The organism is Candidatus Neomarinimicrobiota bacterium (assembly GCA_016784545.1).
Taxonomy (GTDB): domain Bacteria; phylum Fidelibacterota; class UBA8477; order UBA8477; family JABMPR01; genus JABMPR01.
In genome coordinates this window covers 1-44037 of the sequence record JADHUM010000031.1, presented here as the reverse complement: position 1 = coordinate 44037, position 44037 = coordinate 1, and the positions used below count along the sequence as shown (strand labels likewise).

Genomic DNA, 44037 nt, shown 5'->3' with positions numbered 1-44037 from the left:
AAGCTGGATACCTCTTTTTCACGGATTATTACCGAAATGTTAAGGTGTAAATTAAGGAACCGCCCTGTACGGAACCGTACGCAGGGTGGTGTGAGAGGACGGATAGGGAATTAATCCCTATCCTCCTACTCGATTTTGTAAAAGAATTATTCCCTCGTCATCCCGAGCGGAGACGAGGGATATCGATCCGACATAACAGGGGTAGTATCCCTCGACTCCGCTAAAGATGACGGCCTGAAGCATGCCCCCATGAAATGAATTTCTACATAATATGAATTTCCATACTTCCATTTTGGAATGTTGCTAACTATAATAGCGCGTTCTTTGCTAAGTATTTATCCATAATTTAAGTAGTATCTCTAACTCATTGAGGCACAATGACATCGCAAGAAATTCGAAATCAGTTTATACAGTTCTTTCAGGACAAAAATCATAAATTTGTACGTAGTGCAGGGGTTGTCCCATTTGATGATCCCACCCTATTGTTTACCAATGCGGGAATGAATCAGTTTAAAGGCATCTTTTTGGAAACAGAAACTGCAGGTCATCCCAGGGCTGTGAATTCGCAAAAATGTATTCGTGTTAGTGGTAAGCATAACGATCTTGAGGAAGTAGGTCGCGACACCTATCACCATACCTTTTTCGAAATGTTGGGAAACTGGAGTTTTGGAGATTATTACAAACCAGAAGCCATCAAATGGGCCTGGGAATTGTTCACTGATGTTTGGAAAATCCCCAAAGACAAGTTGTATGCAACAGTTTATAAGGATGATGATGAAGCATTTGAGCTGTGGGAAACACTCACCGATATCCCCAGAGAAAATATTTTGCGTTTTGGCGACAAGGATAATTTCTGGGAAATGGGGGAAACTGGTCCCTGCGGTCCCTGTTCTGAAATTCATGTTGATATTGGTGGTGACCCTGCCATCCATGGCTCTCATCCTGAATTAGGAGTAAATACTGACAGCCCACGTTTTATGGAATTATGGAATCTGGTATTTATTCAGTACTTCCGTGATCAGAACGGTGAATTAACCGAATTGCCAAATAAACATGTTGATACCGGTGCAGGACTTGAGCGCGTTGTCGCTTACCTCCAGGGGAAAGACAGCAACTACGATACTGACCTATTTACTCCGCTTCTTGATGAGATATCAACCTTGTCTGGTATCACCTACCAACGAGATGAGCAGGGAATGGCCCATCGTGTCATTGCAGACCATATACGCATGTTGACTTTTTCCATCTCTGACGGCGCTCTGCCCTCCAATGATGGTCGTGGGTATGTCTTACGCCGTATATTGCGTAGAGCAGCCCGTTATGGACGTAATTTGGGCATGAATGATGCCTTCCTGTACAAACTTGTTCCCACTGTGGTGGCCGTCATGGGTGATGCCTATCCAGAACTCAAAGAGCGGGTCGCCTATATACAGAAAGTAATCAAGTCCGAGGAAGATTCCTTTAGCCAGACCCTGGGCAGGGGATTGCAGATCTTTTCAGGTATCATTGAAGATGCAAAAGCAGCGGGCGAAACCACACTTTCAGGCGAAAGTGTTTTTAAACTTTACGATACCTTTGGTTTTCCTGTGGATTTAACCAGTCTCATGGCTGATGAAGAAGGATTTGGTGTTGATCTTGAAGCCTTCGAAACCCTCATGAATAGTCAGCGCGAAAAAGCGCGAGAGGCAACCCAGCTCAAGCAGACTCATACCCAGGGAAGTGAATGGGAAATTGTCCATGCTGGCACACACTCGGAATTCCTGGGATATACGCATCCCCAATTGGATACTTCCATCGCTCAGGTGATGAAATCAGGTAAAAATATTTTTGTTATCCTGACTCAGACACCCTTCTACGCAGAAAGTGGTGGTCAGGTTGGCGATACGGGTCGTATCTATAATGCGAAAATGGAATTAGAGGTTTTGGACACACGCCGTGATGGCGATTCCATTGTTCACAAGACCAGGTTGATATCAAGTGAATTTAATACCGAGCCGGTGATAGCTGTAATCGACGCTAATCGTCGAAATGCGATTATCCGCAACCATACTGCTACCCATTTATTGAATGCTGCCCTTAGAAATATTCTCGGAGATCATGTTAAACAGGCTGGTTCATTGGTGGATGAAAAGCACCTGCGATTTGACTTTAACCATTTTGAAAAAATGACGGCAGAAGAAATCAACAGGGCTGAACGGCTTGTAAACGCTGAAATCAGAAAGAATAACTCCGCCAGCATTCGCAATATGAGTTTTGATGAAGCCAAGACTGAAGGGGCTCTGGCCTTCTTTGGTGAAAAATATGGTGACCAGGTCCGCACCGTTAAATTTGGTGAGTACAGCCACGAGCTTTGCGGCGGGGTCCATGTCCAGGCGACTGGAGATATCGGGTTTTTCCGTATCGAATCTGAGGCAGCCATTGCCGCTGGAGTTCGCCGAATTGAAGCATCAACTGGGAAAGTTGCAGAAGAGAATGCCCGGGTAGAGCGGGAGACCATCAATCATTTACGCCATTTGCTTACTTCAGATGTAGAAGATCTTAGTTCCAAGACCCAACATTTGCTGGATGAGAAGAAAGCTCTGGAAAAACAGGTCAAGGTCTTATCCTTTGATCAGGCCGCTTCTGTACTTACTGATATTCTTGGAAATTCGCAGTCAATCGGTGGCGTAAACGTTTTAAGTGAGGTGGTAGAAGTTCCTGATACAGAGGCACTTAAAGATCTTGGTGCAGAATTGATCAGGCAGATGAAAAGTGGTCTGGGAGTTCTGGGAACCGTCATAGATGGATCACCTTATGTGGTTTGTGTGGTTTCAGATGATGTGATTGCTCAGCACAAATTGAAGGCTGGGGATATTGTACGTGAATTGGGGCAGAAGTTAGGTGGTGGCGGTGGTGGAAAACCACAAATGGCCACTGCAGGTGGCAAAGATGCCGCTGCGTTGAAAACAGTTATTGCAGATGTATTTGATTTGATAGGAGAACGTTTGGGATGAAAAAAGCTCAATTAATTATTGAAAAATCCACCTCTGGACATGTCGCTACATCAATCCCGGCTTTAGATGTGCCAGAAAAAAGCATAAGTGATCTGATTCCTGAAAAATATCTCAGATCAGAAGCCCCACGGCTTCCAGAAGTTTCAGAACCAGAACTGGTGCGCCATTATATTGGTATATCAACCAAGAATCATCATGTGGACAAGGATCTCTATCCTCTTGGGTCCTGCACCATGAAGTATAATCCCAAGATTAATGATTGGACCGCCTCAGTTCTTGCAGAAGTCCATCCCTACCAACCAGAAGAGCTGAGTCAGGGACTCCTTGGTGTCTACCATGAATTAGAGCAGCAATTATGTGCTATCACTGGCATGACCGCTTTTACGCTTCAACCTGCAGCTGGCTCACAGGGTGAACTGGTGGGTGTACTGCTCATGCGGAAATATCATGAATTGAGAGGCAATGACAAAGATGTCATACTCATTCCATCCGCTGCACACGGTACCAATCCAGCTTCTGTTGCCATGGCAGGTTATAAGGTCGTTGAGATTAAGAGTAACTCAAAAGGCCTGGTCGATATGGAAGACTTCGAGTCCAAAATTGATGATCGGGTTGCCGGCTTTATGTTAACCAATCCCAATACACTGGGACTTTTTGAGGAAAATATTAGCAAGATTTCAGAGCTCATTCATGGTGTTGACGGTATCATGTATATGGATGGAGCCAATATGAATGCTCTCCTGGGTATTACACGGCCAGCAGATTTGGGCTTTGATATCACGCATCTGAATCTTCATAAAACCTTCTCAACACCCCATGGAGGCGGCGGTCCAGGAGCTGGTCCCATTGGCGTGACTGACAAACTGGCGGCATATCTGCCCAGACCCCGTGTAGAGTTAATAAATGATAAATATCATTTAGAATATGGCTATGAGCACAGTATTGGACGAGTACACGGTTTTTATGGAAATTTTGGCATTTTGCTGCGCGCCTGGACCTATATCAGAATGCTGGGTCCAGATGGTCTAAGAAATATCTCTGAAATTGCTATTTCCAACGCCAACTATATGATGCACAAACTCAAGGATGTCTTTGAGTTGGCATATGATAGGACATGTATGCACGAGTTTGTGCTTTCAGCTCGATCCCAGAAAGAAAAGGGGACCAACGCCCTGCATATTGCCAAACGGTTGCTTGACTTTGGATTCCATTCACCAACCATGTATTTCCCACTCATTGTTAAAGAAGCCCTCATGATTGAACCGACTGAGAGTGAGAATAAAGAAACCATGGATCGTTTTATCGCAGTCATGAAGCAAATCGCAGAAGAAGTGGAAACAAATCCTGAATTGGTCCATACTGCACCGCATTCTACACCTGTTGGCAAGGTTGATGAAACCCAGGCCAACCGCAATTTGAACGTCCACTGGTAGAATGGCCTTTACCTACATAAACAAATCGCTCCATTGTGATGGGGTTGACCTGTCTGCTATTGCAGATCAGTATGGAACGCCTGCATACATCTATTCCGAGCAGATACTCAGACGCAATGCTGAAGTATTGAAACAGATTTTCATCGCTCGTGGATTTCAGGTCTCCTACGCCATGAAGGCCAACTCAAACCCAACTATTCTGAAACTTTTTAAAACATTTGGTTTTGGCGTTGATATCGTATCATCAGGTGAATTTCAAATGGCTAAATACTGCGGATTTGAGGGGACTGAGATCAATTTCGCAGGGGTCGGCAAGACCCTCCCAGAATTGGATATTGCGCTTAATTTCGATATCGGCCATTTTAATGTGGAAAGCCGTTTTGAGTTGGAACTCCTGGAAGAACGGGCCAGAATCGCAGGTAAAAAAGCTGCTGTCCTGCTGCGCTTGAATCCTGATATTGATCCTCAGACACATCCCCACATCTCAACTGGTTTAAAACAGAACAAATTTGGGATGAGTCCTGAAAAAGTGAGACATTTTCTCACTCAGGCCAAATCCTATCCCCATATTCAGTTTGATGGGATTCATTGTCATATTGGTTCACAAATTATACAACCTCAACCTTTCTACGATCTTATTGATTATCTGCAACAATTCACTGCTTCATTACAGGATGAAGGTATTGAAATTACCCATCTTGATCTTGGGGGTGGTTTTGGGGTGAATTATGAGGATCCATTCGAAGATATTCTTGAGACAACACCTTTCCTCGAATCAATTGCCCAACGTGCTATGGAAAAATTAGGTGAATACCAGCTTCATATCCAACCAGGTAGAGTCCTGGTTGCCAATGCTGGTGTCTTATTGGCAAGGGTTCTGGGCAATAAAGAGAACGGAGGCCATCAATTTGTCATCATCGATGGTGCTACCACAGAGCTGATCCGTCCCGCCCTGTATGATGCTTACCACGCTATTTATTCCCATATTGAGGATCGACCGCTGACCATGGTGGATGTGGTGGGACCAGTCTGTGAAAGTTCTGATGCGCTGGCAAGACAAAGAAATATACCCAAATTTGAAAAAAATGATCTCATGGTCATTGGATCAGCTGGTGCCTATGCCAGTTCCATGGGTTCCACTTATAATATGAGACCGCTATCACCAGAAATCATGGTGACTAGCACTGGGGATACCCAACTGATTCGTAAGCGTCAGTCCTTTGATGAAATGATTTTGCTTTACTCGTAAATTTTTGTCTCAAGGATTTTCCCCGATTACAGAACAGGGAAAAGTTGACATTGAGGAAAGCAGATGCTTACTTATATCCCGGGCAAATCGGATGATCACATTGCTTGATCAAAATCTTGTAACTAGCTGATTAACAACAGTATAATAGGACATTATCATGAAGAATATTATTCGTACAGACAAAGCACCTGCTGCAATTGGACCCTATAATCAGGCCGTTGAGATAAATGGAATGATTTATACAGCTGGCCAGATTCCACTGGATCCTGCAACGGGAAAACTAGTTGAGACATCATTTTCTGACCGCGTCTATCAGGTAATGCACAACCTGAACGCTATCCTGGAAGCTGCTGGCAGCGATTTTTCCAAAGTTGTCAAAACCAATATTTATGTCACAGATCTTGGCCAATACGCAGAGTTGAACCGAATTTATGGAGAATTCTTTCCAAGTGATTACGCGCCAGCCAGAGCCGCCGTCCAGGTTGCAGGTTTGCCACTTGGGACCGATATTGAAATAGAGATGGTGGCGTATAAATAAAAGCTATGAACTTTTCTTTGAAGCAATTTATCGTTTTATTTCTTGCATGCGGATTGTTGAGCGGTCAATCACGAGTTGAGGGGCAGGTTGACTCTTCCGGTGTAAAGAGCCCGGGTAAGGCAATTATTCTTTCTATTATTCCTGGTGGCGGTCAGCTTTATAACCGACACCCACTAAAAGCACTCTTGTTTGCCGGGGCATTTGCATATTATGGATATGGATATTCCCTTGCTCAGGCAGATTATCAAGCTGATTTATCCAGCGAATCCCTGCATAGAACGAGGAATGACAAAGTTTGGATGATGTCTCTGATTTGGACGCTGAACATTATTGATGCTTATGTAGATGCCCAGCTCTGGGATTTTGAAAAGTATGAAATTGAGCAGGATGCGGAGATCCCACAAGAAAAAACCAAAAAGGTAGGACCAATAGATGACACAGAATAGAGAAGCGTGGGGATCCAAATTGGGATTTATCCTGGCTGCTGCGGGTTCCGCAGTTGGGCTGGGAAATATCTGGAAGTTTCCATACATAGCAGGGGAAAATGGTGGAGCTGCATTCATCTTTGTCTATCTGATCTGTATAGCTATTATCGGGTTCCCGGTACTCATTGCTGAAGTTCTGATTGGAAGAACCACTCAACGCAATCCAGTTGGTGCATTCGCCGCCCTTACGCCTTCTAAGATGTGGCTATCAGTAGGATTCCTAGGGGTTATAGCCGGATTTATGATCCTCTCCTTCTATAGCGTTATTGGAGGATGGACCATAGGATATGTGATGGAAACCTTGCGAGGTTCACTGTCCAATTTTCACAATCCTGAGGAGGCAGGTGTTCTTTTTGGTGTACTCTCAGGCAGTGCAACCTGGACCTTAGGTTATCATACCATTTTCTTTGCCATGACCATGTTTATTGTGGTCAAGGGGGTTCAGGGTGGTATCGAAAAATCCAGCAAGATTATGATGCCAATCCTACTTACCATCCTGGTTATTCTCATGATTCGTGGAATGACCCTGCCTGGAGCTGATAAGGGCTTGGCCTTTTTACTGGTCCCGGACTGGGCCAAAATTAATGGACATTCCATCCTCATCGCGCTGGGTCATGCTTTTTTTACCCTCAGTCTTGGTATGGGGGCCATGATGACCTATGGAAGTTATATGTCCAAAAAGAACAGTGTCATCACAGCTTCGGCTCAGATAGTATTTCTGGATACGCTTATTGCCATCATGGCAGGAGTCGCAATATTTACTGCTGTATTTGCTTCAGGGCTCGATCCGGCAGCAGGTCCTGGGTTGATTTTCCAGACTCTGCCTGCAGTATTTGCCGGGATGACGGGCGGGGTTTACTTCTCTTTTCTCTTTTTCCTGCTTCTGGCTATTGCTGCCCTCACATCGGCAATATCCTTACTGGAAGTCGTGGTCGCCTATTTTGTAGATGAAAAGGGCTGGAATCGCAAAGGTGCAGTCATGATTTTCGGTGGTTCGATCTACCTCCTGGGAATTCCTTCCGCCTTGTCATTTAATCTTATGTCAGATGTCACTATGTTTGGAAAAACATTTTTTGATGTGGTGGACTTCATAGCCTCCAACGTGTTGCTGCCATTTGGTGGATTGATGATAGCTATTTTTGTCGGATGGGTATGGACAAGGACTTCTGTGATGACTGCCGTGAAAGAGGGAGCAGAACACCTCTTCGAAACCTATCCATGGTTCGAGGGTATCTGGTTTGTGTTTCTGCGATTTGTTGCTCCAGTCTTGATAATGTTGGTCTTGCTAAATAGCTTGGGTATAGTATAGATTTTCCGGAATAAAATATCCCAGAGGAGTGGGCACGAACCGAATCGCTCCTCACCCGATAATCCAGTGCATTTAATCATTTAGAATGCACCTTTGATTCCTATTTTAACAGGTTAATTCTTAATCGATCATATCAGGTGGAAAGGAATATCCCCTGAATTAATCGAGTAGATATAAAAGGGGTTTATTATGATCCTTGTAAAAGATAATCGATGTGATTTTTGTGGCACCTGCGTCGCTGTTTGTCCCGTTGATGCCATTGAATTGCGCGAAGCTGATATATCCATCATCCATGATACCTGCATAGACTGTGATATCTGTATCTGGGTGTGTCCCATAGATGTGCTTTCTTCTGATGAGACCAAAGAGGAGGTAAAGCATGACTGATTTTGATGTCATCGTTGTTGGAGGTGGACCTGCTGGATCCATGGCCGCTGAAGCCGCAGCAAAGGGTGGAGCAAAGACCCTTCTGCTTGAAAAAGATAGAGATATTGGTTACCCAGTTCGTTGTGGTGAAGGTGTGGGCGCTTCTGGTTTAAAACAATTCATCGACCCAGACCCCCAATGGATTGCTGCTACGATCTCCAAAGTACGCATGCGTTCCCCCGATAATACCAGGGTTGACTTCGGGATGAAGGATGCTGGATATGTCCTCCATCGAAGATTGTTCGATTATGCCCTGGCGAACCGTGCAGGTCAAGCCGGTGCTGAGATCCAGACTCGTGCCTATGTAGACGGCCTGATAATGGAAGACAACGCAGTAAAAGGCGTCAAGTACCAATACATGGGTGAGAATAGGCAATTGACGGCTAAAATAGTCATTGCTGCTGATGGCGTTGAATCCAGAGTTGGTCGAATGGCCGGGATGCGAACAGCTACCAAGTTGAGAGATATGGATTCTGGATATCAGGCAACAGTCGGTAATGTTGATATCGATCAGGAAATGATTGATTTCTTTATCGGGTCCAACTGGGCACCAGGAGGATATCTCTGGATATTTCCAAAAGGTAATGGCATGGCAAATATTGGATTGGGAGTGAACGGAAAGGTAGCAAAAGATTTTAGTGCACATGATCTTACCCACAAGTTCTTAAAAGAACATTATCCAAAAGCCAGTATTTTGACCAGTGTTTGCGGTGGCATTCCCATCGCCAAAACACTTAAGACCATCACTAAAGAGGGTATCATGCTCACAGGAGATGCTGCCAGAATGGTAAATCCCGTAACTGGCGGGGGCATTATCACAGGCATGGTGGGAGGTCGGATCGCTGGAGATGTTGCTGCAGCAGCATTGCAGACCGGAGATCTAACGCCCAATGGTTTTAAAGATTATCCTTCAAGATGGCAAAAAGCCGAAGGGAAAACCCACGATGGACTTCATCGCGTCGCAGATGCCATTTTTGAAATCACTGATGAAAAATTGAATAAAATGGCCCATCGTCTGGCCAAGATACCTCCTGATGAACTCTCACTTATGAAGATATTTACGGCGGTTGCACGACATAAACCATCCATACTGATTGATGTGACCCGCGCCTTTGCCGGCGTTTGATCCATGAATCATAGAAAGCACAGGAAGATTTGATCACAACATACACAATCACCATAGCGGGTTGGCTCGCATGAGTTTCTCAGAATATTTACAAGGAATTGGCCTTGGAACCTTTGTTTCTTTTGATCTTGAGACCACTGGTCTTGATCCTAAGGTCGATTTTGTCATAGAATTTGGTGCTGTCAAGATTGTAAATGGCGTAGCCACAGAACGCTATCAACAATTTATTAAACCACCGGTAAGAATCCCTAAATTCATCACCAAACTCACCGGAATCACCAATGAAATGGTGGAAGATGCTCCCACTTTTGAGGAAGTAGTAGATGATCTCTATGATTTCCTGGGGGATCATCCATTGGTAGCCCATAATATTTACTTCGACCATAATTTTTTAGATGTCAAAAGAGAAGCCATAGATGGCATCCCGCTCAAGAATCAGCGCATTGATACCTTGAGTCTGGTGCGAACCCTGAGATATGATATGATTAATCATAAGCTGGGAACAGCAGCCGAATTCTATGGGTTATCCAAAGAGGGTGCCCATCGAGCTGATTATGATGCCGATATGGTTGCAGAAATATTGCTTATCCTCATTTCTGAGATGAAGAGACTTTCACCAGATGTACTCAAAGTTCTTGTTGATGTTATGCACGGGACAGATTTACCAAATGAGCCTCTATATACAGCCATGCTGGAATGGACTGCTTCTGGACGAGCCATGGAAGAATTGGATGAATATCCAAGAATTCCATTACCCCAGAAACCAAACATTCGCCATTCTACCAGTGAAGGTACTTTCCCTGATCTTGATCAGATATTTTCTGACGAGGGCTTGCTTTCCAAGCACCTTGATGGATATGAACCACGCCAAACTCAGGTAACCCTGGCTCATGATATCCAGTATGCCATGCGGAATGATGAGTTTCTCATGGGTGAAGCAGGAACAGGTGTGGGGAAGAGTCTGGCCTATACTATTCCAGCTGTCCTTACACGTCATGAACTCAAGGAAGATGAACCTATATTTATCAGTTGTAACACCAAGAATTTGCAGGATCAGCTCTTTCATAAGGAAATTCCCTTCATCCAGGAGAAGCTTGGGTTGCCTGTAAGAGCCTTGCTTCTCAAAGGACGAAATAATTACATCTGCAAGACCAAATGGCAGAGAGCCATGCGTGATGTGAGTTGGAGATTCAGCCGGCGCGAGAAAGAAGCGCTTCAGACATTGGTGGTCTGGGCTCACGAAACACCCACAGGTGACATTGATGAACACAATGGTTTTCATACTGTAGGGAATGCATTGGTCTGGTCCAAACTGAACAGTGAACCAGGATTTTGCACTACCAATGTTTGTGCCCATAACGATTTCTGCTATCTCGGCAAATTGCGTCAGGAATCTGCCAAGGCAGATATCGTGGTGGTCAATCACTCTTTGCTCCTGGCTGATGCTGCTGCCGATCATGCTATTTTGCCCCGCTACCAAAGACTCATTGTGGATGAAGCTCATCTCCTTGAGAAAACAGCCTATCAATTTTTTGCAGCAGAGTTTTCATACAGGAGTCTGAGAATCCAGCTGGATCAGTTGTTCTATAAGGGTCGCAATAAGAGTGGGATGTCCATTGAGCTGAGACATCTTCTGGTACCTGTGGATGAAAAGCAAAAAGCGGGGATCTCGGCTCAATTGGATCAGCTTGAGACCGACATTCTAGAATTTGACAAAACCTTACTGGCCTTCTTCACCGAGTTCAAGGCAACTCGACAGCGCGATATCGAGCGAGCAACTTTTACGTACAAGGAATTGTACTCGGCAGAAAAGGATCCTTTTGCACCGGTTCGTGGAATCTGGTACTCAGTTATCACCAGTTTGACCTCATTGAATAATCTGGTCCGGGATGTAGAAAAATCTCTGGACGATCTGGATGACGAATCACTGCCTGGTCTGTCTGAGATTAGCTCAAGATTCCATTCCTGGCGTGAGATGATGGTCTACACACTTGAAATCATGGATAAACAGGCTGCCGCAGATAATCCCGAAATGATCTATTGGTTTGAGATCCTGCCAAAAAGCGAGGTCGTGGCAGTAAAATTTGTCCAGGTTCCCCTTGAGATAGGTAAACAGATGCAGGAGCGAGTTTATGAAGGTCTTGCCTGTGCCATATTCACATCAGGGACCCTCAACATCGATGGAAGTTTCAGCTATCTCAAGCAACGCCTGGGATTGAAGGGTCATGATAGATTGAAAGAAAAGACCTATCCCTCACCATTTTTCTATGAGGACCAGGCAAGAATATTTGTCCCCACATTTATGGGACCCCAAAACGCTGAGAATTATACCATTGAAGTCCTGTTTCTCCTTGAAAAAATATGGAAAACACATCCGGTTGGAACCATGATATTATTCACCAGCTATACCATGCTTATGAACTGGCAGGAAGAATTGGAGGATCTCATAAAGGGGTCAGGTCGTCGATTGCTGGTCCAATCCAGTCGTGTGTCCAGAATGGATTTGATTAATCAGTTCCAGAAATACCCGGATAGCATACTTCTGGCCACAGACAGCTTCTGGCAGGGCGTGGATATTCGTGGGGATGCCCTTCAATTGCTGGTTATTGCTAAACTACCCTTCCTGGTACCATCAGATCCCATTGTCCGCGCCAACAGCGATGCACTGAAGGCTGCTGGTGAGAATGACTTTATGGGCTATAGCGTTCCTGAGGCTGCTATTAAGTACAAGCAGGGTGTTGGTCGACTCATTCGTAGCACTTCCGATTTTGGGGCAATTCTTTCATTGGATGAGCGAATATTTACCAAGCGATATGGTGATTATTTTCGTAATTCTACACCCATACCCCATGTACCTGCTAATTCAGAACGAGAACTGGTTGATTCCATTCGCGCCTGGTTCAGATCTCATGGAATTGCAGATGCCAATACAAACTAAAGTGAGCACGATATGATTTTAGATGGTAACTCATTGTCACTTCATGGAATATTTGAAGAACTGAAATCGCCTACAAAATTATCACTTTCTTCAGAATCAACCAGACTTGTGCGGAGATCACGTGAGGTTGTAGAGAACATGTTGGCGGCCGGGAAAACGGTCTATGGCGTAAACACTGGATTTGGCAAGCTGGCGAATCAAAGAATCTCCAGCGAAAATTTGAGACAGCTTCAGGTCAATCTCTTAAGAAGCCATGCGGCTGGAACAGGTGGGTACTTTTCTCAAAAGACAGTCAGGTTGATCCTGCTCCTCAAGATTAACAGTCTACTAAGAGGTTATTCAGGTATCAGGCTTGAGGTCATTGAAGCATTGATCAATTTGTACAATAACAATCATACTCCTGCTATCAGAGAGAGAGGAAGTGTGGGAGCCAGTGGGGATCTGGCACCCCTGGCCGATCTGGCACTACCCCTCATCGGTGAAGGCCAATTTCTCATGGATGATGGATCTGTTAAACCTGCTGCAGAAATATTGAAGCAGTTCAAGCTTCCTATTGTGGAGCTAAAAGAAAAAGAAGGTCTTTCCCTGATAAACGGGACGCAGGTGAGCACAGCACTGGCAATTGAATCCCTGGAAAATATTCAGGATTTGTTCTTAACCATCTCAGGTACAGGCGCTTTTAGCACTGAAGTCATGCTTGGTACTGATACAGCATTTAAGAAAGAAATTCAGGAAGCGCGGAACCAGCCAGGACAGGTATTTGCTGGAGAAATTTTATTCACCCTCATGGCCGATAGCGGCTATCGAGATGCTCACCTTGACTGCGACAGAGTCCAGGACTTTTACAGCCTCCGCTGTATGCCTCAGGTTCATGGCTCATGGTATGATCTCATTGTTTATGCTGAACGAATTCTGACTCAAGAGGCCAATAGTACCACCGATAACCCCGTAACATTGATCGAGGAGAATATGATTGTCTCCGGGGGTAATTTTCATGCTGCTCCCATTGGTCACATTATGGACTATCTCGCAATTGCACTCTCAGATGTTGCTTCCATGAGTGAACGGAGAATTGCCGCTTTTCAGGAAACGAGTCAGAGTAATTTGCCCATGTTCCTTATGAAGGAGGCCGGCTTGAACTCTGGTTTTATGATAGCTCATGTAACTGCTGCAGCCCTGGCCAGTGAGAATAAGTCCCTGAGTCATCCAGCTTCAGTGGATTCCATTCCCACTTCTGCCAATCAGGAGGATCATGTGAGTATGGCTCCCATAGCAGGGCATCAGCTCAAGCAGGTTATCTCCAATGCTTCGAGAATATTTGCAATCGAGTTGATGTGTGCCGCACAGGCCAGGGACCTAAATCCTCAGTACCATCTCGCACCTTCCAGCGAGGCTATCTATCAACGAATTCGCCAGGAAGTGCCATATCTGGAGGTTGACGGTTCATTGAGCACTCATATAGAAAATATTTATGAAATGATTTCCTCTGGGGCCATCGCAAAAATTGTTAAGCACCGATTGGAGGCGCAAGCATGAGAATCCACAAAAAAAGAATCCTTTTTCCCCTGGTGATAATATTCTTTATCGGTTGTGCTTCAGAATCGGTGAAATATGACCTACCCAGTGCCGGTACCAGCAAAGCACCAAAGTGGGTCGATACACACATCACAGTCAGAGATACTATTTTTTTAGTTATAAATCTACCGGAAGAATATTCTCAGGATATGGACAAATCTGTTCAAAAAGCCCAATCAGAATTGCACACCCTCTTGATGAATGAAGTTGAAGTTATCCTCAGGGACTATTGGGATGAAAAACAGATTAATTATTCTGATGATGACAAATTTCAACTTCTATCGGGACTTCCCATTACGCTTGAACAAGTCATGAAGCATGTGGAAGTAACCGATGGTTGGGAGAAAAATGGTGAAGTCTCAATCCTGTGTGCTCTTGATTATGAAGAAGTAGCCGAGGTTCTCATCGAGGATATGGAAATTGAAGACAGGGCCTTCCTGTCTTACTTAAAACGAAGAATGGATGATCTTGCTGAGCGCAACCGCTAGGATGGATAATGAGATTTGTTGATTATGTAAAGATTAAGGTCATCCCAGGAAAAGGGGGAGATGGCATCATTGCCTTTCGTCGGGAAAAATTTGTTCCCAAAGGGGGTCCTTCTGGAGGGAATGGTGGGAGAGGAGGTAGTATTATCCTCAAGGTGGATGCTCAACTCCACACGCTCCAGGATATTCGCTATCATCGCATATATAAAGCCAACAGGGGTAAACACGGTGAGGGCAGTCTTCGCCATGGCAAAAAAGGGGATGATGTTACCGTTAAAGTCCCTGCTGGAACCATTGTTAAAGATTTACATAATGGTGAAGTGGTTGCAGACTTGCAAATTGATGGTGAATCCATTGTGGTCGCTCATGGCGGCCGTGGAGGTAGGGGCAATGCGGAATTTGCTACCCCAACCCATCAGGCACCTCGTGAATTCGAATATGGTCGTGACGGTCGGGAACGGGACCTGGAACTTGAGCTCAAAGTTCTGGCCGATGTGGGGCTGGTTGGATTTCCAAATGCAGGTAAATCTACTTTGCTGTCCAGGGTGTCCCGAGCCAAACCAAAGATTGCAGATTATCCATTTACCACTTTGACGCCAAATCTTGGAATTGTGAAATCAGGTGCCTATTCAAGTTTTGTAATGGCAGATATACCAGGGCTTATCGAGGGTGCTCATGAGGGGAAGGGACTTGGTATTCAGTTCCTCAAGCATGTCGAGCGCTGCAGTGTCTTGTTATTTCTGGTAGATGCTAACGATGAAGATCCATCAGAATCATATCGACTCCTTTTTGAAGAGGTAAAGAAATACAGCCCTGGATTGATTCAGCGCAAGCGGATGTTGGCAATCACCAAGATGGACTCCTTTGTAGGCGTACCAAAAATGTCAACCTTCGAGCCTGTGGAATTATTTCCCATTTCCTCTGTTTCAGGAGAAGGACTTGAGGTATTAATCAAAGCGCTCTCAACCAGTATAAGTGAATAAAAAACTTTTCAATATTATCAGGGTGCTCAGCATCCCCGGTGTTGGTCCTCGAAAAACCTTAGACCTTATCTCAGAATTTGGTTCGCTGGAAAATATCTTCTCAGTTGGTTATAAAGAGCTTACAAGAATTCCGGGCATCAAGGACAAAATTGCCCGCTCCATATTAAGTGAGCCTGATGAAGCTCTGATTGCTGGGCAGACCAAGCTGATCGACAAATTTCAAGTACAATTAATCACCCTATGGGATGATGCCTATCCTGAACAATTAAAGCAAATCTATGATCCACCCATTGCCCTGTTTTGCAGGGGTAATATTGACCTCCTGGCATCAGACAGCATTGGAGTGGTTGGCACTAGAACGCCCAGTGCTTATGGCAAGCAAATATCAAAGGAATTCAGTAGAGATCTATCCCAAAGGGGTCTCACGGTGGTTTCTGGTGCCGCCAAGGGAGTAGACACCTACGCCCATGAAGCGTGTCTGAAAGCAGGTGGACATACCATTGCTGTCCTTGGCAATGGTGTTGACAGAACTTATCCTGCTGAGAATCGACCTCTTTTTGATGAGATACAAGAAAAAGGATTGTTGATCTCAGAATTTCTCATGGGCAGCAAACCTGATGCACAAAATTTTCCGCGGCGGAATCGAATTATATCAGGCCTCAGTATGGGTACCATAGTGATTGAGGCTGCCGAACGCAGCGGTTCCCTGATTACGGCCTATTTTGCCCTGGATCAAAACCGAGAGGTCTTTTCTGTCCCTGGTCCTGTGAACAGCCGCCAGAGTCGGGGGACCAACCTTTTAATCAAACAGGGAGCCAAACTGGTTGAAAATGTGGAGGATGTTCTGGAGGAACTTGGTGAGAAATTTAAAATGGGTAGCTCCCAGGGCCAGCAAGAGCTCCTCATTGCCGCCGATCCTGTGGAAAAGGCATTGCTCGAACATCTATCAGAAACTGAAGAAATTCATATTGATGATTTGTCCATCCTGGCTGGACAGACTACCTTCGCACTTCTGGGTACCTTGCTCCAACTGGAAATGAAGGGGCTTATTCAACAATTACCCGGCAAATATTTTAAACGAAGATTTTGAAATATCTCTTTTTGTTGGAAATAGAGTCACAGTTCTCCCAAAGGGATGTAATTCTAATAGCATTGTTCGACATCAAGATTAAATAATCCTGAAAGGATGAAATAGCAAGGCAAGTGGCCGGTACCTATTCGCAATTATATATTCAAATTGTTTTCGCTGTGAAGGGACGAAAGAATATGCTTCACAAGCCTTGGAGATCTGAATTATTTAAATACATGGATGGGATCATCAATGGCAAAGGTCAAAAAGCATTCATTGTGAACGGTGTTTCCGACCATGTTCACCTATTGATTGGATTAAAACCTTCCATGGCCATATCAGATTTGGTACGGGATGTGAAAAATAACTCAACAAACTTCATCAATAGTCAAAAATATACCAGAGGAAAATTTTCATGGCAAGCCGGATATGGTGCCTTTTCATATGGTAAATCTCAACTTAATAACGTGTATAAATATGTACTCAATCAGGAAAAACATCACTCAAAAAAATCCTTTCGAGAAGAATATCATGAGTTTTTGAGGAAATATGAAATTGAACATGAAGATAAATATTTATTCCAATGGATAGAGGAATGTCACCCCTTCGGGGTTCAATAATGCTCAAAACATGAACAATAATAATTTCACCCCTTCGGGGTTGTGCTATCTTGGAAACAATGATTAGTTAAAGGAAGAGCAATGAGTAAATCTACAATTACAGAGCTAATAAGTTATATAAATCAAAGCGTCACTGCCTACCATGCAGTATTGACAGCTGAGGCAGCCCTCAAATCAAATGGATTTATTCAACTTGATGAGCAAGATGTCTGGGACTTAAAACCCAATCAGAAATACTATGTTATCAGAAGTCAATCCGCCCTGGCAGCATGGCAAATGGGGAGCGGAGACAGGTCAGGTGTACGTCTGGTTGGTGCCCACACCGATTCTCCAGGGCTTCATCTAAAACCTAAAGCTCAATATTCTAAGAGCGGCTATGTTCAGCTTGGGGTTGAGGTCTATGGTGGACCACTTCTGGCAAGTTGGACAGATCGCGATCTTTCTCTGGCTGGTCGAGTTATTCTGAAGCAAGGGGGGAAACTCAAAGTTGTGCCCTTCAAATCCGATAAAGTCTTGCTCAGAATCCCTCAACTGGCAATTCATTTGAATCGAGAAGTGAATGAACTTGGGTTAAAGCTCAACAAGCAAACCCACATGCCACCGATTCTGGCGCTTGAAAGTACAGATGGCAAATCAGTCGATACCGGATTGATCGAAGGTCTTATTGCTGATACCTTGAAAGTTAAAAGTGATGAAATCGCCAGCTGGCAACTGGAATGTTATGACACCCAGACTGCCAATCTTAGTGGTTTAAATGATGAATTCATTGTGAGTGGGAGAATAGACAATCTCACCATGTGCCATGCATCTGTCCAGGCGCTAACTTCAAACGCGTTTATATCTCCGCAAACTGCCATGATTGCCCTGTTTGACAATGAGGAGATAGGCAGCTCAACTGAGAACGGTGCAGCCTCAGGCTTTATCAGGGATATTATCACCCGGGTGGTGAGTCCAAATGAATCAAATCATATGACTCAAAGGGCTCTGGCAAATAGCGCCTGTATCTCAGCGGATGGCGCTCATGCCATTCATCCAAACTATGCCGAGTTTCATGACCCCCAGCATGCAGTGAAAATGAATCAGGGTCCGGTTATTAAGAGGAATGCAAACCACCGCTATGCCACCAGTGCCTTTACCTCAGCCATCTTTGAACAGTTATGTAAAGATGTGGATGTTCCTGTCCAGCATTACGTTCATAAAACCGATTTACCCTGTGGATCTACAATTGGTCCCATCACAGCAACTGGATTGGGTATACCCGTCGTTGATGTTGGTAATGCCATGCTATCCATGCATTCAATTCGAGAAACAGCTGGGGTGAAAGATCATGAAATGATGGTTAAAGTGCTGGAGAGGTTTTTCACCAAGCCAGATTTAATCTCAGTATCATAAACCAGGGATATCAACATTCACTCTGTATTTGATGTAGAATAATAAGATCAAATCAGACTTCCTTCACCCCTGATAATTGATACATTATTCTGCTTTTTTAATGAGTTTTAAACAGCGTCTGATCTTGAAGATGCGTTGTGCTTTCAGGTCCTGCAATGAGAGCGAGCCGAACCCCGTCAGATCCGGAAGGAAGCAGCGGTAAGCATTGTAATCGTGTGTCGGATTCGCCTGAGGCACACGCATCTTTGAGATCAGCTTTTATTCAACCAACTGGAAAGTCCCATATCGTGCCTGAGCAAGAATCTGCATATATCGTTTCCTCGCTAAAATATCGTCCCCAGACATTTGAGGATGTGGTTGGTCAGGATCATGTTTCCAGAACACTGAGAAATGCACTTGTCAGGCATAGACTGGCCAATGGTTATATTTTTACTGGCCCCAGAGGTGTTGGTAAAACAACGTGCGCTCGAATTTTGGCCAAGGCAATCAATTGTGAAAATCCCAACGATGGCAACCCCTGCAATACCTGTAAACACTGTGTAGAAATCACAGGTGGCCGAAGTCTGGACGTCCAGGAAGTTGACGGCGCTTCAACGCGGGGTATTGATGCCATTAGAGAATTGCGAGAGGTTGTAAAATATCCACCTACTAATTCCAATTATCGTGTCTATATCATTGATGAAGTACACATGCTCACAAAAGAAGCCTTTAACGCGCTTCTAAAAACGCTTGAAGAACCACCACCACAAGTTCTTTTCATATTTGCTACTACAGAGCCCCAGAAAGTTCCTATCACCATTCTTTCACGCTGTCAACGCTATGATTTTCGTATGATTTCTACTGAAACCATGGTGGCACGTCTGAAAATGATCAGTGACAAAGAGGGTATTTCAATTACTGAAGAAGGTCTGGCACTTATTTCCCGCAAAGCAGCAGGTAGTTTACGCGATTCGCTGAGTCTGCTGGATCAGGTGTCAGCATTTGCTGAAGATGAGGCTTCAATTGATCTGGTGAGAAGAGTACTGGGTGTGCTGGATGCCACTATATATTTTGAATTAATGCATAATGTGGCCAGTCAGTCTGCTGAAAACCTTGTGAATCAGGCAAATATGCTATTCTCCAGAGGGATAAGTATTTCTGAATTTCTCCATGGGCTCAGTGAGCATGTTAGAAATCTTCTCATTGTTAAAGTAGCTGGAATCACTGATTATCTTGATGTTTCTGATACAGATGCCAAAGCCCTGCAGGAACAGGCAAGCTATCTTGAAGAACGTGATCTCCTGCGCATGCAAAACATTGTGCTTGAGACCATCAGAGAACAACGATTTGTGAGCAATCAACTGGTTTCTGTAGAGCTCATGCTCCTGAAACTTGCCAGAAGTACTCGGGCTCTGGACCTGGATGCAATTCTCTCTGGGAAAAGCACCCCGGCACCTGCCATTCCAAAGGCTGTTCCTTCAAATTTATCTCCTCCCTCTGACAAAGGTGATTTAGCTCCAAAGAAGGCCGCACCGCTACTGAAGCCAACACCCACTCCTGAACCTGAGATCGCACCTGTAACGCCTGACGTGGTTAAACCTGAACCAGTTGTGGAAGCGGTCAGCATAACGGAACAAGTACCTCCGGCAGAACCAGAGAAAGCTGAAGAAATTATACCTGAACCAACTCCTGAGCCAATTCCTGAAGCTGAAGAAATACTGGTATCCGAAAGCAATCCGCCAGAAGCTGATGAACCCAGTGAGATAAAAATTGAAGAACTCCTCCAAAATTGGGAGAAATTTATTGAAAGTCTGGGTAAAATCAGTCAATCGACAAGCGCATTTATGAGTGAGGGGACACCAGCAAGTTTTGAGAAGGGCTGTCTGACCGTCTCATTTGCTCCAGAACAAAAATACCATATTCAGACCTTGAGTAAAAATACTGATGACATTCATAAAATTGCTTCAGAAGTATTCGGAACAAAAATGACTATTCTGCTATTAGAGGAGAATGGTCGTAAACCTAAACAACGCAAAGAAGACGAAATTCTGGCTCATCCAACATCTCAGCATCTCCTGGACATATTTGATGGTGAGATCATTGATGAGTAGGATTTGAACATGTATAGGAGAAAACTCCAATGATGCCAAAAGGCGGAATGGGTAACCTTTTAAAACAAGCCCAGAAGATGCAAAAAGAAATGGAAATCGCTCAGAACGAGCTGGCTGCCATTGAAGTAGAAGGCTCTGCCGGAGGTGGTATGGTCAACGTGAAAGCCAACGCCAAGATGCAGATATTATCCATCAAAATCGAGCCAGATGTTCTGGAAGATGATGTGGATATGGTTGAGGATCTTGTGCTCGCCGCAGTGAACCAAGCTCTGACAAATGCCCAGGATGCAGCCAACTCAAGAATGTCACAGGTTACTGGCGGTATGATGGGTGGAATGGGTGGACTCAATATTCCCGGACTTGGATGAAAATTCTTCCTGATAGTCTGGAGCGCATTACTGAGCAGTTCTCACGATTCCCTGGAATCGGCAAGAAAACTGCGCAAAGAATGGCTTTTCAGCTGATTGAGTGGAACACCGAAGATGTTCACCGCCTAGGTGATGTAATCATCCAGAGTAGTGAAAAATTGCGCCAGTGCTCCATTTGCAATCTGATTACAGAGGCCGATCCATGCCCGGTTTGTCTTGATACGCGGAGGGATGAATCTATACTCTGCGTAGTCGAGGATTCTAAGGATGTGGTTGCCATTGAAGAAACAAGTCGTTTCAGCGGGAAATACCATATTCTGGGGGGTGTCCTTTCACCTCTTGAAGGGATAGGACCAGATCAGTTAAATATTAGGACCCTGCTCACACGCCTGGAAGGTGTCACTGAATTAGTCATAGCAATGAATCCCAGTGTTGAAGGGGAGACAACTTCCTTGTATTTAGCTAGACTATTACAGGAAAAAGATATAAAAGTGACCCGTTTGGCAAGAGGAATTCCCAGCGGGGGTGATCTTGAGTATATTGACGGCATAACTTTAGGGAGAGCTCTGGACGACAGACACGAATTAACATGATACATAATTTGCCAAACATTCTGACTATTTTTCGAATTGTCGTTACACCCCTCATCGTATGGCTGCTCATAGGGTTTGATGGGTTAGCGCTCCACGCCTTGGCTCTGGTATTATTTCTCATCGCCTCACTTACCGACCTTTTTGATGGAATACTGGCCCGTAAACTCCAGGTAGTTACCGAGTTTGGGAAATTTATGGATCCTCTTGCAGACAAAATTTTGGTAAATAGTACCTTCATCACTCTCAATATTTTGGAAGTCATGCCAATCTGGATTACCGCTGTAATCATCCTGAGAGATGGTCTTGTTACACTATTACGATGGGGCATGTTGGCCAATGGGGCTTCGATGAATACCAGCCGTCTGGCCAAATTGAAAACAACCTTTCAATATATTTCCATGTATGTGGGATTAATCTTTATTCTCCTTGGCCATTTTCAAGAACTTGATACAATAGTTGCCTGGGTTGAAGAATGGTTTGTCACAGAGACTATTTTTACACTTACAGGTCTTGTAACTGCCTATACCGGTTTCAATTACTTATGGATAAATCGCGCTTTCATTAAAAATCTCTTTACGGAAAGCGAATGATTCGAGTTTTACGCGGCTTTACCTCAGTTGGATATGTAGGTCTTATACCAGGCGCTCCGGGTACATATGGGTCACTGGTAACCCTTCCCATTGCCTATTTCTGGAGCATACTGGTTACAAATAATCCGTTTATAACATTTGGGCTTATCGCCGTTATAACTTTGTTGGGTGTCATTGCCTCAAACAAGGTGGGTGCATTTCTGGGTGTTGAAGATCCAGGAGAAATTGTTATTGATGAATTGGTCGGACAATGGATAGCTGTGCTTGCCATCCCGGCACATTGGGGTTTCTGGTTGGCTGCATTCATTCTTTTTAGAGTTTTTGATATCTGGAAACCCTGGCTCATTGATAAATCTCAGCAGTTACCTCGTGGTATTGGTGTCATGATGGATGATGTTTTAGCTGGATTGCTGACCCTGGCCATTATTCAAGGGGCAGCTGCACTTTTATGAAGCATTTAAAGGCTATTACAATTTCTGTTGGCGATGAATTATTGTCCGGGAAAACCCTGGATTCCAATAATGCCTTCATTTCAAGAGAATTGGATCTGATTGGGATTCCGGTCATCAAGAAAATGATCATTGGGGATGTAGCCCAAGACATCATGGATTCACTGGACTGGGCCTTTTCTCAAGCAGATGTGGTAACCCTGACCGGTGGTCTGGGACCAACCCATGATGATATCACCAAATCGGTTCTATGTGACTATTTCCATGTGGGATTGAAGCTATATCCAGATTTATTGGAGAATCTAAAAGACCGCTTCGCCCGTAGAGGATTCAAGTTTTCAGAGTCGAATGCCTCACAGGCCGAATATCCTGAAAATGCAGCACTGCTGGAGAACCCCTTTGGGACTGCCCAGGGCATGCACATCCAGCATGAGGGGAAGCATTTGTTTGTGATGGCAGGTGTACCCAGGGAAATGGAGGTTGTAACTTCAGGCCAGATCATTCCCATTCTCTCAAAATTAACTCAGAAGTCCATTTCCAAAGTCGATATCCACTCAATTGGGGTACCCGAATCTACGCTTTATGAGTTGAGCAAGCCTGTCCTGGATGATTATTCCGATCTTAAAATTGCGTATTTACCCAAAGAGGGCATGGTTACTATACGGGTTTCTTTCCCTTCGAAATCATCTGCTGCTGACCAGAAGCTCGTTGATGAGATTTACAGCAAACTTCGTAGCCTGAAGCCCAAAAATATTTATGGACGAGATGAAGAATTGCTTCCCATTCTCATCGGCAAGCTCCTCAAGGAGCAAAAAGCCACTGTAGCAACAGCTGAGTCATGTACAGGTGGACTGGTTGCCAGCCTCATTACCGATGTCAGTGGCAGTAGTGAGTATTTTCAAACAGGATTTGTGACTTATGCCAATGAGACAAAAATGTCCATGCTGGGAGTATTAGAAGAGACGCTTGTTCAGCATGGTGCTGTTAGCGAGGCAACTGTCTCTGAGATGCTTGATGGGACCTTGAAAAAAAGTGGCGCTGATTACGCAATTGCCATATCGGGCGTGGCTGGACCCACAGGGGGAACAGAAGAAAAACCAGTTGGAACCGTATATATTGGCGTTGCTGATAGGGGACATCAAAACATTAAACGCTTCCAATTTGGGAAGAATCGTATCCTGAATAAAGAAATGAGCGCCTTTTCATCCCTTAATCTATTGCGACTTCTGATCGAGGAAGCAAATTCATGAGCGAAATAAGAACTTTTCTCGCTTTCCCCATTCCCAAAGAAATCAAGGGATACTTTAAAAATATGCTTGAACCCATTATTAATAAAGAGGATAAAATTAATTGGGTCAAACGGGAAAATATTCATATCACACTTAATTATCTTGGCGAAACTGACTCAGAAAAAATTGAAGAGCATGCCAGACACATTGAGTCTGTGGTGCAAGCGTTTCCTGCTTTTAAACTGGGGACCACAGATACAGGGATATATCCCCATGCTAATGAACCAAGGGTGTTATGGGTTGGTTCAGCACCTTATGATATCACACTAAGTTCATTTAAACAAAAACTGGATATAGAATTAACCCGATTGGGTTATAGACTTGATAAACGTCAATTTCAACCACATATTACGCTCGCTCGCGTCAAAACAATCTCACGCAAAAGCTCCTTTATCCATAAATTTCTGACTACTGAAGTTCGTGAATTTAATTTTGAAGTTGATACAGTGTTATGGATGAAGAGTACATTGACGCCGACAGGTGCAGAGTATGAAGAATTGAAATCATTTAAATTTAATAGTGGAGGTCAGTAATGAGTGCTGCTCAGGGAAAATCAAAAGACAAAGATAAAGCGATAGAACTAGCTGTTTCCCAGATTGAACGACAATTTGGTGCAGGGGCAGTCATGAGGATGGGTGAAGACCAGATGAACCTGGCGGTAGAAGCCATCTCCACTGGAGCGCTTTCATTGGATGCAGCTCTTGGAGTTGGTGGTGTACCTCGTGGAAGAATCATTGAAATCTATGGACCGGAATCATCAGGAAAAACTACCCTGGCTCTTCACATTGTAGCCAATGCTCAGAAAAGCGGAGGCTATGCTGCCTTTGTTGATGCTGAGCATGCGCTTGATCCCAAATATGCCAGCCAACTCGGTGTTGATGTCAAGAATTTACTAATTTCACAGCCCGATTCAGGTGAACAGGCATTGGAAATTACTGAAACACTGGTTCGGAGTAATGCGCTGGATGTGATAGTTATTGATTCAGTCGCTGCCCTGGTTCCACGTGCTGAACTGGAAGGGGAAATGGGAGACAGCCACATGGGTCTCCATGCTCGTCTCATGTCTCAGGCACTGAGGAAATTGACAGGAGCAGTCTCAAAGTCTAACACTTCAGTTATTTTTATCAATCAAATCCGTGAGAAAATTGGCGTTATGTTTGGAAGTCCCGAAACGACTACAGGTGGAAGAGCACTAAAATTTTACGCTTCAGTTAGAATGGATATCCGGAGAATAGGATCCTTGAAAGATGGCCAGGACAATATTGGTAATCGCGTTCGCGTGAAGGTTGTTAAGAATAAGATGGCACCTCCGTTCCGTGAAACTGAATTGGATATCATGTTTGGGCATGGATTTTCGTTTGAAGGTGACATCCTAGATCTTGCTTTACAGGCCAATCTGGTTCAAAAGAGTGGTTCGTGGTTTAGCTATGGTGAAGATCGTCTGGGGCAGGGGAAAGAGAATGTTAAAAATTTCTTTATCGAAAACCCGGATCTTATGGCAAAACTCGTTGGTGAAGTTCGCCTATTCCTGGGCATGGAACCAGTAGAGAAAAAATCAGAATAATCCCATGTAACTAAGCAATTAATCAATGGGCTACCATAAGTTATGGGAGCCCATTTTTGTTTAACTGCAAAATACACAGAACTCGCAGAGATTATTTATAATGTTATTCACCTATAAATTTGGGTGTTGAAATAAAGTGGCTAAGCGCTCTTTGCGATTTTCGCGGTTCAAATATTTTAATTAACCGCAGAACACGCAGAGTCCGCAAAGATTATTTATGATGAATGAATTATCCGAGAATCAACTCTCAGAGAAGATTATTGGTGCTGCGATTGAGGTTCACAAAGAACTTGGACCCGGGTTGCTTGAATCAGCATATGAAGCTGCACTATTCTTTGAATTGAACTCAATGAATTTGGATATTGAAATAAAACGCCTTCGCGTTCTTTGCGACTTTTGCGGTTAACATTTATTCTTATATCAGTACTATGCCCAAAATCACCAAAATCACACAACAGAAGAAACTCAGCGAGAGATTTAATCTTTTTGTAGATGGAAAATTTGAACTTGGTGTTGATGGCTCGCTCATCGTCAAATATGATATCAAAGTTGGGGATGAGTATACGGATGAACTCAAGCATGATCTTGAAAATGATGATCGCATTGAAATCGCCTATATCGGCTTAATCAACTTTATCGCCTTTCGAGAAAGATGTGAGCAAGAAGTCAAAGATTGGTTATACAAAAAAAAGTATCATGATTTGGCAGATGAATTGATTAACCGCCTTACTGAACGTAACTATTTGAATAACGAGAGATTTGCCCGATTATTCATTAAAGATCGCGTGAAGATCCAGGGCTGGGGTCCTATAAGACTGAGACACGAGTTAAATGCAAAGCGAATATCCAAACAAATTATTGAATCTGAACTTGAAGCCATCCAGGAGGATTTTGATTTCAACCAAATGGCCCAGGATCTGGCTGAAAGAAAATTAAAGAATATTGAACAACCAACTTACAAAGATAAAAAACGACTATGGAGTCTACTCCAACGCCACGGTTTCGAAGGCCCATCCATCTCTTTTGCACTCCAGGGCATTACTTTTGTCAGTGATGACAAACCCACCTGATCTCCTGATCACCTAACTCATATTACTATTTGGTGAATTGACATTCACCTCCTATGTTTGGGCAACCCCAAACACGTAGGAAAAATGTACAAAAGTATCATGAACTTTGTGATGCCTCGTCCCATGATATTGGTATCACTTCTATTTATTCTGGGTATTGTGATTCAACGGAATCTCAATCTCTCCCTTTGGATTCTCGCTTTATTGACGGGTATCGCCATTGTGGTGGCATTACTTAACAGACGGTCTGGAATATTACTCCTATTACTCATTCTTTCCGGGTGCCTTCGAGTTGCATTTGATGAGATCATTCCAGTGACCCACCTCTCACGATTTATATCAAATGTAGATTCAGTCTATGAGGTGAGGGCGATTGTCCTTACTGTGGGCCAAACACGAAAAGGCACTCCGAAGTTCCTGATGCAACCTGAGACCATCGGTCTGCAAGCCATCTCTAGTGGACAAGTATTGCTGTACTCCAAGGATATTGAGCAGGATGTTTGTCCTGGTGATACATTATGTGGACGGTTGCTTCTTAACAGGCCACGTGATAAAAGCAATCCCCATGAATTCGATTACCGTGCATATTTGGAAGGAAGGAATATTTATTTTGAAGCTTTCCTGGAGGACGCGGGGGATGTGATTGTTTATCCCAGGGATTCAGGTTCAATATCCCTTTTAATGGGGGATATGCAGGACCTGATATCCAGTCACTTCCACAAATATTTAACACCTCGATCAGCTGGGATTCTATCTGCCTTAATTCTTGGTGAAAAGAGTGAGATTGAAGAAACAACCAGAAATGATTTTGCCAATACTGGTGTCATTCATGTCCTGGCAGTTAGTGGGCTTCATGTAGGGTATGTTTCGCTAATCCTGATTACCATATTTGGTCTTCTTCGATTACCACATCAGATACAGATGGGTAGCGTTATAGCAGGATTGATATTTTATGTGGGACTCACAGGGGCAGCACCCTCTGTCATGCGAGCATCTATCATGGCTTCGCTGATGATTATTGGTGGTCTATTTGAGCGAAAATCGGACATCCTCAACCTGTTGGCTTCTGCAGCCTTCATCATATTGCTTATTTCTCCAGCACAATTGAGTAACATCGGATTCCAGCTTTCGTTTTTGGCAGTTTTAAGTATTGTAACACTGTTCCCCATCTTTAAAAAGTTGGTGAGTGGTCTTCCAATATCGGAAACAAGTGGAGTTGGCAAGTTGCTATATCCAATCCTTGATCTCTTCCTGGTCTCACTTGCAGCTCAACTGGGGACCCTGGCTATCACGATCTTTTATTTTCATATGATTCCAATTATTAGCATGGTTGCCAATCTTGTGGTGGTACCACTTATTGGAGTGATCGTGGCTACTGGTATGAGCTTTCTTATCCTGGGTTCCATATTCCCCTTATTGGCTCAACTTTGGGCTGCCACCATCGAAGGTGCTATCGACTTCATGCTCTGGTTTGTTCAAATCTGCGCCCAGGTTGATTGGGCCTATATAAACGTGCGGTCAATTCATCATTTTGAATTAATTCTGCTATTGGTGGGTACCTTTTCCATAGCGATTATACAGTACCGCAAAGTCATTAAGCTCTGGGTCATCCTGGTGTTGTGTTGGATAGCCATTCAAACATGGCAATCTTTGCTCACATCCCAACACCTCGAACTTGTCGTATTGGATGTGGGGCAGGGTGATGCCATCCTTATTCATGCACCCAATGGGAATACAATACTCATCGATGCTGGTTTAAGATTTGGAGGCAAGGATATGGGGGAGGATGTCATTCTACCCTATTTGAAATTTCGCAATTGGCCAAAAATCGATATCCTTGTACTAACCCATCCCCATAATGATCATATAGGTGGGGCACAATATCTTATAGAAAATATTGAGGTAGGGAAGGTGTTAATGCCAGACATCCAATACGATTCATATGGCTACAATATGTTGTGCGATATCATTGCCTCAAAAAACATTCCTGCCTCACCAGTATTTACAGGCTACATAGATTCAACCTTAAAGCCAATATACTTCAGGGTCACAGGACCAAAGTGGTATGATCATTCCTCCCGTCCATCAAACATCAACAATACCTCAATCGTTATGCAATTATTTTACGGTGAATCAAGCGTATTGCTCACGGGAGACGGAGAAGAAACCATTGAGCACGACCAGCTTCCCCTGGGTGGACTGTTAAAGAGTGATATGATCAAGGCACCCCATCATGGTTCAAAAACAAGTTCAAGTCAGGAATATATCAATCTCGTGCAACCGCAGGTTTGCTTGATTAGTCTGGGGATGAAAAATAAATTCAGACATCCATCTAAAGTGACATTGGAAAGATACATGAAGCTGGGGACTGAAATTCACAGAACAGACCTGGAAGGCGCTCAAATTTATCGGAGTGATGGAACAATCTGGTATCGAGATGAATGGAAAAATAATTATTAATTGATAAACGGTTTCGATATGAGGGGTATTGTACGATATTGAAAGCCAACGAATTCACTAAATGGAGCAATAGATGTCTACCCCAATTCTCATTAAAAATGCCAGATGTGTGTCATCAAGCGGTATCGTTCAACAGGATGTTCTTATCAGGGATGGAAAAATTGCTCAGCTGGGTCAGGTGAAGGAATCAGCAGCGGAGAAGGTGATTGATGGCACCCATCTCTATCTCTTGCCAGGAGCCCTTGATCCACAGGTTCATTTTCGCGATCCCGGTCTTACCCAGAAAGAAGACTTGAGAACAGGTTCCATGGCCGCTGCTTCAGGCGGAGTCACAAGTTTCTTTGACATGCCCAATACCAAACCATCTACGATAACCATTGAAGGAATGGCAGAAAGGAAAAGAATCGCTGCTGAAAAATGTGTGGTGAACTACAATTTTTTCATTGGCGCAACCAATACCAACCTTGATGTCCTTAATGAGGTTGAGAATGTGCCTGGAATTAAAATATTTATGGGTTCCTCCACCGGCGATTTGCTGGTCAGTGATACCAGGGATCTGGACAATATTTTCGGGAATGGTTCACGCCTCATAGCCGTCCATGCTGAGGATGATGAAATCATAAACGCAGCCCAGGAGATTTATAAGAATTCAACAGATTTTAACCACCACCAATTTGTCAGACCAGCCGACGCAGCTCTAAAAGCAACAACACTGGCTGTTGAACTGTCCATTAAGTATCAGCGTCGTCTTCACATTTTGCATATGACTACCCTGGATGAGGTGAGATACCTGGAAATACAGAAATCGAAAGCACCAATCTCTGCTGAAGTGTGTCCCCAGCATTTTCTTTTAAGTGCACCGCATGTGTATCAGAAATTAGGTGCTTATGCTCAAATGAATCCTCCCATAAGGGATATTCGACATGCTGAATCACTCTGGGAAGGCCTGGTGAATGGGGTTATAGACTGTATCGCTACTGATCATGCACCACACACCCACGAAGAGAAGGCCAAGCCCTTTGGTTCAGCCCCTTCAGGTATGCCTGGAGTGGAAACCTCATTACCGTTGCTACTTGATCGGGCCAATCGTGGATTATGCAAAGTGGAAGACGTGGTGAAGTGGATGTGCGAGAAACCAGTAGAATTGTACAGGGTCAAGAACAAGGGTCACATCAGAGAAGGGTATGATGCCGATCTTGTTCTGGTGGATATGGGAAAAAAGCGCTCCATTGAGAATGGGAAGCTCTGGACTAAGGTAAACTGGAGCCCCTATGATGGTTGGACCACCCAGGGATGGCCTGTGACAACCATAGTAAATGGGAATATTGTTTTTCAGGATGGTGGAATTGATGAAAGTGTCAAAGGCCGGGAAGTAATGATTGACGGCTAGCTTTTAAGAAGGTGACTTTTTAAAAATGTAAATAATGCCTTTGCAATGAGGGCATGCCCCTCACGCTGGGGATGTATGTGATCATCTGCCCATTTTGAGGCTGGCTTCAACTTCACAGCGCTGTCAAAAACTGATTGAACATCAAGTACGGGAATAGCAAATTTATTCCCCAAAGCTTTAGCCTCGCCACAATACTCGTTCATTACTCGGTAAAATGCCTCAGATTTCGAATCCGAAATCAGGAAGGGTGTTAGTAAGAATAATTGAGTCTTGGGTAGACCAGCTCGTATCTCGCGTACTAGTTTCTCTAACCCTGAGCTATATCTCTGAACTGAATATTCGTGGTTGCCTGAGATGAATTGGTTGTAGGCGTCATTTATCCCAATCTTTATTACCACGGCGTCGGGTTGATGATCAATGACATCCATCTGGTAGCGGTTGAGTAAGTCTCCAACCATGTGTCCATTTACACCCGAGTTGACAAACTGAATATTTTCAAGCTGCTTATCCGAATCAAACATATCCTTCAAAATGGATACATACCCATCCCCAAGAGGAGTATGGGCATTTCGGTTTGCTGCGGTGATACTATCCCCGAAAAAGACGATTTTGGAGATCATACTATTGCCTAGAAATGACTTGATATGTCCCTGAGATCCTTTTTGTCAATATCTGGTACCTCAGCATCCTTTGCAGGGTGCCCGACAACGAGGAGGAGAAAAGGTTTTTCACCCTCAGGTCGGTTCAATATTTTTGTCAGGAAATTCATGGGACTGGGGGTATGGGTAAGTGCTACAAGTCCCACATTATGGAGTGCGGCGATCAGCATTCCCGTAGCGATACCCACTGATTCTTTGGCATAATAGTGTTTATTTTTACTACCGCTTGCATCAATGGTATACTTTTGTTCAAAGACTGCAATAAGTACAGGAGCTTTCTCCAGGAAGGGCTTTTCGGCATTCGTTCCCAAAGGCTCTAGCGCTTCCAACCAGGCATCGCCAGCACGTCCTGCATAAAAATCTCTTTCTTCAGCTTCAGCAGCCTTGCGGATTTGTGTTTTGATGGATGCATCCCGAATGACAACAAAATGCCAGGGCTGCTGATTGGCACCACTTGGTGCAGTGGCTGCGGTCATGAGACAGTTATCGATAATCTCTTGTGGGACTTCCTTGTCTGAGAAATCACGTATGGTTCTTCGGGATTTCATGAATTCATAAAACTCAGCTGATTGTCGTAGCATTACAGCGTCTGAGAGATCAATGGGTCTATTAAATGGAATAAACTTGTTTGTCATAAGCATCCTGATCCTGTGATTCAAGTGTTCGAATAAGGTAATCGGATGCATCGGTACGTCCATACTAATTGGGGATTGATGTTTAATAGTTGTTGATGAATGTGGTTACGAGCTAGCATAAATATATAATTGATTGGATAATACCCATCATCGCTTCATTTTATTCAGCGGAGTTTATCCCGAGCAGGTCTAGGGGACGTGGTCGACATCTCTCCGTTGGAGCGAAGTCAGAGTCTTTTTTTAGCAAATGCACGTCCAGATGGGGTCTTTAGATATTTCTCAAATGCAATGGCTTGCTCCTTGAACTGAAAAGCGAGATAAGTTTTAATCATCCAAGGTTTGTACCTTGATGAATATTCATTAACATGACGATTGTGTTCAGATAACCTTCTCTTTAAATCCTGAGTCAGTCCTGTGTAGAATCGATCAGGATGCGAAATAGATTGAATTATGTAAACATAATGCATGTTCACTCCAGGTGCCTGCTACGACGTAGCTCAAATATATAATTGATTGGTTAATACCCGTCTTCGCTTCATGTTATTCAGCGGAGTTTATCCCGAGCAGGTCGAGGGGACGCGGTCGACTTCTCTCCGTTGGAGCGAAGTCGAGTACCAGGGGGGGGAGTCGAACCCCCACAGTGTTGCCACCGGTGGATTTTGAGTCCACTGCGTCTACCAATTCCGCCACCCTGGCTCTTTCTAAAAGCGCGCGCCATGATACATTCTGTGAAGGTATGTGTCAATAAAATGCTGTGCTTTTAAAAGAAAATGTTTATCATTAACGAAACTTAAAAATAATCCCAAGAAGGAGGAGCTGTCGTGGAATTCAAAACGATTGCAGAAATGTTTCTTAACGTCACAAAAACCCATGCTGACGCTGAACTATTTACAGAGAAGGTGAATGGCGAATGGATGGGCGATAAAGGTAAAGATATATTTGAAATGGTTAAGAATGCGTCCTACGGCATGGCCTCTATCGGGATCCAGCCAAAGGATAATGTAGCAATTCTATCCACGAACTGCAGACGGTGGGCATATTCAGATTATGCCATTGCCACCAGGGGTGCGACATCAGTTACCGTTTATCCTACCCTGATCGCGAGCCAAATTCAGTACATTGTCGCCCACTCCGATTCAAAACTCATCTTTGCTCAGGATGCCAGCCAGATGGAAAAGGTTCTCAAGATCAAAGCAGATTGTCCTGAATTAAAGTCTGTGGTCTATTTTGATGAATCACTCTCCTATGACGATGCCGATGTCATTTCCTTTAACGAACTAATGGAAAAGGGCAAGGCATTCGCTTCATCTGAGAACGCTTATGACTTTGAGGCTCATGCACGTAGTGTAAAGCCAGATGATATTTTGACTCTCATTTATACCAGTGGTACCACTGGAAATCCCAAGGGTGTGATGTTAAAGCACAGCAATCTTGTGAGTAATATCCTGTCTTGTAATGCACGACTTGGTATAAGTGATAAGGATAAATTTCTATCCTTTCTACCTCTAAGTCATAGTTTTGAAAGATTGGGAGACTATGTAGGTACTCACGTTGGTGCGAATATCACATATGCAGAATCCATGGAGCAGGTTATTGCCAACTTGTCAGAGGTTAACCCCACTGTGGCTATGTCAGTACCCAGGCTTTATGAAAAGATGTATGCTGGCGTTCAAGCCAAGTTTGCAGGTGGCTCATTTATCAAACGCAAAATAGCTGGCTGGGCTGTTAAGACTGGTTTTGAGTATGTTGAAGCTCGTAACGCCGGAACTATTTCACCCAAACTGGCAAAAAAGAAAAAACGAGCCGATAAACTTGTGTTCAGTAAGGTTCAAGCGCTTCTGGGAACACAGTTTAAATTGTTTGCCAGCGGTGGCGCTCCATTGGGAGCCGATATTGGTAGATTCTTTGATGCTGCAGGTATTACCATACTTGAAGGCTATGGCCTCTCCGAAACATCACCAGTTATTACATTGAATCCACCTCATGATTTCCGTTTTGGCACGGTTGGTCCAACCATTGATGGTGTTGAGGTCAAGATTGCTGATGACGGTGAGATCCTCTCACGTGGTCCACATATCATGACGGGATACTACAAAGATGAAGCAGGAACCAGAGAAGCGATCAATGAAGAAGGATGGTTCCATACCGGTGATATTGGCATAATTGAGGATGGATATCTCAAAATTACGGATCGCAAGAAGAACATCATTGTGACGGCTGGAGGTAAGAATATTGCTCCTGCTCCCATTGAGGGAGCTATCTGTATGAGCAAATTCTTTGAACAGGCTCTGGTTCACGGAGACCGCAGAAAATTCGTTTCTGCTATTCTGGTCCCGAATTACACCGAGGTAGGTGAGTGGGCTGCTGATAATGAGATCACAGATGTGACTCCGGAGGCACTCAGCGAAAATCCAAAAGTGTACGATATGCTCATGGGAGTGGTAGAAGGCGTGATGGAAAACTTCAGCAGTTATGAAGCCGTTAAGAAAATCATCCTGGTACCCCAGGAATTCAGTGTTGAAGACGGCACGCTAACTCCTACCCTGAAAATCAAGAAACGGGTTGTTGAAGAACGCTATAAAGCAAAGCTCGACGCCCTCTACGAATAGAACAGAAAATGCTATAAAAGAGAAAGAGCTCCTGGTCCTGATCAGGGGCTCTTTATATTAGAACAGGATTCATTTCCATGAATATTGCAGTAATAGGATCTGGAAGCTGGGGCATGACCCTGGCAATACATTTGCTCAAAAATGGGCACCATGCTGACGTTTGGTTTTACCTGGAAAAGGATTTCAATCAAGCTCAGGAGACCCGAGAACTTCCAGATTATCTACCGGGCATCACGTTGCCAGCCGAATTGGGTTTCACCATGGATATGGAAGCATGTATCCGCAATAAAGAGATTATTCTGGTGGCCATTCCTTCACATACTGTTGGTCTAACACTTTCAACAATTTCTCATTCAATAGCTGCAGATTCTATCATCGTAAATGTGGCCAAGGGGATTGAAAATGATACCCTGAGGACCATGAGTCAGGTTATTTCACATGCGCTTCCAAACCACCCCATAGGCAATATTTCCAGTTTGTATGGTCCTACACACGCTGAAGAAGTCGTTCAGGAAATGCCATCAACCATTGTGGCGGCTTGTTCAGATGAAACCTCAGGGAAGATCGTTCAGAAAGCTTTTATGTCGGATACACTCCGGGTATACACCAATGTGGATATTCTTGGAGTGGAGTACGGTGGATCATTGAAGAATGTCATAGCCATTGCTGCTGGAATCCTGGCTGGGATGGGATATGGAGACAATACATTGGCAGCCTTGCTTACCAGAGGTCTTTTTGAAATGACTCGTCTTGGTGTGTTCCTTGGAGCAAAGGAACAGACATTCGCTGGACTGAGTGGCATGGGTGATCTTATTGTAACCTGTCTCAGTACACATAGTCGGAATAGACATGTAGGGTTTGAGTTGGGAAAAGGTCGAAAACTGAAAGACATCCTTGAAGAAATGAAGATGGTCGCTGAAGGTATTAATACGGCAAGATCTGTGCATCAACTTATTGCAAAAACAGGTGTTGAGATGCCTATCTCAGAGCAAATATTTCAAGTCTTGTTTGAAGAAAAAGATCCGCGTATTGCAGTTGAAGAATTGATGGGAAGAGCCCCCAGACGGGAGAGGCATTCAATAAACTAGCGTGGATATCGGGATTGGATACACGATTGCTCCAATTGTAATTTAAATATCCTCTGCCAGGTCTTCTTGAGGGGGATATCGTGGGGATAATCCACATTAGAGTTTTCATAAATATCCCAATTTATGTCATCATTACTAAAGCTTGGTTTTTATTGATCTGATTGCTGAATCGTTTGTATCTGGTAGGTTAACGAATATATTCAATGTTTCGGATTCGAAGGTAATTCGATGAAGCGAAAATTAAGATATTTTTAGAGGTATTTTTACATAAATGAGTCGTGATAGAACTGGGGTGCGGAGAAACTGGGAAGCCTTAAGGACTTTACTGGTTGATAATGATACATTTGTGTTCTCCACGCACGTTCAACCAGATGCAGATGGAGTAGGGTCGGAGTTAGCTTTAGCCAGGTATTTGACATCCATTGGCAAGACAGTCCATATCCTGAATCCATCACCGCTTCGGGTCAACCTCGAATTTCTACCTGATCTCGATGAGATTCACGTTTACAATAGCACAAAGCATGCAAAACTTATTGCAGATTCAGACATATTCATCGCCTTTGATATCGGCCATTATGATCGTTTGATGGACATAAGCAAAGACCTTCAATCTATGGACATTACCAAAGTAAGTATTGATCACCATCCCGGTGACAAATCTCAGTTTGATATGGTGTGTGATTTTCCCACAGCAAGTTCAACTGGAGTGCTTATCTATGATCTCATTAATTCCATGGATGAAGCGGCAAATTCCCGTACTGAGATTGCCATTCCCATCTATTCCGCTATGATGAGTGATACTGGAAACTTCAGATTCAATAATACAGATCCTGAAACCCTGATGGCAGCAGCCAATTTGGTGTCAATCGGTGTAAAACCTTATGAGCTGTATGTTTATCTCTATGAAGACCTGAATACCCCGGGAAGACTTCAGGTGATTCAGAAACTTCTCAGTGAGCTGAAATACGATTGCGACGGAAGATTAGCCTGGTCAGTCATTAATTTTGAGGATATTCGTCCCCTGGGTGCTGTCCCTGACGATATGAACTCTCTCTCAGATTTTATCAGATCAATCAGGGGCGTTGAAGTTGGAATTTCAATTACTCAGATGGCAGGTCAAAAGGTTGATGTGAGCTTTAGGTCAAAGGGAAAGATTCCCATTAATACCGTTGCCCAATCATTTGGTGGCGGTGGTCATGCCTTTGCAGCCGGTTGCCATGTTGATGGAACCCTCGAGGAAGCTGCTGCCTCAATAGTTCAGAGATCAATTGAAGCCATAAAAACCTGGGATGGGAATGCCTGACCCTCTAAAAATAATTGTAGCCAAAGATGCTGGATTTTGCTTCGGAGTAAGAGACGCCATCGAAAAGGCCCGAGAAGTGGCCAGAGAACATGGTAAAGTTTATATGCTGGGGGATATTGTTCACAATGAGCGTGTTGTGAAGGATCTGGCTAAGGAAAATGTCAGAGTTGTTGATTCTCTTGACCAGGTAAAAGATGCTCCAGTTCTTTTTCGAGCACATGGAACCATTCCTGATATATGGGCTGAAGCTGGAAAAAAAGATTTGACAATAGTCGATGCCACCTGCCCTTTGGTTCATGAAATACATGGTGAAATAAAAAAGCTTCATCAAGAAGGCCGAAAATTGATCATTATTGGTGATCATGGTCACGATGAAGTTGTGGCCATTCAAGCACAGGTGCCGCAAGCCACAGTCATCTCGTCCATTGGAGAAGCTGAAGACCTGCCCCACATGAAAAGGGCAGGAGTCGTTTCTCAATCGACTCAAATGATTGAAAATGTACAGGAGATTATCGGTATCCTTTCCATGAAGATATTTGATTTGAGATTTGTGAATACCGTTTGTTTCCCGACCAGAAGAAACCAGGGCCAAATCAAGGAAATCGCTCCCGTTGTTGATGTGATGGTTATTGTGGGATCTTTCACCAGTGCCAATACCAAGAGATTGCACGAAGTTTCTCTATCCTTGAATCCACGCTCATATATGGTTGAAAACGCTTTTGATATTCAGGAGAGCTGGTTTGACATGGCCGAATCAGTGGGTATATCCGCTGGGGCTTCCTCACCAGATGATCTTATCGAGGAAGTCGTTGAACATTTGAATAACTTACACGTGAAATCACGTGTATAAATATTGACAATCAAAGTTTCTGGAGAGAATGAAAATGACAAATGAGCTGTTCGAAGTAAAAACAGGATTGGCTGAGATGCTCAAGGGTGGTGTGATAATGGATGTCACCACACCTGAACAAGCAAAAATTGCTGAACAGGCTGGTGCAGTAGCAGTTATGGCACTGGAACGAATCCCAGCAGATATTCGCAGGGATGGTGGCATTGCCAGAGCTTCCGATCCAAAAATGATTAAAGAGATACAGAAGGCTGTTTCAATCCCTGTCATGGCCAAATGTCGTATCGGTCATTTTGCTGAGGCTCAAATCCTGGAAGCTTTAGAAATAGATTACATCGATGAGAGTGAAGTATTGACACCTGCGGATGAAGCCAATCACATCTGGAAGCACGATTTTAAGACCCCCTTTGTCTGTGGAGCCACCAATCTGGCAGAAGCACTACGTCGTATTGGTGAGGGTGCAGCCCTGATTAGAACCAAGGGTGAGCCAGGTACTGGGAATATTGTTGAAGCAGTGCGTCATATGCGCACCATCACCACAGAAATGGCAAAATTGAGTACTTTAAGAACTGATGAGCTCATGGCCGCCGCAAAAAACATGGGAGCTCCATTCCATCTGGTCGCTCAGGTTGCAGAAACGGGTAAACTTCCTGTACCAAATTTCTCAGCCGGTGGTATTGCCACACCTGCCGACGCTTCGCTTATGATGCAACTAGGGGCAGAGACAATTTTTGTAGGATCAGGAATATTTAAATCTGAGGACTCTGAGGCCATGGCCAGGGCTATCGTTCAGGCAGCAACATTTTTTGATAAGCCTGACAAGCTGGCTGAGATTTCCACAGGCCTGGGAAAAGCTATGCGAGGTCTTGATATGGTTGAAATCAAACCAGAAGACAGAATGCAAGACAGAGGTTGGTAGGGAGAAATTTTGACAGTTCCACCAGAATATGATGATTTAACAATAGGTGTAGTGGCTTTACAGGGCAGCTTCGCTAAACATGCTTTCAGTATGGGCAAGCTTGGTATTAAGAGTCGAGCAGTTCGTGAGCCTGAAGACTTGAAGCTTATCGATGCGCTCATTCTACCAGGCGGTGAATCCACCACCATGTCACTGCTTCTAGAAGAAGAGGGGTTGTGGGAGCCCATGAATGAAGCGTTGGAGACAATGCCTGTATTTGGGACTTGTGCCGGAGCCATACTTCTGGGGCAACAGATTGACGATGAACGGGTTCGCTGTTTTAATAAAATTGATTATAAAGCTGAACGAAACGCGTATGGCCGTCAAATTGAGTCCTTCAAAACATCCCTTGTTATCCCCACGATTTTAGATCATGATTTTCATGCGATTTTCATCCGTGCCCCTAAATTTCGAGAAATAAAACCACACGTCATGTCCCTGGCAGTATTTGGTGTAGATCCAGTTCTCATGAGACAGGACAATGTATTGGTGGCCTCCTTTCATCCTGAGCTGACTGAAGATCCAGGCATTCATAAATATTTTGTGGATGAAATCGTTTTAAAGTCGAGGTAGTCTATCCATGTCGGATAAATATAAATTATTACAAACCATAAATTCTCCTGCGGATATGAAATCATTGTCCATGGAGAGCTTGCTCCAACTGTGCCAGGAAGTGCGAGACTATACTATTGAGGTTGTTTCTGAAACTGGTGGACACCTGGCACCCACACTGGGAGTCGTTGAGCTTTCAGTCGCCCTTCATAAAGTATTTGATTCACCCAACGATAAGATCATCTGGGATGTAGGTCATCAAGCCTACGCTCATAAAATCCTCACAGGTCGTCGGGATGCACTGAAAACCATTCGTCAATATGGTGGTATCAGCGGCTTTTGCAAGCCCATGGAAAGCGAACACGATATTTATGGCGCAGGTCATGCATCAACTTCCATTTCTGCAGGCGTTGGTTTCGCCATAGCGCGAGATCTGAAGGGAGAGAAGCATCAGGTCATCTCTATTATTGGTGACGGAGCATTGACTGGTGGACTGTCGTTTGAAGGTTTAAACAATCTGGGGCATCTCAGAACCCGGATGATGATCATTCTTAACGACAATGAGATGTCCATTTCACCTAACGTAGGTGCCATGTCTAAATATCTCTCAAAAATTACTACCAATCCGCTTTATAATCGTGTCAGGGATGAGCTCTGGAATGTCACCGGCAAGCTGCCTATCGGTAAGAATACTGTGCGAACAGGTATGAAGAAAATCGAGGAAAGTCTCAAGAATCTTTTGGTACCTGGTGTCATTTTCGATGAGATGGGGATTCGATATTTCGGACCCATAGACGGCAACGATTTACCCCTTTTGATTTCCACTCTTGAAAATATCAAAGATATCAATACTCCGATTATGCTTCATATCATAACTAAAAAGGGGTATGGATTTGCTCTGGCAGAACAAAATCCAATAAAATTTCATGGAATTGGTCCTGCAGCCAAACCTGGTCAGCCCAACACAAAGAATGAAGTACCACCATTCCTCAATATCTTTGGGGACGAGCTCACTGCCCTGGCAAAAAAGGATAAACGAATTGTAGCCGTTACGGCCGCCATGCGTGAGGGGACGGGATTGTCTGGCTACGCCAAAGAACATCCTGATCGTTTCTATGATGTTGGTATTGCTGAGGGGCATGCAGTGACTTTTGCCGCAGCACTAGCTGCACGTGGTCTCAAGCCCTTTGTCGCTATTTATTCCACCTTCCTGCAACGGGCCTATGACATGCTCGTACATGATATTGCTGTTCAGAAATTACCGGTCATTTTCATGCTTGATCGAGCGGGATTGGTAGGTGAGGACGGACCCACGCACCACGGGGTCCTGGATCTGGCCTATCTTTCAAGTATTCCCGGAGTCGTTGTTGCTGCCCCCCGAAATGGGGAGGAATTGCGCCATCTGATGCAGACAGCTCTCTTGCATGAGGAAGGGCCATTTTTCATCCGTTACCCAAAAGCTTCAGCCTTAAAAAACAGAAAAACAGTTCAGAGTAGAGCAGTTGAAATTGGGAAATGGGAGCTCATCTCAGAAGGGAAAGATATTGCCATCCTCGCAGTGGGCTCGATGAACCCTGTGGTTGAGAAAGCAGTTAAAATCCTGGATGCCGAGGGAGTCAATGCCAGCTATATCGACGCCAAATTTATCAAACCCTTTGATGAGGATATGCTTTTGTCCCTCATGACCTCAAATAAACACATCGTGATCGTTGAGGAGAATAATTATCCAGGCAGTCTTTCCCAAACCATAAAGGCTTTTGCGGAACCTGTAGAAAACTGCGCCAGAATACATTCACACACACTGCCAGATAGATTTGTGACCCACGGATCACGGGCACAATTGTTAGCCGAGGTTAAGCTAACCTCTGAAGAAATTGCTGCTTCAATTCTTAAATTGAATAAATAATCATTGGGAATGGGTTTTAGTATGCCAGATCAATCTTACCAGGATAGCCTGAAACGCTGGAAACAGAAAGTTGCTGAATCCAAGGAACGTGAGTATGACTATGATACGGTTTCTGGATTATCCAATGACTTATTATATCTGCCAGATGAAGAGAATGATAATTTAGATCAATATATGGAAAAAGTTGGATTCCCAGGAGAATACCCTTTCACCAGGGGAGTCCACCCAAATATGTATCGAGGTCGATTATGGACCATGAGACAATTTGCCGGGTTTGGAACGCCTGAGGATACCAATAAACGATTCAAATTTTTACTGAAACAGGGACAGACTGGATTGAGTGTCGCATTTGATATGCCCACACTCATGGGCTACGATTCAGATCATGCACTTTCACTTGGTGAAGTCGGTCATTGCGGGGTCTCCATCAATTCAATTGATGATATGATGACCCTGTTTGATGGAATCCCTCTTGACCAGGTCTCAACATCTATGACGATCAATGGACCTGCCATCATTCTCCTCGCCATGTATGTCGTGGTTGGAGAAAAACAGGGTGTTTCATCTGATAAACTGAATGGCACGCTGCAAAATGATATTCTCAAGGAATACATCGCACAGAAGGAATTCATTTTCCCACCTGAAGAGTCCATGCATATCATAACAGATATGATTGAATGGTGTACCGACCATATGCCTGCCTATAATACGATTTCCATATCTGGCTATCACATCCGTGAAGCTGGATCGACTGCTGCCCAGGAATTGGCATTTACCCTGGCTGATGGCTTTGCCTATGTGGAAGCTGCTATTGCAAGGAGCCTGGATGTCGACAAATTTGCACGGCGCCTGAGCTTCTTTTTTAATTCTCACATTGATTTCTTTGAGGAAATCGGAAAATTTCGAGCCGCCAGACGTATTTATGCAAAACGTATGAAGGAAAAATATGGCGCCAAGGATCCCCGATCCTGGATGCTTCGCTTCCATACCCAGACCGCTGGTCATAGTCTGACAGCTCCTCAACCTGAAAATAACATTGTCAGAACGGCCTATGAGGCTCTTGCCGGCGTTTTAGGTGGAACACAGTCACTCCACACCAACTCAATGGATGAAGTACTGGCGCTGCCTACAGAGAAAAGTGTAGAGATTGCACTGAGGACTCAGCAAGTAATCGCATATGAGACTGGTGTAGGATCGACTATAGATCCTCTGGGTGGATCTTATTATGTAGAAGCGATGACTGACAAGATGGAAGCAGAAGCAGAAAAGTATTTTGAGACCATTGATGAATTGGGTGGAGTCGTGGCTGCTATTGAAGTGGGCTATTTTCAACGAGAAATTGGGAAGGCCGCCTATGATGTGGCCCGCAAATATGATGAGAAAAAGCGAATCATTGTCGGAGTGAACGGCTTTATTCGTGAAAATGAGACCATTGATATACCAGTTCTCAAAATTGATAAATCAGTAGAAATAAATCAGGTCTCCAAAGTCAAGGCTCTTCGATTGGCCAGAAATCAAGATTCCACGGATAAGGCATTGGTTGCACTGACGCAGGCCTGCGAGTCAGGAACCAATGTAATGCCACCCTTGCTTGAGGCTGTACGCCAATCAGCCACGCTTGGGGAGATGGTTGAAGCAATGAGGGTTGTTTACGGAACCTATACAGAAACTCCAGTATTTTAGAAGGTTATTGATCCTGATATGATAGATATTCACAATCATATGCTTCCAGCAGTAGATGACGGTGCCAAAAATGAAGATATGGCACTATCTATGCTAAAAGAGGCCGTGAGGCAGGGAGTCAATCATCTCGTATTAACTCCACACCTGTACGAAGCAGATATTATCAAGGGGACTGGAGAGTGGAAAGCTAAGATTGAAAAGGGCAAACAAACGGTTATGGAGCTTATTGGAGCTCACGAACTTCCCGTTGAAGTTACAGTTGCTGCAGAAGTTCGATACCAGGATATGTTGCCCATCATTCTTGAGGAGCTTGAAGTCCTTATTGGTGGTAAATACCTGCTCCTCGAATTCGCCTTCCATTCGGTACCAAATAATCTTGAGCGCATCATCTATGAGATCACTCGCCGAGGAGTTACCCCAATCATTGCGCATCCCGAGCGAATTAAACCCTGGCAACGAGATCCTAAAAGATTGGAAGAGTTGATAAATATGGGCTGTCCAACACAGTTGGATATCGGGTCATTTCTTGGTACACTGGGACCTAATACTGAAAAGCTTGCCAATTTTCTGTTTGACAGAGACGCCGTGCATCTCGTTGGAAGTGACAGTCATAATATACAGGCCAGACCACTTTATTCAAAACCTGGATATGACTGGTTATCAGAGAGATACGGCGTTGATTATGCAGACTTATTGCTTAAGCAAAATCCAGAAAATATTCTTCGGGGTGATCCCGTTGAGGTGTATCCTGTAAATCTTGAACCGGCAGCAATGTCGATAAAAGATAGACTTGTGAATATGTTCAAATCATAAATAGGAGTTATATCCATTGAATAGCAACAAACTAAAATTTGTAATTGGTACTCTGGTCATTGTTGCCGCAGTGATTGTGCTGGCAGTTCAGGGTATGAAAGAAGATACTACCATGTCCTACTCAAAAAGCGTAAGTGAGATTGCGTTGTTGGGCTCACGGGCTCAAGCGCTGACACTGAAGGTGAATGGTGACTTGAAAAAGGGTAGTATTGTTCGAAACAATCTTGATCTGGACTTTATTATTACAGAAGGAGGCTCTGAATTGAGCATCCACTATATCGGGAAAGATCCGATTCCAGACACGTTTAACAATGATATGGACGCCGAAGTGATTGTTTCAGGAAAACTGCAACCAGATGGCGTTTTCAATGCAGAACGTATACAAGCTAAATGTGCTTCAAAGTATGAAGCCGATTATTCTTCCCCTGAGATTTAAAACCATATAGTTAGGATTTAGTTAAATGGCTGATTTAGGAAATATCCTTTTATTTTTTCTGTTC

At 44.0% G+C, this 44037-nt stretch carries 40 protein-coding genes, 1 tRNA gene and 1 other RNA gene; 38 read left to right on the top strand and 4 right to left on the bottom strand.

Going from position 1 to position 44037, the window contains the following annotated elements:
• Positions 1-377 precede the first annotated feature (377 nt).
• The 28 genes from alaS to ISR87_08535 all read left to right on the top strand — a co-directional run bounded on the left by alaS (position 378) and on the right by ISR87_08535 (position 30484).
• A complete protein-coding gene (alaS, locus tag ISR87_08670) occupies positions 378-2993 on the top strand; it encodes an alanine--tRNA ligase (protein ID MBL7025516.1) in 2616 nt (871 codons plus the stop codon).
• Positions 2990-4426 (top strand): aminomethyl-transferring glycine dehydrogenase subunit GcvPB, encoded by a 1437-nt coding sequence (gene gcvPB, locus ISR87_08665; GenBank protein MBL7025515.1) that lies wholly within the window; start codon positions 2990-2992, stop codon positions 4424-4426. Before alaS ends, gcvPB begins: the two co-directional genes overlap by 4 nt.
• Before the next feature lies 1 nt (position 4427).
• Positions 4428-5675, top strand: a complete 1248-nt coding sequence (lysA, locus tag ISR87_08660; GenBank protein MBL7025514.1) for a diaminopimelate decarboxylase — start codon at positions 4428-4430, stop codon at positions 5673-5675.
• 157 nt (positions 5676-5832) lie between these two features.
• On the top strand, positions 5833-6213 hold the full coding sequence (locus tag ISR87_08655; GenBank protein MBL7025513.1) for a RidA family protein: 381 nt from the start codon (positions 5833-5835) through the stop codon (positions 6211-6213).
• 17 nt (positions 6214-6230) lie between these two features.
• Entirely contained in the window at positions 6231-6659 is a 429-nt protein-coding gene (locus ISR87_08650; GenBank protein MBL7025512.1) for a hypothetical protein, read from the top strand.
• Positions 6646-8007, top strand: a complete 1362-nt coding sequence (locus ISR87_08645; GenBank protein ID MBL7025511.1) for a sodium-dependent transporter — start codon at positions 6646-6648, stop codon at positions 8005-8007. Before ISR87_08650 ends, ISR87_08645 begins: the two co-directional genes overlap by 14 nt.
• Positions 8008-8196: 189 nt before the next feature.
• A complete protein-coding gene (locus ISR87_08640; protein MBL7025510.1) occupies positions 8197-8394 on the top strand; it encodes a 4Fe-4S binding protein in 198 nt (65 codons plus the stop codon).
• A complete protein-coding gene (locus tag ISR87_08635) occupies positions 8387-9559 on the top strand; it encodes an NAD(P)/FAD-dependent oxidoreductase (protein ID MBL7025509.1) in 1173 nt (390 codons plus the stop codon). Before ISR87_08640 ends, ISR87_08635 begins: the two co-directional genes overlap by 8 nt.
• Positions 9560-9629: 70 nt before the next feature.
• Positions 9630-12497, top strand: coding sequence for a hypothetical protein (locus tag ISR87_08630; protein MBL7025508.1), 2868 nt, complete (start codon positions 9630-9632; stop codon positions 12495-12497).
• A 12-nt stretch (positions 12498-12509) separates the two neighbouring features.
• Positions 12510-14033, top strand: coding sequence for a histidine ammonia-lyase (gene hutH / locus ISR87_08625; protein ID MBL7025507.1), 1524 nt, complete (start codon positions 12510-12512; stop codon positions 14031-14033).
• On the top strand, positions 14030-14560 hold the full coding sequence (locus ISR87_08620) for a hypothetical protein (GenBank protein MBL7025506.1): 531 nt from the start codon (positions 14030-14032) through the stop codon (positions 14558-14560). Before hutH ends, ISR87_08620 begins: the two co-directional genes overlap by 4 nt.
• Before the next feature lie 8 nt (positions 14561-14568).
• Positions 14569-15540, top strand: a complete 972-nt coding sequence (gene obgE, locus ISR87_08615; protein MBL7025505.1) for a GTPase ObgE — start codon at positions 14569-14571, stop codon at positions 15538-15540.
• Positions 15533-16630 (top strand): DNA-protecting protein DprA, encoded by a 1098-nt coding sequence (dprA, locus tag ISR87_08610; protein MBL7025504.1) that lies wholly within the window; start codon positions 15533-15535, stop codon positions 16628-16630. Before obgE ends, dprA begins: the two co-directional genes overlap by 8 nt.
• A 113-nt stretch (positions 16631-16743) precedes the next feature.
• Positions 16744-17229 (top strand): IS200/IS605 family transposase, encoded by a 486-nt coding sequence (gene tnpA / locus ISR87_08605; protein MBL7025503.1) that lies wholly within the window; start codon positions 16744-16746, stop codon positions 17227-17229.
• Positions 17230-17310: 81 nt separating this feature from the next.
• A complete protein-coding gene (locus ISR87_08600; GenBank protein MBL7025502.1) occupies positions 17311-18621 on the top strand; it encodes a M18 family aminopeptidase in 1311 nt (436 codons plus the stop codon).
• A 141-nt stretch (positions 18622-18762) separates the two neighbouring features.
• Positions 18763-18858, top strand: an RNA gene (ffs, locus tag ISR87_08595) — signal recognition particle sRNA small type.
• A 50-nt stretch (positions 18859-18908) separates the two neighbouring features.
• Entirely contained in the window at positions 18909-20711 is a 1803-nt protein-coding gene (gene dnaX / locus ISR87_08590) for a DNA polymerase III subunit gamma/tau (protein ID MBL7025501.1), read from the top strand.
• 32 nt (positions 20712-20743) lie between these two features.
• Entirely contained in the window at positions 20744-21079 is a 336-nt protein-coding gene (locus ISR87_08585; GenBank protein MBL7025500.1) for a YbaB/EbfC family nucleoid-associated protein, read from the top strand.
• A 2-nt stretch (positions 21080-21081) separates the two neighbouring features.
• Entirely contained in the window at positions 21082-21672 is a 591-nt protein-coding gene (recR, locus tag ISR87_08580) for a recombination protein RecR (GenBank protein MBL7025499.1), read from the top strand.
• A gap of 8 nt (positions 21673-21680) precedes the next feature.
• On the top strand, positions 21681-22262 hold the full coding sequence (gene pgsA / locus ISR87_08575) for a CDP-diacylglycerol--glycerol-3-phosphate 3-phosphatidyltransferase (protein ID MBL7025498.1): 582 nt from the start codon (positions 21681-21683) through the stop codon (positions 22260-22262).
• Entirely contained in the window at positions 22259-22714 is a 456-nt protein-coding gene (locus ISR87_08570) for a phosphatidylglycerophosphatase A (GenBank protein MBL7025497.1), read from the top strand. The genes pgsA and ISR87_08570 overlap by 4 nt, the downstream gene beginning before the upstream one ends.
• Positions 22711-23961, top strand: coding sequence for a competence/damage-inducible protein A (locus ISR87_08565; GenBank protein MBL7025496.1), 1251 nt, complete (start codon positions 22711-22713; stop codon positions 23959-23961). The genes ISR87_08570 and ISR87_08565 overlap by 4 nt, the downstream gene beginning before the upstream one ends.
• The gene (gene thpR / locus ISR87_08560) at positions 23958-24533 is read left to right on the top strand and encodes an RNA 2',3'-cyclic phosphodiesterase (protein MBL7025495.1); all 576 of its coding nucleotides are present in this window, start codon (positions 23958-23960) and stop codon (positions 24531-24533) included. The genes ISR87_08565 and thpR overlap by 4 nt, the downstream gene beginning before the upstream one ends.
• On the top strand, positions 24533-25564 hold the full coding sequence (gene recA, locus ISR87_08555; protein MBL7025494.1) for a recombinase RecA: 1032 nt from the start codon (positions 24533-24535) through the stop codon (positions 25562-25564). Before thpR ends, recA begins: the two co-directional genes overlap by 1 nt.
• Positions 25565-25781: 217 nt before the next feature.
• Complete coding sequence (locus ISR87_08550) at positions 25782-25970, top strand: GxxExxY protein (protein MBL7025493.1); 189 nt, start codon at positions 25782-25784, stop codon at positions 25968-25970.
• 22 nt (positions 25971-25992) lie between these two features.
• Positions 25993-26634 carry a RecX family transcriptional regulator gene (locus ISR87_08545; GenBank protein MBL7025492.1) on the top strand — a complete coding sequence of 214 codons (642 nt, stop codon included), beginning with the start codon at positions 25993-25995 and terminating at the stop codon, positions 26632-26634.
• An 84-nt stretch (positions 26635-26718) separates the two neighbouring features.
• Positions 26719-29094, top strand: a complete 2376-nt coding sequence (locus ISR87_08540) for a DNA internalization-related competence protein ComEC/Rec2 (GenBank protein ID MBL7025491.1) — start codon at positions 26719-26721, stop codon at positions 29092-29094.
• Positions 29095-29167: 73 nt separating this feature from the next.
• Positions 29168-30484 (top strand): dihydroorotase, encoded by a 1317-nt coding sequence (locus tag ISR87_08535; GenBank protein ID MBL7025490.1) that lies wholly within the window; start codon positions 29168-29170, stop codon positions 30482-30484.
• On the opposite strand, the gene ISR87_08530 is transcribed toward ISR87_08535, so the two are convergent.
• From ISR87_08530 to ISR87_08515, 4 genes are all read right to left on the bottom strand, one after another.
• Positions 30481-31104, bottom strand: coding sequence for a hypothetical protein (locus ISR87_08530; GenBank protein ID MBL7025489.1), 624 nt, complete (start codon positions 31102-31104; stop codon positions 30481-30483). The two genes, ISR87_08535 and ISR87_08530, sit on opposite strands and share 4 nt — an antisense overlap.
• Positions 31105-31112: 8 nt before the next feature.
• The gene (locus tag ISR87_08525; GenBank protein MBL7025488.1) at positions 31113-31784 is read right to left on the bottom strand and encodes a nitroreductase family protein; all 672 of its coding nucleotides are present in this window, start codon (positions 31782-31784) and stop codon (positions 31113-31115) included.
• A 221-nt stretch (positions 31785-32005) separates the two neighbouring features.
• Positions 32006-32245, bottom strand: coding sequence for a GIY-YIG nuclease family protein (locus ISR87_08520; protein MBL7025487.1), 240 nt, complete (start codon positions 32243-32245; stop codon positions 32006-32008).
• Between the two features lie 145 nt (positions 32246-32390).
• A tRNA-Leu gene (locus ISR87_08515) sits at positions 32391-32474 on the bottom strand.
• A gap of 125 nt (positions 32475-32599) precedes the next feature.
• Here ISR87_08515 and ISR87_08510 point away from each other — a divergent pair.
• The 10 genes from ISR87_08510 (at position 32600) to ISR87_08465 (ending at position 43973) form a co-directional block, all read left to right on the top strand.
• Complete coding sequence (locus ISR87_08510) at positions 32600-34387, top strand: long-chain fatty acid--CoA ligase (GenBank protein ID MBL7025486.1); 1788 nt, start codon at positions 32600-32602, stop codon at positions 34385-34387.
• Positions 34388-34464: 77 nt separating this feature from the next.
• Positions 34465-35475, top strand: coding sequence for an NAD(P)-dependent glycerol-3-phosphate dehydrogenase (locus ISR87_08505; protein ID MBL7025485.1), 1011 nt, complete (start codon positions 34465-34467; stop codon positions 35473-35475).
• Between the two features lie 271 nt (positions 35476-35746).
• Positions 35747-36778, top strand: a complete 1032-nt coding sequence (locus ISR87_08500) for a DHH family phosphoesterase (protein MBL7025484.1) — start codon at positions 35747-35749, stop codon at positions 36776-36778.
• Positions 36771-37628, top strand: a complete 858-nt coding sequence (gene ispH, locus ISR87_08495) for a 4-hydroxy-3-methylbut-2-enyl diphosphate reductase (protein MBL7025483.1) — start codon at positions 36771-36773, stop codon at positions 37626-37628. Before ISR87_08500 ends, ispH begins: the two co-directional genes overlap by 8 nt.
• 28 nt (positions 37629-37656) lie before the next feature.
• A complete protein-coding gene (pdxS, locus tag ISR87_08490; GenBank protein MBL7025482.1) occupies positions 37657-38544 on the top strand; it encodes a pyridoxal 5'-phosphate synthase lyase subunit PdxS in 888 nt (295 codons plus the stop codon).
• A 9-nt stretch (positions 38545-38553) separates the two neighbouring features.
• Entirely contained in the window at positions 38554-39156 is a 603-nt protein-coding gene (gene pdxT, locus ISR87_08485) for a pyridoxal 5'-phosphate synthase glutaminase subunit PdxT (GenBank protein ID MBL7025481.1), read from the top strand.
• A gap of 7 nt (positions 39157-39163) precedes the next feature.
• The gene (locus ISR87_08480) at positions 39164-41041 is read left to right on the top strand and encodes a 1-deoxy-D-xylulose-5-phosphate synthase (protein MBL7025480.1); all 1878 of its coding nucleotides are present in this window, start codon (positions 39164-39166) and stop codon (positions 41039-41041) included.
• A 21-nt stretch (positions 41042-41062) separates the two neighbouring features.
• Positions 41063-42724 carry a methylmalonyl-CoA mutase family protein gene (locus ISR87_08475; GenBank protein MBL7025479.1) on the top strand — a complete coding sequence of 554 codons (1662 nt, stop codon included), beginning with the start codon at positions 41063-41065 and terminating at the stop codon, positions 42722-42724.
• An 18-nt stretch (positions 42725-42742) separates the two neighbouring features.
• Positions 42743-43537, top strand: a complete 795-nt coding sequence (locus ISR87_08470; GenBank protein MBL7025478.1) for a hypothetical protein — start codon at positions 42743-42745, stop codon at positions 43535-43537.
• Between the two features lie 16 nt (positions 43538-43553).
• Positions 43554-43973 (top strand): cytochrome c maturation protein CcmE, encoded by a 420-nt coding sequence (locus ISR87_08465; GenBank protein ID MBL7025477.1) that lies wholly within the window; start codon positions 43554-43556, stop codon positions 43971-43973.
• The last annotated feature ends 64 nt before the right edge of the window (positions 43974-44037 follow it).

What these genes read in the sequence shown, in the direction of transcription:
- alaS (MBL7025516.1), top strand. Translation starts at nt 378, where the DNA reads ATGACATCGCAAGAAATTCGAAATCAGTTTATACAGTTCTTTCAGGAC.
- gcvPB (MBL7025515.1), top strand. Translation starts at nt 2,990, where the DNA reads ATGAAAAAAGCTCAATTAATTATTGAAAAATCCACCTCTGGACATGTC.
- lysA (MBL7025514.1), top strand. Translation starts at nt 4,428, where the DNA reads ATGGCCTTTACCTACATAAACAAATCGCTCCATTGTGATGGGGTTGAC.
- ISR87_08655 (MBL7025513.1), top strand. Translation starts at nt 5,833, where the DNA reads ATGAAGAATATTATTCGTACAGACAAAGCACCTGCTGCAATTGGACCC.
- ISR87_08645 (MBL7025511.1), top strand. Translation starts at nt 6,646, where the DNA reads ATGACACAGAATAGAGAAGCGTGGGGATCCAAATTGGGATTTATCCTG.
- ISR87_08640 (MBL7025510.1), top strand. Translation starts at nt 8,197, where the DNA reads ATGATCCTTGTAAAAGATAATCGATGTGATTTTTGTGGCACCTGCGTC.
- ISR87_08635 (MBL7025509.1), top strand. Translation starts at nt 8,387, where the DNA reads ATGACTGATTTTGATGTCATCGTTGTTGGAGGTGGACCTGCTGGATCC.
- ISR87_08630 (MBL7025508.1), top strand. Translation starts at nt 9,630, where the DNA reads ATGAGTTTCTCAGAATATTTACAAGGAATTGGCCTTGGAACCTTTGTT.
- hutH (MBL7025507.1), top strand. Translation starts at nt 12,510, where the DNA reads ATGATTTTAGATGGTAACTCATTGTCACTTCATGGAATATTTGAAGAA.
- ISR87_08620 (MBL7025506.1), top strand. Translation starts at nt 14,030, where the DNA reads ATGAGAATCCACAAAAAAAGAATCCTTTTTCCCCTGGTGATAATATTC.
- obgE (MBL7025505.1), top strand. Translation starts at nt 14,569, where the DNA reads ATGAGATTTGTTGATTATGTAAAGATTAAGGTCATCCCAGGAAAAGGG.
- ISR87_08600 (MBL7025502.1), top strand. Translation starts at nt 17,311, where the DNA reads ATGAGTAAATCTACAATTACAGAGCTAATAAGTTATATAAATCAAAGC.
- ISR87_08585 (MBL7025500.1), top strand. Translation starts at nt 20,744, where the DNA reads ATGCCAAAAGGCGGAATGGGTAACCTTTTAAAACAAGCCCAGAAGATG.
- ISR87_08570 (MBL7025497.1), top strand. Translation starts at nt 22,259, where the DNA reads ATGATTCGAGTTTTACGCGGCTTTACCTCAGTTGGATATGTAGGTCTT.
- ISR87_08565 (MBL7025496.1), top strand. Translation starts at nt 22,711, where the DNA reads ATGAAGCATTTAAAGGCTATTACAATTTCTGTTGGCGATGAATTATTG.
- thpR (MBL7025495.1), top strand. Translation starts at nt 23,958, where the DNA reads ATGAGCGAAATAAGAACTTTTCTCGCTTTCCCCATTCCCAAAGAAATC.
- recA (MBL7025494.1), top strand. Translation starts at nt 24,533, where the DNA reads ATGAGTGCTGCTCAGGGAAAATCAAAAGACAAAGATAAAGCGATAGAA.
- ISR87_08550 (MBL7025493.1), top strand. Translation starts at nt 25,782, where the DNA reads ATGATGAATGAATTATCCGAGAATCAACTCTCAGAGAAGATTATTGGT.
- ISR87_08545 (MBL7025492.1), top strand. Translation starts at nt 25,993, where the DNA reads ATGCCCAAAATCACCAAAATCACACAACAGAAGAAACTCAGCGAGAGA.
- ISR87_08540 (MBL7025491.1), top strand. Translation starts at nt 26,719, where the DNA reads ATGTACAAAAGTATCATGAACTTTGTGATGCCTCGTCCCATGATATTG.
- ISR87_08535 (MBL7025490.1), top strand. Translation starts at nt 29,168, where the DNA reads ATGTCTACCCCAATTCTCATTAAAAATGCCAGATGTGTGTCATCAAGC.
- ISR87_08530 (MBL7025489.1), bottom strand. Translation starts at nt 31,104, where the DNA reads ATGATCTCCAAAATCGTCTTTTTCGGGGATAGTATCACCGCAGCAAAC.
- ISR87_08525 (MBL7025488.1), bottom strand. Translation starts at nt 31,784, where the DNA reads ATGCTTATGACAAACAAGTTTATTCCATTTAATAGACCCATTGATCTC.
- ISR87_08520 (MBL7025487.1), bottom strand. Translation starts at nt 32,245, where the DNA reads ATGCATTATGTTTACATAATTCAATCTATTTCGCATCCTGATCGATTC.
- ISR87_08505 (MBL7025485.1), top strand. Translation starts at nt 34,465, where the DNA reads ATGAATATTGCAGTAATAGGATCTGGAAGCTGGGGCATGACCCTGGCA.
- ISR87_08500 (MBL7025484.1), top strand. Translation starts at nt 35,747, where the DNA reads ATGAGTCGTGATAGAACTGGGGTGCGGAGAAACTGGGAAGCCTTAAGG.
- ispH (MBL7025483.1), top strand. Translation starts at nt 36,771, where the DNA reads ATGCCTGACCCTCTAAAAATAATTGTAGCCAAAGATGCTGGATTTTGC.
- pdxS (MBL7025482.1), top strand. Translation starts at nt 37,657, where the DNA reads ATGAAAATGACAAATGAGCTGTTCGAAGTAAAAACAGGATTGGCTGAG.
- ISR87_08480 (MBL7025480.1), top strand. Translation starts at nt 39,164, where the DNA reads ATGTCGGATAAATATAAATTATTACAAACCATAAATTCTCCTGCGGAT.
- ISR87_08475 (MBL7025479.1), top strand. Translation starts at nt 41,063, where the DNA reads ATGCCAGATCAATCTTACCAGGATAGCCTGAAACGCTGGAAACAGAAA.
- ISR87_08470 (MBL7025478.1), top strand. Translation starts at nt 42,743, where the DNA reads ATGATAGATATTCACAATCATATGCTTCCAGCAGTAGATGACGGTGCC.